A 56460-nucleotide genomic window follows, 5' to 3' on the forward strand; every position below is an offset into this window, starting at 1 on the left:
CGGCAGGCCCAGCGGCTCGACGGCCTTCTCGGCGACCTCGACCGGGGCTCGCCGAGGCCGCCGCCGCTCTCGACGCCGACGCGCCCGGAGCCGTCCGCACGGCCGTGTTCGACGTCGCCGACGGGGCGTCGGTGCGGGCCGGGGTCGCGGACGTCGAGGAGCGGGTGAGCCCGCTGGACACGCTGGGAGCGGGTGGGCCCGCTGGACATCCTGGTCAGCGCGATCGTGCCGGTGCAGGAGGCGGAGTCGGCGTTCGCGCCGGCGGCGGACCGGAGCCGGTCGTGCACGGTGCTGCTGGACTTCGGCACTCGCTGAGCGCGGGCGTCACGGCCGCCACAGCGGGTGTTCGCGGTCCCCCCACTCCCGGCTCACCGTCCCCGTCCGCATGCCCCGCCGTGCCTCCGGGTCCCCGAGCGCCATGCCGATGTGCCCGGCCAGGACGATGCCGAGGGTGAGCGCGAGCCAGTCGTGGACGAAGGTCGCGCTGGTGCGCCACACCAGGGGGGTGAGGTGGGTGAACCACATCAGCAGGCCGGTGGCGAGCATGACGAGGGCCGCTCCGGCGACCCAGGCCGCGTAGAGCTTCTGGCCGGCGTTGAACTTGCCGGCCGGGCGGGCCGCGGGCCGTCCGTCGCGGCGCAGGGCGGCACGCAGCCAGATACGGTCGTGCGGGCCGAAGCGGTTCAGGAAGCGCAGGTCGGCGCGGAAGGCGCGGGAGGCGAGACCCGCGAGGACCGGGACGGGCAGGGCGAGTCCGGCCCACTCGTGGACGCGGACCACCAGCGCGCGGCGGCCGACGAGTTCGGCGAGCTGGGGGACGTACAGACAGGCGGCCGTCACCACGCACACGCTCATCAGGACGGCCGTCGTGCGGTGGATCCACCGTTCGGCCCGGCTGAAGCGGCGCACGCGCGGGGTCGCCGGAGCGTCACGTCGTAGGCTCATCGTCCCGCCCGTTCGAACGGCCGACCCAGGCGTCGACGTCGTAGCCGCGCTCCTCCCAGTAGCCGGGCTGCACGTCCTCGGTGACGGTGATGCCGGAGAGCCACTTGGCGGACTTGTAGAAGTACATGGGCGCCACGTAGAGGCGGACCGGGCCGCCGTGGGAGTGGCTGACGTCCTTGTCCTGCATGCGCAGGGCGACCAGGACGTCCGCGCGGCGGGCCTGGCCGAGGGTGAGGCTCTCGGTGTACGTGCCGTCGAAGCAGGTGAAGCGCACTGCCCCGGCCGAAGGGCGCACTCCCGCGGCGTCCAGGAGCCGGGACAGGCGTACCCCTTCGAAAGGGGTGTCGGGGACCCGCCAGCCGGTGACGCACTGGACGTCCTTGACCAGGCGGGTCTGCGGCAGGGCGCGCAGGTCGGCGAGTGTGTAGGTCCGCGGGCGGTCGACGAGGCCGTCGACGGTGAGGCGGTAGGTGGTGGCGTTCTCGCGGGGCACGGAGGAGGTGACCGAGTAGTAGCGGAAGCCGCCGCCGTTCGGGAGCAGGCCCGTCAGGCCGGTCGGGTCCTTGTCGGCGGCGCTGCCGAGGAAGGACTCCAGGCCGCGTTGCAGGGTGGGCGCGGCGAGCACGCCGAGGGCGCCCAGGCCGAGCGTGCCGAGCAGGACGCGGCGGCCGACCGGCGCGCCCCGCTCCTCGGGCCGTTCCGTGCCCTGTCCTTCGGGCCGTTCCGCGCTCTGGCCTTCGGGCCGTTCCCTGCCCCGTTGCCCGGGGTGTTCGGAGTTCACTCCCTCATTCGAGCACCCGCGACCCCTGCCGGGCCAGGGATCGCGGGGCTCGTCGGCGTTCCGTGACCACTTCTCACTCGGCGTTCAGGCGGTCACGACGTCTTCTCCGCCTCCTTCTCCAGCTGGAACGCCTCGTTGCCGAGCCCGATGCGGGCGTACGCCTCGGGGCGGCGGGCGCGCAGGACGGCGCCCTGCGCCAGGCCGGTGACCAGAGCGAGCCCGATGATGCCGGGCAGTATCCAGCTCAGCGAGGAGTCCGGGCCGGCGCCGACCAGGACGTCGAAGTCCTTGACCGTGTAGCCGGCGATCACCAGCAGGGCGACGCCCGCGACGGCGGAGGTGAGCAGCCGTCCGGCCTGGGCGCCCGCGGCACCGCGGCGGGCGAAGAACACGACGACCGAGAACGAGGCCGCCGCCATCAGCACGATCACACCGAGGGCGCCGATGTTGCCGAACCAGGTGAACAGGTGCAGGACGGGTTCGGTGGGGTCGCCGTGCGGCTTGTCGTCGGCGATCGCGAAGGCGGTCACGACCACCACCGCGACGGTGGTCTGGAGCAGTGAGCCGGTGCCGGGGGCGCCGCTCGCGCCGGTCGTGCGGCCGAAGGCGGCGGGCAGCAGGCCCTCGCGGCCCATGGCGAAGGCGTACCGGGCGACGACGTTGTGGAAGCTGAGCAGGGCGGCGAACATGCCGGTCACGAAGAGGACGTGCAGGACGTCGGTGAAGGTGGAGCCGAGGCGGTCCTCGGTGAGGGAGAACAGCAGTCCGGCGCTCTGCTCCTGCGACGCGCCGACGATCGCGGACGGTCCGGCGGCGACGGTCAGGGCCCAGCTGCTGAGCGCGAAGAAGACGGCGACCCCGCCGACCGCGAGGAACATCACCCGCGGCACCAGGACGTGCGGGCGGCTGGTCTCCTCGGCGTACACGGGCGCCTGCTCGAAGCCGAGGAAGGCCGCGATGCAGAAGCACAGCGCGGTGCCGACCCCGGCGCCGGTCAGGGTGTCCGGGTTGAAGGCGTGCAGCGACAGGCCCTCCTTGCCGGGGTCGGTGACGGCCGCGATGTCGAAGATGACGACCAGAGCCACCTCGACGACCAGCAGGACGCCGAGGACGCGCGCGTTGACGTCGATCTTCAGCCAGCCGAGCGCGCCGACGACCAGCGCGGCCGCCAGGGCCGGTATCCACCAGGCGAGCTCCAGGTCGGCATGGGTGGCGAGGAGGCCGGAGACCTCGAAGCCGAAGATGCCGTAGATGCCGACCTGGAGGGCGTTGTAGGCGACGAGGGCGACCAGGGCGGCACTCGCGCCGGCGGTGCCGCCGAGGCCGCGGGAGATGTAGGCGTAGAAGGCGCCCGCGTTGTGGACGTGCCGGCTCATCTCCGCGTAGCCGACACCGAAGAGCACCAGGACCACGCCGAGGACGACGAACAGGAGCGGCTGTCCGACGATGCCCATCACCGCGAATGTAGTGGGCATGACACCCGCGACGACCATGAGGGGCGCGGTGGCGGCGAGGACGGAGAGCAGCAGGCCGCCGGTGCCGAGCCGGTCGGCGCGCAGGGCCCGCTCCTGGCCCTTGAACGTACTGATGCCGTCGGGAGTGGCTCTGCTCGTGCCGCTCGAACTGTCCGTGGTCACAGGAAGACCGTCCTTTTCCGGGGATGGGGGGTGTCACGCCGTGCCGAGCGCGCTGTCACGTGCGGCGCGGAAGGCGGGGTACGGGTCGCGGTCGGGGTACGACCAGGGGATCGGGGTGGGGTGCTCGCCGATGCGGTGGAACAGGGCGGCGGCCTCGGCGCCGCGTCCCTCGCAGACCTTGGCGTGGGCGAGGTAGTTGAGGTCGACGAGCCGGCGGGGGTGGCCCTCGTGCTCCCACTCCAGCCACCAGTCGAACGCGGCCTTCATCACCTGCCGGGCCCGGCGGCCGGTCCAGTGGCCGCAGGCCGTCGGGTCGGGGGGCTCGTGGCCTGCGACGGCGAGCACGCGGTAGCGCTCGGCGTGCGCGACGACCGGGAGGATCGCGAGCGGGGAGTCGGCGGGCGCCTGCTCGGCGGCCCAGCCGGCGAAGTCGTAGACCTCGTGCAGCGGGTCCGGACCGGCGCCGGGACGGCGTTCGGCGAGGCGGGCGACCATCAGGTGGTGGGCGTGGTGGTGGTCGGGGTGCCGGGCGCGGACCTCGCCGAAGAGCCGGACCACCTCGTCGTCGGCGCCCATGACGTGCTCCAGCATGAGCAGGCCGAGCCAGGGGGTGGGGTCGGCGGGCGCGAGCGCGGCGGCGGACCGGCAGGCCTCGCGGGCCGGGGCGGGCTTCTCCTTGCCCCGCAGGGCCCGCCGGACCCGGGCCAGGGCGAGGAGGACGGCGGCGTCGGCGGAGTCGGGTTCGGCGAGCAGCCAGTCGTGCGCCCAGGCGGCGCAGTACGGCTCCAGGGACAGGACCGCGATCCGGTGGCCGCGCCGGTCCCATTCGTCGCCCGTCCGGGCGAGCAGCGCCCGGACGGCCTGCCACCGCCCCTGCGCCAGCGCGGCCCGCGCGGCGACGAGTGCGGTGTCGTCGAGGGCGGCGTCGAGCGCCTGGGTGGCGGCACGCTTGCGACTGAGGCCTGTCTTTCGGATCACGTCGGCTCCGCGGGACAGCGCCGGAAAGCGCGGGTGAGAGGGGTCTGGTGCAGGCAGCCGCGCGAGGGAGAGAGACGGCGGCGCGGGGCGTCGGGGCACGACGGAGCCGGTGACTGAGGCGGTGCCGGTGGCGGTACCGGTGACTGTGGCGGCACCGGCGACCGTGGCGGTGGCGGTGCCCGGGGTGGCTTGTCCGAGGGAGCGCCCGGCAGGCGCCTTCGGCCAGGCGCGATCCGGCAGGCCGGCCTCGGGATCCGGGGGTGGCGGGGGTGGGGACACCGCGGGGACTTCCTCACGCGGCGCGGCTCGTCGTCGGTAGGAGCCGACGTGTCGGCCGGCCGTCTGGTCTGGACGTTTCGGCTTGCCATCAGCTGATCACACACAGCCAATCCGCAGCCAACGGTTTCCGTCAAGGGCCGCTGGCACGTTACTCGCGTCAACTTGGCTGATTCGCACGCGACTTGTGAGGCGACCGGGAGGGCGCGCATCCCGTCTCCGGCGGCCTCTGTGGCGTACGCCATGGCGCTGCCCGGCGCGGCACCGCACCATGGCAGGACGGCCGCACATCCGCCCATGATCGACCGGAGCGGCGTGGCCGAGTCGACTGCCCGATCCCGGGCACTCCCAGGGGCACGCCGGGCCTTGGGCCGTTCCAGTCGCCCCCACGCATCCCGTGGCCCGGCCGATGATCGAGGTACTCAGCGTGTCGGTTCTGGTTCTGGTGCTCGCCGTGAGTGCGGCCTGCTGTCTGGGCTTCGGCTTCGTGCTCCAGCAGAACGCGGCCCGGCAGGCACCGTTGAGCGACTTCCTCTCGCCGCGGCTGCTCCTGGACCTGGTGAAGGTGCCGCGCTGGCTCGGCGGCCTCGGGCTGATGGTGGCCGGCATGGCCCTCGGCGCGGTCGCGCTGGGCCAGGGCGAGATCTCCCTGGTGGAACCCCTCCTCGCGACGAACCTGCTGTTCGCGCTCGCCCTGTCCCGCAAGCAGGGCAAGCAGCCGGTGGGCCGCCAGGGCTGGGCCGGCCTGCTGCTGCTCGCGGGCGGGGTGACCGCGTTCATCGTGGCGGGCGAGCCGCGCGGCGGCACGGCGGTCGCCGATCCGCTGCGCCACTGGCTGATCATCGGCGTGATGATCGGCCTCGCCCTGGTGCTCACGGCGTACGCCAAGCGTTCCCGGCTGACGTCCGGCCCGGTCCTGCTCTCCCTGGCCGCCGGCCTGCTCTACGGCGTCCAGGACGCCCTGACCCGGGTCAGCGGACAGCGGTTCACCGAGGGCGGCCTGGCCGAGCTGCTGACCGGCTGGCAGCTGTACGCCGTCCTGGCCCTCGGCGTGACTGGCCTGATCCTGGTGCAGAGCGCGTTCGAGACAGCGCCCCTGCGGAAGTCGCTGCCCGCCCTCACGGCGGCCCAGCCGCTGGCCGGGATCATCTGCGGCGTCGGCTTCCTCGGCGACCGGCTGCGCACCGACACCGGCGCGCTGGCCTGGGAGGCGGCGGGCCTCGCCGCGATCGTCACGGGCATCGTGCTGCTGGGCATGCACCCGGCGATGCCGTGCAACGTGACCCACAGCGAACGGACCCGCCACCTGCAGCCGCACTGACGGCAGGGCGGGGGTGGGCGGCTGCGGCTCACCATGCGGTGCTGGGGCCCGCCCGTACACGCGCGTATGCGGGAGCACGCGGGAGGGAGTCGGCCTACGCCTGCGGAGCGGGGTGGACCTGCGGAGCGGGGTGGACCTGCGCCCGCCGGGAGCGGTTCGCACCCGCTTGCGGGGGCCGGCCGGTCCGCATAGATGCTGCCGGGGCGGGCGCGCACGCGCCTGCGGGAGCCGGTCCACATGCTTCTTGCCGAGCCGGCACACGCCTGCTGGCGACTCCGCACGCGCCAGCGGAAACTGGTCGGCGCGCGCCTGGAAACCGGCCGGCCCGCACCCACGGGAGCCGGTCCGCGTGCCGCCGCCGGGCACCGTACCCGTGCCCGTGCCCGGGCCCGTACCCATGCCCATGCCCTGCCCATGCCCATGCCCATGCCCATGCCCATGCCCATGCCCATGCCCATGCCCATGCCCATGCCCATGCCCATGCCCATGCCCATGCCCATGCGAGCCTGTCCGTCCGCGCCATGCGCGAACCGGTCCGCCCGCCGCCGCGTGGAGCCGGGCGGGGGTGCCTGCTTGGATGAGGGGATGAGTGCTGCTGACGAGATCCTCGACATCGTGGACGAGAACGACCAGGTCGTCGGGGTGTCCCCGCGCGGCGAGGCCTACGCGAGGGGCCTGCGGCACCGCTGCGTGTTCATCCAGGCGCGGGACGCCGAGGGCCGCGTCTTCGTGCACCGCCGCACGCCGGCCAAGCTGGTCTTTCCCTCGCTGTACGACATGTTCGTCGGCGGAGTCGTCGGCGCGGGCGAGTCCTACGACTCCGCGGCCCTGCGCGAAGCCGAGGAGGAGCTGGGTGTCACGGGTCTCCCCCGGCCCGCGTACCTGTTCAAGTTCCTCTACGACGACGGCGCCGGGCAGAGCTGGTGGTCGGCCGTGTACGAGGTCCGCTGCGACGTCCCGGTCAGCCCCCAGGCCGAGGAGGTGGCCTGGTACGACTTCCTGTCCGAGGACGAGGTCGAGCGACGCCTGCCGGAGTGGGAGTGGGTGCCGGACGGGCTGGCCGCGTACCAGCGGCTGCGGGCTCACCGGTCGGCATCCTGACGCGTCCTTCCGGGAAGGGCACTGGATAAGGTCCCCCACGTGATCGGCTTCGCACGCAACCTCCGACTGTGGTTCGCCCCCGAAGAACTCCGGCGGGAGGGCGGTACCCCCGACTACCGCTTCTCGCTGGCGAACGAGCGCACCTTCCTCGCCTGGCTGCGCACCGCCCTCGCGCTGATCGGCGGCGGCTTCGCCGTGGACCAGTTCCTGCCGGACCTGCCCTGGGGCTGGCGGGTGGGGCTCGCGCTCGCCCTGCTCTCCGCGGGCGTGCTGTGCTCCCTGCGCGCGGTCAACCACTGGGTGCGCTGCGAGCGGGCCATGCGCCGGGGCGAGGACCTTCCGGTGTCCCGGTTCCCGGCGCTGCTGGCCCTCGTGGTCACGGTGGTGGCCGTCGCGATGGTCGTCGTGGTGCTCGTCGGGTGGGAGGGGTGAGCACCCCGGCGTCCCCCGGCCCGGACCAGGACCGGGACCCCGGCCTCCAGCCCGAGCGGACCCGGCTCGCCTGGCGGCGGACGACGCTGTCGAGCACGGTGGCCGCCCTGCTGGCCATGAAGACCACGCTGCACGGCGGGGGCTCCGCGATCGCGGTCACCGTCTGCGCCCTGTGCGGCGCGCTCTGGCTGGGCTTCCTGCTGATCGCCCATCGCCGTATCCGCGCCCTGTCCGCCACGCACGGCCCCGCCGCGCTGACACCCCGGGTCGCGACGGCGGGAGCACTGCTGACGGTGGGGCTCGCCGTGTGCGCGGCGGCACTCGTCTTCTGACGCGGGGCGCCTTCTCATCCCCGGCGGCTTCTCATCCCGGGCGGCTTCTGACGCGGGGCGGCTCGATCCCCGGACGGCCTGTGTGCCCGTCGGCGGCCGGGAACACTCCGGGGGCCGCCATAGGCCTTCCGCCCGGTCACCATGACCATGCGCTTCGGCCGTCCTGACTCCCTCTTGGTGGGCGAGCCGCCCGAAGCCGCCGTACCGTCGGGGGTGAGGGCCCAGGGCCCTTCATGGGGCACCCCCGCCGGGGCGCCCGGAGACCGCGCGGCGCGCCATCGCCGGATCGCCGGACACGCGCGGTCCGCGTGACAGTCCGGCCGGCCGCCCCGTCACCACCACCCGTACCTCCGAAGGTGAGCACGATGACCACCTTTCACCAGGAACACGCCGCCCACGCGCACTCGCACCGCCCGGACTGCGGTCACACCGAGGTGCCGCACGGCGACCACGTCGACTACGCCCACGACGGGCATCTGCACCGCGAGCACGGCGGCCACTGGGACGAGTGCGAGCCCGTCGAGCACGTCCCGCACGCGGACCACGAGCACCGGCACGGACAGGACTGCGGGCACCCGAGCGTCCTGCACGGCGACCACGTCGACTACCTCCACGACGGCCACCGGCACGCCGATCACGAGGGTCACTGGGACGACCACTGAGCCACCCCGGCCGCTCAGCCGCCGAGGCCAGTGAACCGTCCCGGCCACCGGCCGCCCCGGCCGGGCAAGGCACCCCCGACTCACCCCCGACAGCTCCCCGCCGTCCCGTGCGGGGAGTTGTCGGCCTATCGTGGCCCCGATCACGTTCGACCCCCGCTCTGGACGACATACCGACCGGTCGGCATCATGGAGCGGTCCCGTGCACGCGCCCGTGCACCCGCACACGTAAGGAGCACCGATGAGCCCCGACCACCCGCCAGGACTCGATCTCGACCGGCTGCGTGTCCTGCTCGACCGGGAGCGGCCCGGCCTGGTCCACGGCCCGCTGACCGGCCGGCTGATCGAGGGCGGACGGTCGAACCTCACCTACGCGGTCTCCGACGGCACCGCGCAGTGGGTCGTACGGCGTCCCCCGCTCGGCCATGTGCTGGCCACCGCGCACGACATGAAGCGCGAACACCGGGTGATCAGCGCGCTGCACCCGACGGACGTGCCGGTGCCGCGCCCGGTGCTGCTGTGCGAGAACCCCGACAACGGGGCGGTGCCCGGGGCGTCCTTCTACGTCATGGAGTTCGTCGAGGGCACCCCGTACCGCACCGCCGACCAGCTGGTCCCGCTCGGCCCCGCCCGCACCCGCGACGCGGTCCTCGCCCTGGTCGACGTACTGGTCGAGCTGCACGCGGTGGACCCCGCCGAGGCGGGTCTCGCCGACTTCGGCCGGCCCGAGGGTTTCCTGGACCGGCAACTGCGGCGCTGGGGCAAGCAGCTGGACGCCTCGCGCAACCGTGACCTGGCCGGGATCGAGGAGCTGCACGCGGCGCTCGGCCGCGAACTGCCGCACTCCCCCGCGCCGACGGTCGTGCACGGCGACTACCGGCTCGACAACGTCCTGATCGGCGACGACGACCGCATCAAGGCGATCCTCGACTGGGAGATGTCGACGCTCGGCGATCCGCTGACCGATCTGGGGCTGCTGGTGATGTACAGCATGCCGCTCGGTATGCCCGACTCGCCGGTGTCGACGACCGCCGAGGCCCCGGGACACCCGAAGCCCGCCGAGCTGATCGAGCGGTACGCCGCGCGCTCGGGGCGCGACGTCTCCGCGGTGTCCTGGTACACGGCGTTCGCGTGGTTCAAGCTCGCCGTGATCCTGGAGGGCATCCACTACCGCTACACCCTGGGCCAGACGGTCGGCCCCGGCTTCGACCGCATCGGCGACCTGGTCCCCGTCTTCATCGAGCACGGCCTGACCACCCTTCAGGAAGGCTGACCGACCATGGACTTCGCGTTCGACGCGCGCACCGAGGAACTGCGCGCCAAGCTGCTCGCCTTCATGGACGAGTACGTCTACCCGGCCGAGGCCGTCGCGCACGAGCAGCGCGCGCGGCTCGCCTCGCCGTGGGACACCCCGGCCGTGGTCGAGGAGTTGAAGGCCGAGGCCCGCAGGCAGGGCCTGTGGAACCTCTTCCTCCCGGACGCCGGGCACGGCGCCGGCCTCACCAACCTCCAGTACGCGCCCCTCGCCGAGATCACCGGCCGCTCCCCGCAGCTGGCGCCCACGGTGACGAACTGCGCGGCGCCCGACACCGGCAACATGGAGGTGCTGGCGCAGTTCGGCGACGAGCGGCAGAAGAAGCAGTGGCTGGAGCCGCTGCTGGCGGGCGAGATCCGCTCGGCGTTCGCGATGACGGAACCGGACGTGGCCTCGTCCGACGCCACGAACATCACCACGCGTATCGAGCGGGCCGCCGACGGCACGGACGAGTACGTCATCACCGGCCGCAAGTGGTACATCTCCGGGGCGATGAACCCGGACTGCAAGATCTTCATCGTGATGGGCAAGACGGACCCGGACGGTGCCGACGCCCGCCGCCAGCAGTCCATGGTGCTGGTGCCGCGCGACACCCCGGGCGTCACGGTCGAGCGCGCGATGCAGGTCTTCGGGTACGAGGACCACTACCACGGCGGCCACGCCGAGGTGGTCTTCGACCACGCGCGCGTGCCGGTGACGAACCTGATCGGCGAGGAGGGCGGCGGCTTCGCCATCGCGCAGGCCCGGCTCGGCCCCGGCCGTATCCACCACTGCATGCGGCTGATCGGCATGGCCGAGCGGGCGATCGAGCTGATGTGCCGGCGCGCCGTCTCCCGTGAGGCCTTCGGCAAGGCGCTGTCCCAGCAGGGCGTGGTGCAGAACTGGATCGCCGACGCGCGGGTGGCCGTGGAGCAACTGCGGCTGCTGGTCCTCAAGACGGCCTGGATGATGGACACGGTCGGCAACCGGGGCGCCCACACGGAGATCCAGGCCATCAAGATCGCCACGCCCCGCACGGTCGTCGACATCATCGACCGCGCGATCCAGCTGCACGGCGCGGGCGGCGTGAGCCAGGACTTCCCGCTCGCCGAGCTGTACGCGGGAGCGCGGACGCTGATGCTCGCGGACGGCCCGGACGAGGTGCACCAGCGCTCGCTGGCACGCCGGGAGCTGAAGCAGTACCTCTGAGGTGACGCGGTAAGGGGCGGTCGCCATGGCGGCCGCCCCTTACGCGGATGCTGAGGCCGTCAGGGCCGCAGCGCCCGCAGCAGCAGGTCCGCGAGGTGGTCGGCGACTTCCTGAGGGCTGAGCGGGCCGTCGGGGCGGTACCAGGTGGACAGGTGGTGGACCGAGCCGAAGTGGTAGTCGACGACCAGGTCGGCGGGGGTCGCCCGGGAGAAGACGCCCGCCTCCTGGCCCTCCTCGATCAGCGCGCGGAAGCGCTCGTGGTAGCGCCGGCGCTCGGCGCGCACCTGTTTGTTCTTCTCGGGGCTCAGGTGGTGCATCGAGCGGAAGAAGATCGACGCGTCGTCGAGGTTGTCGATGGTGGTGACGACGACGTCGGCCGCCGCTCCCCGCAGACGCTTCTCGATCGGCTCGTCGGCGTCCGCGAAGGCGTCGAGCCGCTCCTGCTGGACGCGCAGCACGCGCGCGTACACCTCGTGCAGGAGGTCGTCCTTGGAGCCGAAGTAGTGGTACAGCGCCCCCTTGGTGACACCGGCCGCCTCGACGATCTCCTGCACCGAGGTGCGGTCGTAGCCCCGCTCCGCGAAGAGCCGGGTGGCGGCGGCGAGGAGCCGCTGCGGCACGGGGGGTCCGTCACCGTCCGTCGTCCTGGGCACTGCCGCCACCTGCCTTTCCGAGCTGCTGTTCTAGTCCTGCGCGCGGGAACGCAGTTCCCGACGGAGGATCTTCCCACTCGCCGTCTTCGGCAAGTCCGGCAGGATCTCCACCTGACGCGGGTACTTGTAGGCGGCCAGTCTCTCCTTGCAGTACGCGGCCAGCGCCCCGGGGTCCGTCTCGGCACCCGGACGGAGGCTGATGTACGCCTTGACGGTCTCGCCGCGGTACCCGTCGGGCACCCCCACGACGGCCGCCTCGCGCACCGCCGGGTGCGTGTACAGGACGTCCTCGACCTCGCGCGGCCACACCTTGAAGCCGGACGCGTTGATCATGTCCTTCTTGCGGTCGACGACGTACAGCCAGCCCCGCGGGTCCATGAAGCCGATGTCGCCGGTGCGCAGCTCCCCGTCCGGGAAGGTCTCGGCGGTGGCGTCCGGTCGCCGCCAGTAGCCGGGCACGACCTGCGGCCCGCGGACGAGGATCTCGCCCTGCTCCCCGAAGGGCACCTCCTGGCCCCGCTCGTCGACGATCCGGACGACCGTGTCCGGACCGGGCACGCCCACGGCCAGCGTCCCGGAGACCGGGTCGACCGGCGCCTCCAGGGCGGGCGGTACGGAGGCGCAGGGCGCGCTGCACTCGGTGAGCCCGTACCCGTTGCGGATGTACGGGCCGAAGCCGGCCCGGAACTTCTCCACCAGGGCGGGCGGCAGCGGGGCACCTCCCGAGGAGATGTTCACGAAGGACGAGAAGTGGTCCGGGGTGACGGCCGGGTGGGCGGCCAGCGCCATGAAGGCGGTCGACGGTCCCACCGTGTAGTGCGGCCGGTGCTCGGCGAACGCGTCCAGCACGACACCGGCCTCGAAGCGGTACGCCAGCACCAGCGTGCCCGCGCTGTTCAGGCACGCGCCGAACTGGCAGACCATCCCGGTGATGTGGAACAGCGGCGCCATCGCGAAGTAGACGGGTGCCTCGGGCAGGGCCAGACCGGTCCGCTGCCGCTCGGCGTTGTACATGATGTTGCCGTGCGTGTTGGTGGCGCCCTTGGGGGCGCCGCTGGTCCCCGAGGTGTAGCTGATCAGCGCGAGGGCGGACGGGCCGGGGTCGCGGCCCTCGGGTGCCTGATGGCCGGCGCGGGCCACGGCCGTGAGGTCGTCGGCGTCCGGGGCCTGCGGCAGCCGCTCGAACGCCAGCACGCGGGCGTCCCCACGGGTCTGGAAGTCCAGCTCGCAGCCGGTGAGCACGATCCGCACCGGTGAATCGGCGGCCGCGTCGCGCAGATACGACGCCCAGGCCCGGTCGGAGCAGATCAGCGCGGCCACCTCGCCGTCGTGCAGGACATGGCCGACCTCCCCCGACTTGTACATGGGGTTGACGGGCACGACGGTGGCTCCCGCCTTCCAGGCGCCGAGCACCGCGAGCACGAACTGCGGGGAGTTCTGCAGCAGCACCGCCACCCGGTCGCCGCGCTCCAGCCCGCGGGCGGCGAGGTGACCGGCGACGGAGTCGCTGAGCTCGTCCGCCTCGCGGTAGGTCAGACGGCCGTCGAAGTAGGCGAGGAAGGTCCGGTCCGGGGTCCCGGCGACCGCCCGGCGCAGGGCGTGCACCAGGGAGTCGGCGGGGTCGACCGGGGCGCGCTGGACGTCGTCGAGCAGGCCCAGCCAGGGCTTGGCGGCGTAGCGGGAGTCCGTCACCGGGTCGCCTCCCACTTCTGCTGGAGGTGGTTCATGTTCGTCAGCCAGCGGTCGGCGTCGGCGGCCCTGGCCCGGTAGTACCCGGCGACCTCGGGGTGCGGCAGGATCAGGAAACGGTCCTCCTCGATGCCCTCGAACAGGGCGTCCGCCACCTTCTCGGGGGAGATCGCGGTCGGCTGGAGGACCAGGTCGCCGGCGCTGCCGGTGGCGGCCAGCATGTCGGTGCGCACGCCCTGCGGACAGATGGCGTGGACCTTCAGTCCGCGGTGCCGGTACGTCAGCGACAGCCACTCGGCGAAGGCGTACGCCCCGTGCTTGGTGACGGCGTAGGGCGCGGCGCCGATCATGGTCAGCAGGCCCGCGGCCGAGACGGTGGAGACGAAGCGGCCGCTGCCGCGCTCCAGCCAGTCCGGGAGCAGCGCGTGGGCCGCGCGGACGTGGGCCATGACGTTCACGTCCCAGGAGGCCGCCCAGGGCAGCTCGTCGAGCACCTGGCCCGGCTCGCCGGCCTCGAAGGCGACGCCCGCGTTGGCGCAGTACACGTCCACGGTCCCGCCGAGCGCCTCGCGGGCCTCGGCGACGATCGCGGAGGCGTCCCCCGCGACGGCGATCTGGCCGATCTCCTCGGCCACGGCCCGCGCCCGGCCGGCGTCCAGGTCGTTGACCACGACGCGGGCCCCCTCGGCGGCGAAGCGGCGGGCCAGCGCGGCTCCGATCCCGCCCCCCGCTCCGGTGACGACCACTCCCGCATCCTGCACGGCTCTCACCATCGGTCTCCTTCGACGCGACGCGAATCGGCTCTGCTCCCGCAGCGGCCAGACTAACCGGTCGGTATGTTGGACGGAAGGGGCCACCGCGACCCCGTGCGGGGCGCGCGGAACCACGGCCAATCCCCGCCGGTCCGCTGCTTCCGCCTAGCGGGCGGAGCCCTTAGCCTGCACCTCATGCGCCTATCCAGACGAGCCCTGCTCGCAGCGACCACGGCAGCGACCTCCCTCACCGCGGCGTCCCCGGCCGCCGCGGCCCGCCGACGGCGGACCGGCTTCGAGAACCTGGCCGCCACCGGCTACGCCGCCCTGCGCGGCCAGCGCGTCGGCATCGTCACCAACCCCACCGGCGTCACCCGCGACGTCCGCCACATCGTCGACGTCATGCACGCCGACGACCGCGTGGACCTGACCGCCGTCTTCGGTCCCGAGCACGGCTTCCGCGGCACCGCCCAGGCGGGCGGCTCCGAGGGCCGCCACGACGACCCGGCGACCGGCCTGCCCGTCTACGACACGTACCTCAAGAGCGGCCAGGCCCTCGCCGACGTCTTCACCGCCTCCGGCGTGGACACCGTCGTCTTCGACATCCAGGACGTGGGCGCGCGCTTCTACACGTACATCTGGACGCTGTACGACTGCATGGAGGCGGCCCGGATCGCCGGCAAGCGGTTCGTCGTCCTGGACCGGCCGAACCCCGTGACCGGGCGCGCGGCCCTGGGGCCGGTGCTGCACAAGGAGTTCGCGACCTTCGTCGGACGGCAGCCGATCGCGCAGGCGCACGGGATGACCGTCGCGGAGCTGGCGCGGCTGTTCAACGGGGAGTTCCTGACCGCGCCGGCGGAGCTGGACACCGTGCTGATGACCGGGTGGCGGCGGACGGAGTGGTACGACGCCTGGGCGCTGCCCTGGGTGCCGCCGAGCCCCAACATGCCGACGCCCGAGACGGCACTGGTGTACGCGGGGACGTGTCTCTTCGAGGGGACGAACCTGTCGGAGGGGCGCGGGACGACCCGGCCCTTCGAGCTGCTCGGCGCGGAGGGCGTCGACGGGCGGTGGGCCGCGGCGGCGAACCGGCTCGGCCTGCCCGGCGCGCACTTCAGGGAGGCGTACTTCGCGCCCGCCTTCTCCAAGTTCCAGGGGAAGACGGTCGGGGGTGTGCAGATCCATGTGCACGACCGGGACGCCTACGACCCGGTGCGCACCGGGATCGCGCTCCTGGTGACCGCCCGGCGGGCGTGGAGCGGCTTCGCCTGGCGTGCGGACCACTGGATCGACAAGCTCACCGGGTCGACGCTGGTGCGCACGATGATCGACGCGGGCGCGGACACCGACGAGGTGGTGGCGGGCTGGGACCGCGAACTGGCGGCGTTCCAAAGGATGCGCGGGAAGTACCTCCTGTACCGCTGACCGGTCACGCGCCCGGATGAGTCATGACGTATGGCCAAGTCCGCCCGGCGGCGGGACGATGCGCGCATATCGCATCACACCGGGGGACGAGGGGGCCAGTCATGGCGGATCCGGCACTGAGCGTGAGTCCGTACTGGGAGCTCACTTTCGACGCGGACGGGGACACGGACGCAGGCGGGCGGGACCGGCTGCTCACCGGGGTCGGGAAGCACGGCGTCCGTGATCTGGTCGTCTTCGCGCACGGCTGGAACAACGACCGCTCGCTGGCGACCCGGCTCTGCAGCCGCTTCTTCGCCCCGATCCCCCGCCTCGCCCCGGCGGCCCGGCTCGGGTACGCCGGTGTGGTGTGGCCGTCGATGCGGTTCGCCGACGAGCCGATCCCCGACTTCCCGCGGGCGGTGGCCGCCGACCCGCCGCCGCGTCCGGCGCTCGACAAGGACACCCGGCACGCGTTGCTGGACGCGTTTCCCGGCCGGGCCACCGTGATCGACCGGATCGCGCGGCTGCTGGACCAGCGGGCACGGGAGGCGGCCGAGCTGGAGGAGTTCGGGCGCCTGGTGCGACTGCTGGTGGAGGTGGTCCCGGCGGGACCACAGGTGATGTTCGCGGCGGACACGCTGGCGGAGGGGGTGCCGCAGAGCGGGCCCGTGATGTTCTCGGGGCCGGTGGCGGAGGTCTGCGAGGCGTTCGCGCGGGCGCTGGCACGGGCCGGGTCCCCGGGCGGCGCGGCGCAGTTCACGGTGCCGGATCCGTGGGACGGCGCCCACGAGCTGCTGCGGCAGGGGACGTACTACGCGATGAAACGGCGGGCGGGGACCGTGGGCGAGCGCGGACTCGGCCGGGTGATCGGGCAGCTGGCCGCGGCGGCGCCGGACGTACGGGTGCATCTCGTCGGGCACAGCTTCGGCGCGCGGCTGGTGTCGTTCGCGCTGCGCGGACTGCCCGAGGGGGTGCGCGCGGTGAAGTCGGTGACCCTGCTCCAGGCGGCCTTCTCGCACTACGCGTTCGCGGCCCGTCTGCCGCACGACCCGCGCGCGGGAGGCGTGCTGCAGGGGCAGCACCACCGCGTGGACGGTCCCCTGGTGTGCTGCCACTCCCGCCACGACTCGGCGCTGTCGACGCTGTATCCGCTGGCCTCGCGGATGGCGGGCGACGCCCGGGGCCTGCGCGCCGGCCCGCACGAGGCCGCCGCGGGCTTCGGCGCCGGGCGGGCCCCGGGCGCCGCGTGGGAGGCACTGGGGTACGACGGTGTCCGGGCGGTGCCCGGCACGACGTCCCTCACGCTCGCCGAGGCCCTGCGGACGGAGCTGCCCGCGTCGGGCTGCGTGAACGTCGACGCGGCCGCGTGCGTCCGGCGGGGCGGACCACCGGCCGGCGCGCACAACGACATCGCGCACCCGGAGCTGGCCCGCCTGGTGCTGGCGGCGGGCCGCATCCGCTGACCCGCCGCCGCACGCGTCCTACCGGTGCGAGGTGAACTCCACGACCTGCTGGTACGTCGGCCGGTTCTGCCAGCTGATGCCGCCGTGCCGGATGCCGCCCAGCGTCCGCTGGACGATCGAGTCGGCGCACCACTGGTCGCCCGCCGCGCACAGGTCGTCGCCGGGATAGACCTGGGCCGGGGTCCGGCCGGCCGCCTCCTTCAACGTGGCGACCAGGACGTCCCGGCAGGCGCCGAGGCTGCCGCCGCCGCAGTACGTGTGTGCGAGCGGCCCCTGGACCGGCTCGCCGAGCACCGCCCGGACGTCCTTGTCGACATAGCTCCACCAGCCGTACTGGAAGGCGCTGCCGGCGTGCGCGCCGGTCGGGCCGTGCGCGGCCGACGGGGTCTCGTCGACGGGCAGGTTGCGGGTGAAGGCGGTGTACAGGTCACTGCCCAGACCCGGTTCGAACGTGGCCTTCACCAGCAGCGGCCACCACGCGTCGAGGATGCGGATCGCGTCCGCGTCGGCGTACGTCCTCGAACCGGCCGTGGTCTCCGTGCGCCTGGCGCCGGCCCCTGCCCACGCCTTCAGTCTGCTCACCGCCGCGGCGGCCGCCGGGTCGGTCACCGCCGCGCTGTCGATCACCCTCAGCAGGTCCGGCAGCACGTCCTCGGCCCGCAGGTCGGCCAGTCCGGCGTCGGCCATCGCCTTCACCAGTGAGGCCCGGGTGACCCCGCCCGCGGCGACCAGCTTCCTCACCCGGTCGTCGAGAAGGCCGCCGCGGTGGACCGAACCGTCGCCCCAGGAGGCGGTCGTGTAGTCCTTGGCCTGCTTGTTGTTCCAGGAGACGTAGTAGTCCTGGTCCATGGAGTTCGGGTGCGCCGACGGGGGTGTGTACTGCGCCCTGTTGGTGGCCGGATCCCAGTTCCGCCACTCGTGGGCCGGCCGCGCCCACACCGGGAACTCGGCGTCGACGCCGGTGGCCCGTACCGGGTTGTCGCCGCTGTTGTAGTACGCGGTGTGCTCGGAGTCGGCGTAGAACCAGTTGAAGGTGTAGTTGATGTGCTGCACCGCCCGCTGGAAGTCCTGTGGTCCCTTCACGTAGTCCGGGTCGTTCAGCATCTGGAAGCCGATGATCGAGTCGGCCTCGTGCCGGAAGGACGAACGCAGGGTGGTGTAGGCGACCTTCTTGCCGCCGACCGTCGCCCGGTGGGTGACGGGGCCGTACTTGGTGCGCCAGACCCGCATGGTGTACGAGCCGGCCGCGGTGCCGTCGGCCGTGGTCGGCTTCCAGGCGTTCCTCTGCTCGGTCTTCTCCATGGGCGTGCACACGCCCCGGTACAGGTAGTGGTGGTCGTCCTGGCACAGCTCGACGGCGTACGTGTCGATGATGTCCTGGCCGGAGGTCGTCGCGCTCCACGCGTAGTCCTGGCCGCGGCCGAGTTCGACGTACATGCTCAGGCCCGCGAAGGAGGCGCCGCGGGCGCTGAGGCCGGGACCCTGGAGCTCCTGGAGCATGAGCAGTTGCGGCGCGAAGTAGCCGGTCTGCGGGCCGAAGACGGCGATCGGGTGACCGCTCGCGGTGTGCTCGCCGCTCACCACGAGGGCGTTGGACATGCCCCGCCTGGCGGAGGTGACGGCCGTGCGCGCCGCCGCCGCGGAGGCGCCGCCGGCGCTCGCCGTGGCCGCGCTGCCGGTACGGTCGTGGACCAGTTGCTCCTCGGTCACCGAGCCGGCGTCCGGCAGGGCCCCGCCCTGCGCGTCGGCGGGCCTGGACGCGTACGGGAAGCTGCCGTCGTGGACGGTGAGGACCGCCTCGGGGTCGTTGCGCATCCGGAAGGACTCCCAGACCCTGGTGCCCTCGGCCACCCCGTACTTCCGCTGCGCGGCCAGCAGCGACAGCGCGTTGTCGACCTCGCCGCCGCCCCCGGAGCCGAAGAGCGCGCCGATCACGGAGGCCAGCGCGACCAGGTCGGTGGGCTTGAAGCGGGCGATCGTGCCGGCGTTGGTGACGGAGTCCTTGTGGCCGGTCAGGACGTACTCACCGGGGAAGGATCGGCCGCTGTCGGAGGCGTCGATGTAGGCGTTGATGCCGGCGACGTAGGCGTTGACGTCGGCGAGGGCCTGCCGGCCCCGGTCGCCCGCCGTGGCGACGGCGCTGTCGATCTGGGCCTGGAGGTCGGCCTCGGTGTACGGGGCATGGCGCCAGAACTCCTGTTCCAGGCCCTGGTTGGACGGGTCGCCGCCCGCGAAGGGGGTCAGCTGCCCGCGTCCGACATGACGGAAGACGTCCATGAGCCACAGCCGGTCCTCGGCCGCCGCATAGCCCGCGCCGAACTCCGTGCCGTATCTGGTGGTACCGGTGATGTGCGGTACGCCCGTCTTCTTGTCGCGGACGATCGTCACGTCGTCCCGGCCTGCGGGCTTGACCGTGGAGGCGACTTGACCGGCGGGGACCCCGAAAGACGCGTCGTTGAAGAAGGTGTCGATCGTGGCGTCGGTCAGCGCCGGGTAACCCTTGGCCAGCGCGGCGTACGGACCGAGCTGGTCCGCGGCGTGCGCGGGCTGGGTGCCGAAGGCCTGGTTGAGCAGGATCTGCGCGAGGGTGGCGTTGCCGTTCTGGCCGGGCGGCAGGATGTCGGAACACTGGCCGCCGCAGTGGTCGTTCGCCGCAGCGGTCGGGACCGCGGCCGTCTCCCGCGCGGCTGTCCCCGTCGCCGCCGCGGGCGAGAGCGGGGAGAGAAGAGCGGCAATCAGGACGCATACGGAAGCGCTCTTCAGGAACCCGGGGGATCCGCCGGGAGTTCTCAGTCTGTCGAGGACGGTGCGTGGGGTGCGCCGTGGCATGGGAGCTCCTACCGACAGGGGTGGGCGGGGCATTACCGCCGGTATCCCCGGGATCGAAGATGAACATGCGTCACTTTTGGGAGTCGCCACGATGTCGTTCCGCACCACCCCGATCGGCTCGTGGAGGTCGACCGCGGCCCGCTCATGGGAGGCCATCGGACATCGGATGGAGCCGAATCGCTTGTCGATACGTCTATTCGGCGACGTCCATGCGACGACGCCGAAGTGACCGAAGTGCAGGTGCAGGTGTGACGGAGGTGCAGGACGATGGCCGGTTTCCGAAGCTTGGCGAGACAGGTGCGCGATCCACGGTGCGATCTGGCGCTACGGCGTTACTCGCTCCGCAAGTGCCTTGAACGGTTCGCCCCTTACGGGCACAGGGCGACCTGGGACCACTTGTGCTCCCGGGCCGGGTTCGGTCCGCAGGACCGCTCCCCCGACCCAGCGCGGCTCGTGGCCGCACTGGAGGAGTTGGAGGAGGCGCGTTCGGTCTGGCTGGCCTACGAGGTGGAGTTCGCCGAGCGGCGCAAGAAGGAGAAGCACGACGGGCTGCGCAGGCCGGGCAGCGTGGACGACTGGCACCGGCTGACCTGGGGCGGTTTCGGAGTCGCCTGGTGCGACGACCCGCGGGTCCATCCCGATGAGCCGCTGGCGGAGGTCCTGCGCCGGCTGATCGCCGCACTGGAGCGGGAGCCGGGCGCGGAATGCCCGGTGTGCGGCGGGGAGCGCCTCGTCTGGAAGTACGAACTGGACCACGAACCCTCGACGGGTCCGGTCTGCGTGGACTGCGGCATTCTCGTACCGCGTCCCGTGCTCACGCCAGAGGCGCTGGCGGACGCCAGGCGCGGACGGCTGCTGATGTCGGCCTGACCGGCGAACCCAGGAATGGCGCATGCGGGGGTGCGCCGGCGACGCCGCACCCCCACTCGACCCGGCGGGCCGACCCGGCGGGCCGATCCGGCGGGCCGATCCGGCGGGCCGGGATGCCGGGCAGCCGAGGTGTCCGCACCCGGTCGGCCGTCCACGGGCAGGGCCCGGCCCGGGGCCTTGTCGGTGGCGCCTGGCACCATCGGGACATGGTGCAGGTGTGTCTCAACGGGCCCCGCGGGGCCGCCGACGGCGCGATGGTGCCGCTCACACCGCAGGCGATGGCCTCGTCCGCGGTGGAGGCGGTCGCGGCGGGGGCCACGGACATCCACGTCCACCCCAAGACGCCGTGCGGTCAGGACAGTGTGTCGCCGCGCGTGGTCGCGGCGACGCTCGACGCGATCCGCGCGCGGGTGTCGGTGCCCGTCGGCGTGACGACGGGCGCCTGGGCAGAACCGGATCCGGCCGCTCGGGCGCGGCGGATCCGGAGCTGGGCCGTGCTGCCCGACCACGCCTCCGTCAACTGGCACGAGCCGGGCGCCGAGGAGGTGGCCGCCGCCCTCATCGACCGGGGCGTGGGCGTGGAGGCCGGCATCTGGTCGGGGACGGACGGGGCGGCGCGGTTCGCCGTCTCACCGCTCGGTCCGAAGGTGCTGCGGGTCCTCGCGGAGGTGACGGATCCCGCACCCGGCACCGCCGAGGACACCGCCCGCGCGCTCCTGGCCGGCCTGGGGACCGCCCACGGCCGTCCGGTCCTGCTGCACGGCGAGGACGGCGGCGCGTGGCCGGTCCTGCGGCTGGCCGGACGCCTCGGCCTCGCGACCCGCGTGGGCCTGGAGGACACGCTGGTGCTGCCCGACGGACAACGGGCCCTGTCCAACGCCCAGTTGGTGGCGAAGGCGCTGCTCCAGCACGGAGGGTACCGGCGCTCCCCGTAGGGCCGGGGCAGGGCCGGGACGAGGAGACGCGCGCGTCTCGCAAAACGCCCGCGCCCACCCTCCCAGCGCTCCGGCGGACACCCGACGCCGAGGCGGTCGGACGCCGAGGACGGCCACCGCGGCGCGTACCGCGTCGGTCAGCAGCAGTCCTCCGGTTCGCGCGCACGCTCGCGCTCCCGCCCGCCGTGTGCCGCGGCCTTCTCGCGGCCTCCCCCTTGTTCCACCATCAGCCTCGAACCCGTCAGGCGTTCACCGAAGACGTCGTCGGGGTTGGACAGGACGCAGGTGTCCAGGGAGAGGCAGCCGCAGCCGATGCAGTCGGTGAGGTGGTCGCGCAGGCGGTTGAGCTGCTTGATGCGTTCGTCGAGTTCGGAGCGCCAGGCCTCGGAGAGACGGGCCCAGTCCTCGCGGGTGGGGGTGCGTTCCTCGGGGAGTTCGGCGAGGGCCGCACGGATCGTGGCCAGCGGGATGCCGACGCGTTGCGCGGCCCGGACGAAGGCGACCCGGCGCAGCGCGTCACGGGAGTAGCGGCGTTGGTTGCCCGTGGTCCGGCGGCTGCTGATCAGGCCCTTGGACTCGTAGAAGTGCAGGGCGGAGACGGCGGCGCCGCTGCGTGCGGCGAGTTGGCCGACCGTGAGCTCGTGGATCTTCTCGGGAATCTGGGGCACCCCTCGAAGCCTACTCACCCTCCGCGCGCCCTCCGGCCACCCGCCGGCCGCCCGGTCGGCGTCCCGAGGCGTTGACATGCCGTGCGCGGCCGACCATGCTAAGCAGTCGCTTAGACATCACAGGAGAGGGCCGGGACATGGCAGAGCCGAGGATCTTCACCTCCGTCGACGATCTGAAGGCGGCGGTGGGCGAGCAGTTGGGGCACACCGACTGGCTGGAGGTCGACCAGAAGCGGATCGACCTGTTCGCGGAGGCCACCGGCGACCACCAGTGGATCCACGTGGACCCGGAGCGGGCCGCCTCGGGGCCGTTCGGCACGACCATCGCGCACGGATACCTGACCCTGTCCCTGCTGCCGCTCTTCGGCCCGCAGCTGATCAAGGTCGAGGGCGTGAAGATGGGCGTCAACTACGGGACGAACAAGGTGCGTTTCCCCGCCCCGGTCCCGGTCGGCTCCCGGCTGCGCTCGACCGCCACGATCACCGGCGTCGACGACGTGCAGGGCGGCGTCCAGGTGAGCGTCGCGTTCACCGTGGAGCGCGAGGGCGGGGACAAGCCGGTGTGCGTCGCGGAGTCCGTGTCCCGGTACTACCTCTAGCCGCGCCCCTCCGGCACGGGCCGCGTCACCCGGCGCCCACCATCCGCAGCACGAGGTCGGCGTAGAGCGCGCCGACCTGCTCGGGGGTCCGCGGGCCGTCGACGTTGAACCAGCGGGCCACGTCGATGCAGAGGGAGAGCACGGCGAGGGTGGTTCCGTGCACGTCGAGGACGTCGAACTCGCCCGTCGCCACGCCGTCCTCGATGATGCCGCGCACCTCGGCGTCGACCTGGCGGCGCAGCGCGAGGATCTCGGCGCGCGCCTCGGGACCGAGGGAGTCCAGTTCGTACTGCACGACCCGCGCGGTGGTACGGCCGCCCGCGTGCCAGCGGACGAAGGAGCTCACCGCGTCGGCGAGCCGCTCGGTGGCGCTGCCCTCGCCCGAGGCCGCCACGCGCAGGATCTCCACGGCCTTCTCGTGGCCGATCCTGCTGATGCGGTGGAGGAGTTCCTCCTTGGTCTTGTAGTGGATGTAGAGCGCGGCCGGGCTCATGCCGGCACGGCCCGCGATGTCACGGGTCGTCGTGGCGTGGTAGCCGCGCTCGGCGAAGGCCTCCACCGCGGCGACCAGCAGCCGCCGGGCCGCGTCGGGCGTGACCTCGCCCCACGCCGACGTCTCGCCGTCGGCCGTCTCGTTGGCCGTACTCATCGCTTCGCCCCTCTTCACCGACACGGTCACCACCATACCGCCGAAGGTGAGCGGGCGCTTAGCGTGCCGGCCCGGAGCTCTCGAAGGGGCTGTACGACGGGGCCGCCGCCTCCTGCCGGTCCCGGATCACCTTGGACAGGGTGAAGGCGGAGGTGACGAGGTACAGGACGGCGACGCCGAGGAAGGCCCGCACCCAGGCGTCGGCGTCCAGCTTGAAGATGCCGATGGCGGTGGCGCCCATGGCGATGGAGAAGGACGCGACGGCCTGGCCGTAGAAGGCGGCCGTGTTCTGCTGCTTGCCCGATGTGTCACTCATGGGGACAGCTTCGGCGGACGGGGCCGGTGCCGCATCCGCCGGCGTACTCAGAACGTACTCAGAACGCGGAAACCCCCGTCAGCGCCCGCCCGATGACCAGCTTCTGGATCTGGCTGGTGCCCTCGTACAGGGTCATCACGCGGGCGTCGCGCAGCAGCTTGCCCGCCGGGTACTCGTCGATGTAGCCGTAGCCGCCGAAGACCTGGAGGGCGTTGTTGGCGGCGCGGACGGCCGCCTCCGAGGCGAACAGCTTGGCCTTGGAGGACGCGACGGCGAAGGGCAGACCGCGGTCGATCAGGTCGGCGACCCGCCAGGTCAGCAGCCGGGCCGCGTCCACGTCGACGGCGATGTCGCTGATCAGCTCCTGGACGAGCTGGTGGTGGGCGATGGTCTTCCCGAACTGCTCGCGCTCGCCCGCGTACCGGACGGCCACGTCCAGCGCGGCCTGGGCGATGCCCACACAGCCCGCCGCCACCGACATCCGCCCCTTCGCCAGGGCCGACATGGCGACCGAGAAGCCCTTGCCCTCCTCGCCCAGCAGCGCGGAGGCCGGGACGCGGACGTCCTCCAGGACCAGTTCCGCCGTCGCCTGGCCGCGCAGACCGAGCTTGCCGTGCAGGGTGCGGCGGGTCAGGCCGGGGGTGTCGGCCGGGACCAGGAAGGCGGAGACGCCCTTGTGGCCGGGGGCGTCGGTGGAGCGGGCGAACAGCAGCACGACGTCGGCCCAGGTGCCGTTGGTGATGAACATCTTGGTGCCGTTGAGGACGTACGCGTCACCGTCGCGCACCGCGCGGGTGGAGAGGTTGCCGGCGTCGGATCCGGTGCCCGGCTCGGTGAGACCGAAGCAGCCCACGTGCGCGCCGGAGGTGAGGCCCGGCAGCCACCGCCGCTTCTGCTCCTCGCTCCCCCAGGCCGCGATCGTCTTGGCGACCAGCCCGAGGGAGACGGACACGATGCCGCGCACCGACGAGTCCCCGCGCCCGAGTTCCTCCGTCACCAGGCAGTACGCGAGGTGGTCGCCGCCGGAGCCGCCGTACTCCTCGTCGACCGTCAGGCCCAGGAAGCCGACCTCGCCGAGCTTCTTGACGATCGAGCGGTCGACCTCCTCGGCGCGGTCCCAGGCGACGGCGTTGGGGGTGATCTCCCGGTCCACGAAGTCCCTGGCGAGCTGCCGCACGGCGGCCTGCTCCTCGCTGAGCTCCAGATTCATGCCAAGTCACCCCATTGAAGACCACTGAGACCACTGAAGACCACGGAAGACCATGGAAAGTCGCTGACGGCCGCTGACGGCCGCTGACGGCCACGGGAAGACCGCAGCGACGGCCCTTGAAAGCCGTACCTTTAAATTAGCACTGCTAGTTTCTGGGCGCAGCCCTACTATGTGCGCCATGGCCCGACCGCGCAAGCCCCTCCTCAGCACCGACCGGATCGTCCGGACGGCCCGCGCGCTCGTGGACGCGGAGGGCCTCGCGGCCGTCTCCACCCGGCGGCTCGCCGCCGAACTGGGCGTCAGCGGGCCGTCGCTCTACAACCACTTCCGCACCAAGGACGAGATCCTGGAGGCGGTCGCCGACTCGGTCAGCGCGCAGGTCGACCTGTCGATGTTCGAGGACGGCCGGGACTGGCGGACCGCGCTGCACGACTGGGCCGTCTCCTACCGGGCCGCCCTGCGCGACCACCCGAACATCGTCCCGGTCCTCGCCCGCGGCCCCGGCCGCCGGCCGGCCGGACTGCGGCTCGCCGACGCCGTCTACGGCGCGATGGTCGAAGCCGGCTGGCCACCGGCGCAGGCCACGTCCATCGGCGCGCTGATGCGGTACTTCGTCATGGGCTCGGCGCTCGGCTCCTTCGCCGGCGGATTCGTGGACGACGCCGGCGTGTACGACCCCGCCGACTATCCGCACCTCGGCCAGGCCCACCTGCTCGCCGAGCAGCAGGAGAAGATCGACGAACGGGCCTTCGAGACCGGCCTCATGGCGCTGCTGGACGGGCTGGTGCAGCAGTACGAGCAGGTCAGGCGGACGGCGTAGGACAGTTCGGTGGGCACCGAAGCGTCCGTGTCCCATCCTGGGGCGCATGACCACCAAGGACCCACGGGCGGCGCGGCTGGCCTCGCTCGCCGCACTCGTCGCCGACGAGACCCGCGCCGCGTGTCTGCTCGCGCTGCTGGACGGACGGGCCTGGACGGCCGGTGAGCTGGCCCGGCACGCGGGTGTCGCCCCGTCGACGCTGAGCGAGCACCTGGACAAGCTGGTCGCGGGCGGGCTGCTCGCCGAGGAACGGCAGGGGCGGCACCGGTACGTCCGGCAGGCCGACGCGCGGATCGCGCAACTGGTGGAGGACCTGGCCGCGCAGGTGGGCCCGGACGACGGTGAGACGCGGCCACGGAGTCTGCGCGAGGCGGGCGCCGGGACGGCCATGGCCCGGGGCCGCACCTGCTACGACCACCTCGCCGGGCGGCTCGGCATCGTGATCACGGACGCGCTGACCGGGCGCGGGCTGCTGCGGCAGGACACCGGGTTCGCGCTCACGGACGCGGGCGTCGGCTGGTTCGGCTCCGCCGGAATCGTCCTCGTCCGCACCGGTCGCCGTCCGCTGGCCCGGGCCTGCCTCGACTGGACCGAGCGGCGCCCTCATCTCGCGGGGGTCGCGGGGGCCGCCCTGTGCCGGCACGCGCTGGACGCGGGCTGGTGCGTGCGCATCGGCTCCGCGCGGGCGGTCAAAGTGACGGCGGCCGGTGAGCGCGCGCTGTCCGGCCTGCTCGGCATCGAGGCGACGGCACTGCGCTGAGCCCGGCCGGCGGTCGTGCCGGGCTGATCCCGTCCGTGGCCGTCCGTGGCCGTCCGTGGCCGTCCGTAGCCGTCCGTGGCCGTCCGCGCGGCTCCGCCCCGTCCGAAATCCGCGAGCTTCCCCCCCCTCCCCCTCCTAGTCTCTGGAGCATGATGAACGCCTCCCCGTCCCGCCCGGACCGCCGTACGGAACTGCTCGCGGCCGGTGCGGCCACGGTCACCGTGGTCCTGTGGGCCTCCGCCTTCGTGTCGATCCGCAGCGCGGGCACCGCGTACTCACCGGGCGCGCTGGCGCTCGGCCGGCTGCTGGCCGGGGCCCTGGCACTGGGGGCGATCTGTCTCGTACGGCGGGAGGGGTGGCCGCCGCGGTCGGCGTGGCGCGGGATCGCGATATCCGGGGTGCTGTGGTTCGGCTTCTACATGGTGGCCCTGAACTGGGGCGAACAACAGGTGGACGCCGGGACCGCGGCGCTGGTCGTGAACATCGGGCCGATCCTCATCGCGCTGCTCGGCGCGCGGCTGCTCGGGGACGCGATGCCGCCGCGGCTGCTGGCGGGCATGGCGGTGTCCTTCGCGGGCGCGGTGACCGTCGGCCTGTCGATGTCCGGCGACGGCGGGTCGTCGGTGCTCGGGGTGGTGCTGTGCCTGTTCGCCGCGGTCGGGTACGCGGGCGGTGTCGTGGCGCAGAAGCCGGCGCTCGGCCGGGCGAGCGTGCTGCAGGTGACGACGTTCGGATGCCTGGTCGGGGCGGTGGTGTGTCTGCCGTTCGCGGGTCAGCTGGTGCGGGACGCGGCCGACGCGCCGGTCTCCGCCACCCTCAACATGGTCTACCTGGGCGTCTTCCCGACCGCGCTGGCCTTCACCACCTGGGCCTACGCCCTCGCCCGGACGACCGCCAGCCGGATGGGCGCGACCACGTACGCGGTGCCCGCCCTGGTCGTCCTGATGTCGTGGCTGGCGCTCGGCGAGGTACCGGGGCTGTTCACCCTGGCGGGCGGCGCGCTGTGCCTGGCGGGCGTCGCGGTCTCCCGGTCCCGGCGACAGCCCGGCCGGACCACGGCAGCGCAGGCAGCCCCGGACGCCCCCGCCCCCCGGCCGCAGAAGACCACGGACACACCGACAGGCTGAGCTGTGCGGGGAGGGGGCTGGGCTGCGGTGGGGGCTGAGCCTCCGTTCGGACGGGGGTGAGCCTCCGGGTCCGGACGGGGTGAGCCGGGCCCGGACGGGGCTCAGCAGGGCTCGGACAGGGCGTCAGAACACCACCAGGGCTCGTCCGCCCTTGCCCGCCAGCATGGTGTCGAAGGCTGCCGGGATGCCCTCCAGGGCGATGCGTTCCGTGACCAGTGCGGCGAGGTCGAGGCGGCCCTCCCGGACGTGGTCGGCGAGCACCGGCAGGTCGGTCGCCGGGTTCGCGTTGCCGTAGACGCAGCCCGAGAGGGTCCTGCCCCAGTGGAAGAGCTCCAGGGCGTTGAAGGTGACCTGCTGGTCCTTGCCGCCGATGCCGACGACCGTGGTGCGGCCGCCCCGGCGGGTGGAGTCCCAGGCCGTGCGGATGGTGGTCGCGCGGCCCACGCATTCGACGGCCACGTCCACGCCCTGCTTGTCGGTGAGGGCACGGATCTCGCGGGCGGTGTTCTCCGAGGCGACCACGTAGTCGGTGGCCCCGGCCGCGCGCGCCAACTCCTCCTTCTCCGGCGAGACGTCCACCGCGACGATCCTGGACGCGCCCGCGATACGGGCCGCCTGGAGGGCCGCGAGGCCCACTCCCCCGACGCCGTACACCGCGACCGTCTCCCCCGGCCGGACCCGTGCGGCGTGGTGGACGGCGCCGTAGCCCGTGAGGACCGCGCAGCCGAGGAGGGCCGCGTCGGTGAGCGGGATGCCGTCCGGGAGGGGCAGGACGCAGCCCGCCGGCACCACCGTCTCCTCGGCGAACGCGGCGACGTTCAGGCCGGGGTGGAGGTCCGTGCCGTCCGCGGTACGGGCGTAGACGTCGGCGGCGCCGTTCAGCGCGTTGGCGCACAGCCAGACCTCGCCGAGCGAGCAGGCGTGACAGCTGCCGCAGGACGGGGCCCAGTTGAGGATGACGTCGGCGCCGGGCCGGACGCCGGTGACGCCCTCGCCGACGGCGACGACGGTGCCCGCGCCCTCGTGGCCGAGGACGGCCGGGACGGGGACCCGCATGGTGCCGTTGGACAGGGACAGGTCGGAGTGGCAGACCCCGGCGGCGGCCAGCCGGACGCGGACCTGGCCGGGTCCGGGGTCGGGCAGGTCGATCTCGGTGATCTCCAGGGCGGCGCCCACGGCGGGCAGGACGGCGGCACGAACCACGGGAACGCTCCTCAGAACTGCAGGGACTGGGTCTGGAGGTACTCGGCGAGGCCGTGTGCGCCGAGCTCGCGGCCCACACCCGACTGCTTGTAGCCCCCGAAGGGCGCGAGGGGGTTGAAGCGTCCGCCGTTGATGTCGACCTGGCCGGTGTCCATACGGCGGGCGAAGGCCACCGCCTCGGCCTCGTCGCCGGCCCAGACGGCGCCCGCGAGGCCGTAGATCGTGCCGTTGGCGATACGCAGCGCGTCCTCCTCGTCCTCATAGCGGATGATCGACAGGACCGGGCCGAAGATCTCCTCCTGGGCGAGGGTCATGTCCGGGGTGACGTCGGCGAACACGGTGGGGCTGACGAAGTAGCCCTGTTCGCGGGGGGACTCAGGACCTCCGGCCACCAGCCTCGCCCCCTCGGCCAGGCCCTTCTCGATGTGACCGCGCACGCGTTCCTGCTGCTTGGCGTTGACGACGGGGCCGATGCGGTCGCCGTACTTCGCGGCGGCGGCCGCGGCCAGCTCGACCGCCTCCTCGTACCGCTCCCGGTGCACCAGCATCCGCGTCCAGGCGCTGCACGTCTGACCGGAGTTGGACATGACGTTGGCGACGCCCACGTTGACGGCCTTGGCGAGATCCGCGCTCGGCAGGATCACGTTGGCGGACTTGCCGCCCAGTTCCAGGGCGACCTTCTTGACGGCGGCGCCCGCCGTCGCGCCGATCCGCCTGCCGACGGCGGTGGAGCCCGTGAAGGAGACCAGGTCCACGTCGGCGTGCTCGGCGAGCGCCTGCCCGGCGACCGGGCCGAGACCGGTGACCAGGTTGAAGACACCGGCCGGTACGCCTGCCTCGTGCACCGCCTCGGCGAAGAGCTGGGCCACCAGCGGGGTGTCCTCGGCGGGCTTGAGGACCACCGTGCAGCCCGCCGCCAGCGCCGGGGCGACCTTGGCGACGATCTGGTGGAGCGGGTAGTTCCAGGGCGTGATCGCCCCGACCACGCCCACCGGCACGTGGTGGACGGTGGAGTTGCCGACCTTCTCCTCGAAGGAGTGGGTCGCCGCGATCTCGGCGTAGGAGCCGGCGACGGCGATCGGCACGGCCGCGTGCACGTTCTGCGAGAACTTCAGGGGCGCGCCCAGTTCCGCGGTGACCGTCTCGGCGATCTCGTCCTTGCGGGCCACCAGGACGTCCCGGAGGGCGGCCAGGCGCGCGGCCCGGTCGGCGGGGGCGGTCGCCGCCCAGCCGGGCAGGGCGGCGCGGGCGGCCCGTACGGCGGCGTCGATGTCCTCGGCGGTGCCGGCGGGGACCCGGGCGAGAACCTGTTCGTCGACCGGGTTCACGACGTCGATGGTGTCCGGGCCGGTGGCGGGGCGCCACTCGCCGTCGATGTACATGCCGTCGTGTGCCTTCATCGTGCGTCCTCCCGGGCGGGGCTGCGTCGTCCGCGTCACCAGCTGGCGACCACCCCATAAACTAGCGGCGATAGTTTTCCGGCGCCAGGGATCTCCGGGACGTCCTGCGGACACCGGGGCGGGAGGCGGGTCCCCCTCCTCGCGGCCGGGAGGCCGGTCCTACTCCCCCAGGCGGGAAGACGGGTCCCACTTTTCCAGGCCGGAGGGCCGGTCTCACTCGCACTCCTCCGAGCCGGGAGGCCGGTGTCACTCCTCCAGGTCCGGGAGGCGCGCCGGAGCCGGGCAGATGCGTTCGCCGTGCTGGTCGAAGACGAACAGGTGGGCGATGTCGACGAGCAGCGGGATCTGCATGCCCCGGCGGAGGTCGAGGTCGGGGGTGGTGCGGACGACGAGGTCACCGGGCAGGCGGGCGTCCGGCCGCTGCGGCGGCGGGTCCGCGTCCGCCGGGTCGTCCAGGACCACCACCGGGCCGGCCCGCAGCGCTCCCGCCCGCTCCCGGAAACGGCCCAGGACCGTGCCGCCCCGGCGGCGGCGGCGCCCGGCCGGGCGGGCGGCGGGGCGCGGCGCCTCCAGGTCCGGTACGAGGGCGGGGCTGGAGCCGGTGTTGAAGTGGACGAGCACCTCGTGGCCCTGGAACTCGACGTGCTCCACCAGACCGCTGATCGCGACCTCGCCGGGGCGGGCGGCGGACGGCTTGGCGAGCCGCACGGCCTCCGAACGCAGGCCCACGATGACCTCGCGGCCCTGCTGGACCCGGAGCAACTGGTGGTCCAGGGACAGGGGTTCGGGGAGCCGCAGGAACTGTTTGCCGAGGCTGATGGTCATCGCGCCGTCGAGCGGGGCCCGGACCAGGCCCCGGAGCAGGTTGATCCGCGGGGTGCCGATGAAAGCGGCGACGAAGACGTTGCGGGGCAGGGCGTACACCGAGCGCGGGGTGCCCACCTGCTGGAGGACGCCGCCGCGCAGGACGGCCACCCGGTCACCGAGGGACATCGCCTCGGCCTGGTCGTGGGTGACGTACACCGTGGTGACGCCCAGCTCGCGGGTGAGGGCGGCGATCTCGGCCCGCAGGTGGTTGCGGAGCTTGGCGTCGAGGTTGGACAGCGGTTCGTCCATCAGGAAGGCGGAGGGGTGGCGGGCGATGGCCCGGCCCATGGCGACGCGCTGGCGTTCGCCGCCGGAGAGCTGGCCGGGGAAACGGTCGAGGAGTTCCTCGATGCCCAGCATGCGGGCGGTGGCGTCCACCCGGGGGCGCGGGTCCTCGCCGGGTGCCTCGATGCGCAGCGGGAAGCCGATGTTGCCCCGGCTCGTCATGTTCGGGTAGAGGGCGAAGTTCTGGAACACCATCGCCATGTCCCGCTCGGAGGGGACCAGGTCGTTGGCGTACTCGCCGTCGAGCAGCAGCGCTCCCTCGGTGATCTCCTCCAGACCGGCGATCATTCTGAGCACGGTGGACTTGCCGCAGCCGGAGGGGCCGAGCAGCACGAGGAACTCACCGGGCGCGATGTCCAGCGACAGCCGGTCCACCACGCGGACGCCTCGCGTGTAGGTCTTGCTCACGTCGTGCAGAGAGATGGCGCGTGTCATGGCAGGTGCCCCCGGGGGCTCACTGAGCGAACGCTGGTGCTCCGCGGTCGGACGCCACGTGCGGGTCGTACGGGGCGTGTGGGCCACGGAAGCTAACGGATTGTGTGCGCCCGGGGAAGATGTGTGGCGGGATCGGACGGTCCGGTCCAGCAAGTGAGAAAACGGACGGCCGGATTCAGGAGGTGGTGCGCCCGAGCCGACGGGGCGTGCCGTCCGCGGGCGCCGGTGCCGGTTCCTGTCCGGGACGGCCCGGCGAGCGCAGCGCGACCCCCGAGGACAGCAGCAGCAGCCCTGCGAGCATGACGAACGGGGCCGCCACGCCCGCGACCCCGGCGACCAGGCCCGCCGCGGCCGGGGCGGCGACCTGACCGAGGCGGTTGCCGGTGAGGCGCAGGGCGAGGGCCGTGGAGCGGGCTCCGTCGGGGGCCGCCTGGACGACCGTCGTCATGGACAGCGGCTGTCCGACGCCGAGGCAGAAGCCGAGCGCGGCCAGCATCAGGGCCAGCGCCCACACGGGCACCGGCAGCGCGATGCCGGCGCACAGCACCGCCGCCAGCAGACAGGTCACGGTGAGCAGGAGGGCCCGGCCGAGCAGCCTGAGCAGCGGGGTCAGCACCAAGCGGCAGGCGATCGTGGCGGCCGCGCGGAGGCTGAGCAGGAGACCGATCACGGACGGGGCGATGCCCCGGTGCTCGCCGACCACCGGAAGGTAGGCGGTGAGGATGTCGGTCGCGGACAGCACCGACAGGCTGATGAGCATGCCCGCGGGCACGCCCCGGGCGCGCAGGATGCGCTGGACCGGGACGCGGTCGCCCCGGCCGGTACGGGACGGGGCGGTCGTACGGTGTTCGATCCGCCACAGCGACGTGAACGCGACCGCGGCGCCCGCCCCCGCGACCAGCAGGGCGAGCGCGCTGGTCCGCGCCATGTCGGGGCCGCCGATCAGCGCGCCGGCCGCGATCGGCCCGACCAGCTGCCCGAGCGAGGCGCCGATGGTGAAGTGGCCGAAGTTTCGGTCCTGTTCGTGCGGCGCGGACTGGCGGGCGACGAGCGACTGGGCGCCGATCACGAAGCAGAGGTGGCCGAGGCCCATCACCCCGCTCCAGACCGCCATCGTGGCCAGCGAGTCCGCGAGGCCGCTCAGGGCGCAGCCGCCGGAGATCAGGACCACGCCGGCCGGCAGCAGGGGCGCGCAGCGGCCGTGGTCGGTGCGACGGCCCAGCGGCACCGCGACGAACAGCGGAAGCAGCGCGTACACACCGGCGATGACACCGATCGCCCGCTCGTCCGCGCCCAGCGCGAGAGCCCGGTAGGACACGGCGGGCCGGGCCATCGACACCGCCCCCTGCGCGAAGCTGAAGGCGATGACCAGGCGAAGCAGCCAGCCGCGGTTCCCGCCGGGCCCCATGATCGATTCCTCCGTGGTAGGCACGAGTCCGGTCAGATGATCCCGAAGAGCATGCCCGCCCCGAGGATGATCAGGCAGGTGAGCGCGGCCCACTTGACCACGAACCGGGTGTGGTCGCCGAACTCCACCTTGGCCATGCCGACCAGGACGTACACGGCCGGGACGAGCGGGCTCGACATGTGCAGCGGCTGGCCGACCAGCGAGGCGCGGGCGATCTCCAGCGAGGACACGCCGTGCGCCTGGCCGGCCTCGGCGAGGACCGGCAGGACGCCGAAGTAGAAGCCGTCGTTGGACATGAAGTAGGTGAGCGGCAGGCTCAGCAGGCCGGTCACGAACGCCATGTGCGGGCCCATGGAGCCCGGGATGATGTCGACCAGCCAGTTGGCCATGTGCTCGACCATGCCGGTGCCCTGGAGGACGCCGGTGAAGACGGCGGCGGCGAAGACCATCCCGGAGACGTTGAGGACGTTCTCGGCGTGGGCGGCGATCCGGGCCTTCTGATCGGGGAGGTGCGGGAAGTTCACGCTGAGCACCAGGGCGGCGCCGATCAGGAACAGCACCGGGATCGGCAGCCACTCCATGATCATGGCGGTGAGCAGCACGACCGTGAGCAGCGCGTTGAACCAGTACAGCTTGGGGCGCAGGGTGGACCGGTTCGGGTCGAGGGCCTTGAAGTCGTCGTCGTCCTCGGCGTCCGAGGCGGCAGGGGCCGCGTCCGCGTCGGTGCCGGAGCCCGCGCCGCCGGTGCGCACCGGGGTCTTGCCGTCACCCGGGCCGCCAGCCGCGGAGCCGCCGGCGCCCACCAGGACCGTCTGCGTCTCCTCGGCCTTCTCCTCGACCGTGCCGTGGACCTTCTCCTCGACCAGCACCTCGTCCAGCGTCAGCACGCCCAGCCGCCTGCGCTCGCGCACACCGAGGACGTACGAGAGGACGAAGACACCCAGCAGGCCGACGGCGAGGGCCGGGATCATCGGGACGAAGATGTCGCTGGCGTCCAGCTTCAGCGCGGTGGCGGCGCGGGCGGTGGGGCCGCCCCACGGCAGGGTGTTCATGACACCGTTGGCCATCGCGGCGACACCGGTCATCACGACCATGCTCATCTTGAGGCGCTTGTACAGCGGGTACATCGCCGAGACCGTGATCATGAAGGTGGTCGAGCCGTCGCCGTCGAGCGAGACGATCGCGGCGAGCACGGCGGTGCCGACGACGATCCGCATCGGGTCGGCCTTGCAGAACTTCAGGATCCCCCGGACGATCGGGTCGAAGAGACCGACGTCGATCATCACCCCGAAGTAGACGATCGCGAACATGAGCATCGCCGCCGTGGGGGCGAGGCTGGTGACGCCGTCGATGACGTAGTCACCGAGCTGGGCGCCCTTCCCGACGAACACACAGAACAGTGCCGGGATCAGCACGAGCGCCGCGATCGGCGACATCTTCTTCAGCATGATCAGGACCAGGAAGGTCGCGATCATGGCGAAGCCGAGGATGGTCAACATGAGTGGATACCTAACGTTCGCCCTTGAACATCCCACCTGGGACGGCGGTGCGTTGACGTTAGGTCGCGCCGAGGAGTGTTAACAAGACGTTGACATGCGAGCAATAAGCGCAAAACTGCTGGTCACGGCTTTGCTCAGGTCAGGGGCGTGAGCTTTTCGGTCATCGGGGCCACCTCGACGGGCACTCCGTTGAGGACCGCGTTGCCCGACAGGGGGTCGAGCAGGCTGCCGTCGAGGAGCTGGTTGACGTTCACCCCGGGGTCGGCGGAGGCGTGGCTGAGCCGGGTCCCGGGCCGGTCGTGGCCCCAGCCGTGCGGCAGGCTCACCACCCCCGGGCGCACGCCGTCGGTGACCTCGGCGGGGGCGGTCACCGCTCCCCCGGCGCCCTTGACACGTACGGCCGCCCCGTCCCGTACGCTCAGCCGCTCGGCGTCCTCGGGGTGGATGTGCAGGGTGCAGCGGTTGGTGCCGCCGGTGAGGGCGGGCACGTTGTGCATCCAGCTGTTGTTGGAGCGCAGATGGCGGCGGCCGACGAGGACGAGGCCGCCGGGGCGCTCCCGCAGCGCCTGCCGGAGGCGTGGCAGGTCGTCGGCGATCGGCTGCGGCAGCAGCTCCACCTTGCCGCTGCGGGTCTTCAGGGGCTGCGGCAGCCGGGACCGCAACGGCCCGAGGTCGATGCCGTGCGGACGCGCCAGCAGCCTGTCCAGGCTGAGCCCGTCCGGCCGTACGCCGAAACCGTCGCCGTAAGGGCCGAGGCGCAGCATCATGTCGAGCCGCCGCTCGGGGCCGTTGTCGCCGGTGAGCTGTGCGGCGAGTTCCTTCGGGTCGCGGCCGTGGACGGGTGAGTGCGGCTCCCGCACCGCCTTGCCGAGGGTCTGGTCGATCACCAGCGCGTCCACCGCGGCCGGGTCGGCGCCGTGCATGCCGGTCACGGCCAGGGTCAGCCGGGCCAGGATCTCGGTCTCGGCCATCCGGCCCGGCTCCAGGGGCACGGCGGGCCGGGTGTAGCGGACCTGGTTGCGGACGGCGAGGGTGTTGAAGGCGAAGTCGTGGTGCGGGCTCTGGGCGGGCGGGGGCGGTGGCAGGACGACGTGGGCGTGGCGCGAGGTCTCGTTCAGGTACGGGTCGACGCTGACCATGAAGTCGAGTGACCCGAGGGCCTTGTCCAGCCGGTCCCCGTCGGGCGCGGACAGGACGGGGTTGGCGGCGACGGCGATCAGCGCGCGGACCGGCTCGCCCTCCTCGGTGGCGGTGTCGATCTCCTCGGCGAGGGCGGAGAGCGGCAGCTCCCCCTTGGCCTCCGGGTGGCGGGCGACCCGGGAGTGCCAGCGGCCGAGCGCGAAGCCGTGGCCGGGTCCGGCGGGCCGGGGTGTCCGGTCGGTGGCCGCCTGCGGGAAGAGGGCGCCGCCGGGCCGGTCCAGGTTGCCGGTGAGGAGGGTGAGGACGTCGACGAGCCAGCTGGCCAGGGTGCCGTGCGGGACCGTGCAGCTGCCGATGCGGCCGTAGACGGCGGCGGTCGGGGCGGCGGCCAGTTCGCGGGCGAGGGCGCGGATGGTGGCGGCGTCCACGTCGCAGGCGCCGGCGGCGGCCTCGGGGGTGAAGTCCCCCATGGCGGCCCTGAGTTCGTCGAGCCCTTGCAGATGCGCGGCCGACCGGCCCGGGTCCACGAGGTCCTCCTCGAAGAGGACGTGCGTCATCGCGGCGAGCAGCAGGGCGTCGGTGCCGGGGCGGATCGCGAGGTGCCGGTCGGCGAGGGCGGCGGTGCGGGTGCGGCGGGGGTCGATCACGGTGAGGGTGCCGCCGCGGGCCTTGAGCGCCTTGAGCCTGCCGGGGAAGTCGGGGGCGGTGCACAGACTCCCGTTGGACTCCAGGGGGTTGGCGCCGATCAGGAGGAGGTGGTCGGTGTGGTCGAGGTCGGGTACCGGGATCGCGTTGGCGTCCCCGTAGAGCAGGCCGCTCGACACGTGTTTGGGCATCTGGTCGACCGTGGAGGCGGTGAAGAGGCTGCGGGTGCCGAGTCCGGCGATCAGCACCGGCGGGTAGAGGGCGCCGGCCATGGTGTGCACGTTGGGGTTGCCGAGGACGACGCCGACGGAGTTCGGTCCGTGGCGTTCGACCAGGGGCCGGATCCCGGCGGCGACCGCGTCGAACGCCTCCTCCCAGGTGGCCTCCCGCAGCTCCCCGTCCCTGCGGACGAGCGGGCCGCGCAGCCGGTCGGGGTCGCCGTCGACGGCGCCGAAGGAGGCGCCCTTCGGGCAGATGAAGCCCCGGCTGAACACGTCGTCACGGTCACCGCGGGCGCCGGTCACCCGGGTCCCCTCGATGGTGAGGGTGAGGCCGCAGGTGGCCTCGCACAGGGGGCAGATGCGCAGTGCGGTGCGGGGCGCGGGGGTGGCGGGCACGGGTCCTCCCGGAGGACGGCGGCGACGGTGACGCTCGGACTCGGAGTGAGCATACCGACCGGTATGCACGGGCGGGAGGCCCTGCGTGAGGTGAGATCGGCCGGCACCGGCCGCCGGTGCGGGCCGGACCCGTGCGAGCCGTCAGTCCAGTACCCGCGCCAAGTACGCCCGCAGCAGCTCCCGCGTCTCCTCGATGATCTTCTCGTCGCCGCCGGGGCCCATCCGGAAGGCGAGGTGGACGAGGGTGTCGGCGGTTTCCACGGCGACCAGGAAGACGCGGCGCAGCTCCTCGTCCGGCGCCCGGCCGAGGGGGCCGGAGAGCAGGTCGGTGAGGCGGTCGGCGACACGGTGGTTGGGCTCGGCGTGGCGGGCGCCGACCGGGATCTGGTTGCCGAAGTCGACGAGGGAGAAGCCGGGCGCGGTGCGTTTCATGGCGAGGTACTCGTCGAGCACGGCGTCCATCGCCGCGCGCCAGCCGCCCTCGCCGGTCCCCTTGAGGCGCTCGGCGACCCGCTCGGTGTAGCGCTCCAGGTTGCGCTGGGCGAGCGCGTCGGCCATCGCGCGCTTGTTGCCGAAGAAGCGGTAGACGGAGCCGATGGGGACCTGGGCGCGCAGGGCGACGGCCCGGGTGCTCAGGGCGTCGTAGCCGACCTCGTCGAGCAGGTCGGCGCAGGCGTCGAGAATCCTGGTCAGCCGTTCGGCGCTGCGCCGTTGGACGGGCGCACGGCGGAGCGATGTCTCTGGGGGCACGGGCTTCATGATGCCTTTCCGCCATGATCCGGGGAACCTCGCCCCTGAGTGCGCGGCGGGATGCCTGGCGCGCCCAGTGCGCCGTTCACGCTCCCGTCGGACGCCGGTCCCGAGGCCGTGATGTCGGCCGTGCTCTCGACCGGTTCGCCGTCGACGGCCCACACCGTGCCGTCGTCGGCGTACAGGCGCGCGGTGAGGTGGTGCGTGCCGTGCGGGACGTAGCGGTCCGAGAGACGGTACGCGGAGGTGCGCAGGACGGCGACGGGGTGTCCGTTCACGAAGAGGCGGGCGACACCGCGCCCGGCCACCGCCTCCGCCTTCGCGCCGGCCGGCGAGAAGCGGAAGCCGCGCAGGGTCAGCCGTACGTTCCACCCGCCGTCGCCCTCGGCCGGCTGCACCTCGATGCCGACGTCGGGGGCGCTCTCCTGGTCCACCTCGCGATAGTGGCGCCCCTGCTTGTCCGTGTCCTCCAGGAGCTCGCCCACCGGCGAGGGCGAGTCCCCGTTCGTCCCGTTCTGCTGCGCACCGCCCGGGCCGCAGCCCGCGGATCCGGTCAGCAGCAGGACACAGACCGCGAGCACGGCAAGAAGTCTCCGCGTCCACGACATGCCGGGGAGCGTAGAACACCGGTGCGACACCCCGAATCCCCCTGGGGTCTGGTTCCGGTCGGCTCCCGTCGTCCTCGATGAGGAGGTCGTCCGGCCTCTTGCGTCCGGGAAACCGAAATCCTACGGTGATGCATAGGAATCGAAACGCCAAGGGAGAGATCATGGACGGGGACACGCGGACGACCGCGGAGGGCCTGACCTACCTGACCGGCTTCGGCAACGAGCACAGCTCGCAGGCCGTCCCCGGCGCACTGCCGGAAGGCCAAAACTCGCCGCAGCGCGCACCCCTCGGGCTGTACGCGGAGCAGCTCAGCGGTACGGCCTTCACCGAGCCCCGCTCCCACAACCGCCGTTCGTGGCTGTACCGGATCCGTCCCTCGGCCGCGCATCCGGCGTTCGTCCGCACGGACAACGGCCCGATCCGTACGGCCCCCTTCGCGCAGGAGGTGCCCGACCCGAACCGGCTGCGCTGGGACCCGCTGCCGCAGCCCGCGCCGGGCACCGACTTCCTGGCGGGGCTGTGGACCCTCGGCGGCAACGGCGACGTGACCCAGCGCACCGGCATGGCCGTGCACCTGTACCACGCCGACGCGTCGATGGAGCGGGTCTTCAGCGACGCCGACGGAGAGCTGCTGATCGTGCCGGAACGCGGCGGGCTCCTGCTGCGCACCGAGTTCGGGCTGCTGCGGGTGGAGCCGGGCCAGGTGGCGCTGATTCCTCGTGGGGTGCGCTTCCGTGTGGAGTTGCTGGACGACTCTGCCCGCGGCTATGTGTGCGAGAACTACGGCGCACCCTTCCGCCTGCCCGACCTCGGCCCCATCGGCGCCAACGGGCTGGCCAACGCCCGGGACTTCTGGGCACCGGTCGCCGCGTACGAGGACGTGGAAGGGCCGGTGGAGGTGGTCAACAAGTTCTGCGGCCACCTCTGGACGGCCACCTACGACCACTCACCGCTCGACGTGGTCGCCTGGCACGGCAACTATGTGCCGTACATCTACGACCTGCGCCGCTTCAATGTGCTCGGCACCATCTCGTACGACCATCCGGACCCGTCGATCTTCACGGTGCTGACGTCCCCGTCCGACACCCCCGGGCTGGCCGGCGTGGACTTCGTCGTGTTCGCGCCGCGCTGGCTGGTGGGCGAGGACACCTTCCGGCCGCCGTACTTCCACCGCAATGTGATGAGTGAGTACATGGGCCTGATCGAGGGCGCGTACGACGCCAAGACGGCCGGGAAGGGGGGCTTCGTGCCCGGGGGCGGCTCGCTGCACAACATGATGTCGGCGCACGGCCCGGACCGGGAGACGTTCGACCGGGCCAGCGCCGCCGAGCTGGCGCCGCAGAAGGTCGACGACGGGCTGGCGTTCATGTTCGAGACCCGGTGGCCGCTCACGCTCACCCCGCAGGCGGCCCGCGCGGAGCACCTGCAACAACGTTACGACGACGTGTGGCAGGGCCTCCAGCGCCACTTCCGCCCGCTGCCCTGAGGACGCCCCTTGCCCTGCGGGTTCCCTACCGGTACGGATGGCCCCGTGACCTCCTTCGCCCCCGATTCGATCGTCCTGAACCGCAAGCTGCCGCTGTGGTACCAGGTGTCGCAGTCGCTGCGTGCCTCGATACTCGGCCGCTCGCCCCGCGATCCGCTGCGGCTGCCCACCGAGGAGCAGCTGGCGGGGCACTACGGCGTGAGCGTGCTGACCATGCGGCAGGCGCTGAAGGAGCTGGAGGACGAGGGTCTGATCACCCGTCACCGCCGCCGCGGCACCTTCATCGAGCCGGACGTCCGGCGGGGCACCCCCGTCCGGCTGCTCGGATCGGTGGACGCGATCGTGGCCCAGCAGTCCGGCATGGCGACGGAGCTGCTGGGCCACGGCAGCGCGCCGGTGCCGGCCGAACTCGCGGAGTACTTCCCCGACCTCGGCGAGGTGGCGACGTACCACCGCCTGCGCGCCGACGAGAAGACCGGCGAGCCGACCAACCACGCCCGCAACTACGTCCGCCCCGAGCTCGCCGCGCGCATCGACCTCGACGACCTGGCCCGCTGGCCGATGACCAAGGTGCTGCGGGACGTCGTCGGGGCGGACATCAGCCGGATCACCGACACGGTGGAGGCCCGCCTGGCGGACCCGGAGACGTCCCGCCTCCTCCAGGTCCCGCTGCTCAGCCCGATCCTGCACTACACGGGCGTCACCTACGACGCGGGAGGCCGGGTGCTGGACGCGGCCGTCATCCACTACCGGGGTGACCGCTTCTCGTTCACGGTGACCCTGGACGCGACCTAGGAGTGTCCGGCGGCGGAGCAGGCCGGAGGAGGCCGGAGGAGGAGCCTCCGGGGGAGAGGACTGCCCGGGAGGTCCGGGCCCCGTGCCGTCGGCAGGTCGTACGATGCCCAGCGTGACGCACGACGACGCTCCGCTGCTGGCGGACCTTCTGCCGTGGTCCGTCGCACCGCCGCGGCTAGGCCGGGGGTGGCCGGCGGGCCCCGACGCGGTGTCCCTCAAGGCCCGCTGGGACGCCCTGATGAAGGCCGAGGGCCCGGACCGCGAGGCCCTGTTCGAGCCGACCCGTTCCCGCACCCCGCACTCGGCCGTCGGACAGCTCCCGGGCCGGTCCGGCGGCACGGAGAGGCTGGTCCGCGCCGGTGGCCCCTGCCCCGATCCGGTACGGGTGCTGTACGCCCCCTTCGACGAGCAGTGGCTGATCCCCGACCACCGGCTGATCGACGCGGCCCGGCCCGAGCTGTGGCGGGTGGCCGACGAGCACCAGGTCTTCGTCGTCGAGACACCGGCCGCCGACGGACCCGCCCTGCTCGCGACCTCCTTGCTGCCCCTCCTCCGGCCCGGCCGTGTCCGCCCCCTGTACCGCCGTCCCGGCGGCGGGGAACCCAACCTGGCGCCGGGCCTGCTGGACCACCTGGCCGCCCGCCTCGGCCTGTCCCCCACTGCGCTGGATCTCCTGGCCTGGACGGTGACGGCGGTACGCCCCGGCCTCGCCGTCCCGCTCACCGAGGACCCCGGACTCTGGGCGCACGGCGTCGAACTGGGCCACCGCGCACTGTGGCTGATGCGCCGCCACGGCGACCGCCCCCGGCTGCCCGGCGGCCGCCGCCCCTACGTCCGCGCCCCGCTGCCGTCCCGGCCCCTGACGCTGCGCTACGACCGCGACGAGGAGGCCCTCCACCTCGACGAGGGCCGTGTCTCCCCGGTGCCGCCCGAGGCCTGGGACTTCGAGGTGAGCGGTGCGCGGGTCCTGGAGCAGTGGTTCGCGGCCCGGACGGCACCGGCGCAGCCGGGCACCTTGGCGGCGATCCGCCCGACGGTCTGGCCGCAAGCCTGGACGTCGGAGCTGCTGGAGCTGATCACGGTGCTGGCGCTGCTGGCGGAACTGCGCCCGCTGCGGGAGGAGTTCGCCGTGACGGCCCCGATCACGGCCGAGGATCTGCGCACGGCGGGCGTCCTGCCCGTGCCGGACGCGGCACGCAGGCCGGCGTCGGTCCTCGACCACCACGAGGAAGGCCCGGAAGGCCAGTTCGCCCTGCTCTAGCTCGGGCTCTTGGGGCTCCCGGGTTCGAAGCCGTCCAGCACGCGGTCCAGCATCCGGTTGAACACCGCCTCCATGTCGATCGGTCCCTGGTCCTCCTGGAACGCGGCGGCCAGCCTCGGATAGGCGCCCGAGGCGATCCGGCTGCCCAGGTAGGCGGTCCGCGCCGCGTTCTCCTGCTCCTGCGACCACGGCAGCGACCGGACCCGCTCGGCCGTGGACAGCTCGGTGGAGACGTACACCGTCACGCATCCGTTGAGCATCCCGATCAGTTCCATCTTGGTGCCGGCGGGCGCGTCGAAGGGCTCCAGGCAGGCCATGCAGTGCTCCAGGTACCGCAGGGCGTGCGGGCTGAAGCCGTACACCGGTGACATCAGCCGCGGCAGCCAGGGATGCCGGTGCATGAGGTCCCGGGTCTGACGGGCCACCCGGAGCATGTCGGCCCGCCAGTCCCCGCTCGGCTCCCACAGCACGTGCTCCGCGCTGACCGCGTCCACCATCAGCTCGTACAGGTCCTCCTTGCGGGGGACGTAGTTGTAGAGCGACATGGTGCCGCAGCCCAGTTCGGCGGCCACGTGCCGCATGGACACGGCGTCGAGCCCGCCGGCGTCGGCGAGCCGCACGGCCGCGGCTGCGATGTCCGCGCGCGCGAACGCCGGTTTCGGCCCCCGGCCCGTCCGCTCGGGACGGGACCAGATCACTTCGGGTACGGCCGCTCGGCCCGCCATCGGTCATCACCTCGGCCACCATCGTAGTTACGTACAGCGTACGTAGTGCGCTATGGTCGGGCCATGACTACTACGTACGCTGTACTTAGTGAAGGTCTGGAGAAGCGGTTCGGTGCCGTCCACGCGCTGCGCGGTCTGGATCTCGCGGTGGCGACGGGCACGGTCTGCGGGGTGCTCGGGCCGAACGGGGCGGGCAAGACCACGGCCGTGCGCCTGCTGACCACACTGCTGCGACCGGACGCCGGATCCGCGCGGATCGCCGGGCACGACCTGGTCCGGGAGGCGGCGGCCGTACGGCGCGCGATCGGCGTCACCGGGCAGTACGCCTCGGTCGACGGGGACCTCACCGGCCGCCAGAACCTGCGCCTGTTCGCCCGGCTGCACCGGGTGCGGGGGCCCGCCGGACAGGCCGGCGACCTGCTGGACCGCTTCGGCCTGACCGAGGCCGCCGACCGGCCCGTGTCCACCTACTCGGGCGGGATGCGCCGCCGGCTGGACCTGGCGGCGAGCCTGATCCGCCGCCCCGAGGTGCTCTTCCTGGACGAACCGACGACCGGGCTGGACCCGGCGAGCCGGAACCTGATCTGGGCCGCCGTGCGCGCGCTCACCGCGGACGGCACGACCGTGCTGCTGACCACGCAGTACCTGGAGGAGGCCGACCGGCTCGCCGACGACATCGCGCTGGTGGACCGGGGCCGGGTGGCCCACACCGGGTCGCCCGCCGAGCTGAAGGCCCTGATCGGGGCGCACGTCGAGGTCGTCGTCACGGACGCGGACCACAGCACGAGGGCGGCGGCCGTGCTCGACCGGCTCACCGGCTCCGAGCCGTCGTTCGACCCCGAGCGCAACGCCGTCGGCGCGGTCACCCGGGACTCCACGCTCACGCTGCCCCGACTGGTGCGCGAACTGGACGCGGCGGGCGTGCCGCTGCTGGACGCGAGCCTGCGTCCGCCGACCCTGGACGACGTCTTCCTCCGGCTCACCGAGGACCACAAGGAGCACGCGGCATGACCACACTCACGTACGACGGGACCGCGATGCTCGGCCGCCAGCTGCGGCGGATGCGGAACAACCCGGGTCTGCTCATCCTGACCCAGACCATGCCGGTCAGCATGCTGCTGTTCTTCGGCTACGTCTTCGGCAGCGCGCTGGCGATGCCCGGCGGGGAGTACCGCTCGTTCCTGGTACCGGGCCTGCTGGTGGCGACGGCCGCGAACGGGATCATGACCGGGATGTTCCAGGCGGCCCAGGACACCCACCGGGGCGTGATGGACCGCTTCCGCACGCTGCCGATGAGCCGGGCGGCGGTGCCGCTCGGGCAGGCCGCCGCGGACCTGGTGGTCACGGCGGCCGGCACGGTGCCCTTCCTGCTGGTCGGGCTCGCGGTGGGCTGGCGGATCGAAGGGGGCGCGCTCGAAGCGGCGGGCGCCCTCGGACTGCTGCTGCTGTTCCGGTTCACCGCCACCTGGATCGGGATCTTCCTGGGGCTGCTCACCCGGAACGAGGAGGCCGCGGGTCAGCTGGGCGGCGCGGTCTTCCTGCTGCCGCTGCTGTCGAACGCGTACATCCCGACCGAGGGCCTGCCGGGGTGGCTGCGCACGGTCGCCGAGTGGAATCCGATCAGCGCGGTGACGACGGCCCTGCGGGACCTGTTCGGCAACGCGCCGGTGCCGGACGGGGCGGCCTGGCCGGTGGCGCATCCCGTCGCCGGGTCACTGACCTGGTGCGCGGTGCTGCTGGCGGTGTTCGTACCGGCGGCCGTGCACCGGTACGCGAACGGCGAGCGGTGAACCGGCGCCGGTGAGCCGGTCAACGCCCTTGCGAGGCGGATCCGTTGGGCACGCGGGGTGGGAGCGTGCGGAGATCACGGGTGGGAGTGGGGGCCGGGACGGGGGTGTGCCCGCGCTCGGGGAGCCACCGCCGGACGCCGCTGCGGTGCCGTGGGGATGACGGACGACGAGTGCGCAGCGCCGCGCCGGGACGGCGTGGCGACCGGGCGAGGGCTCCCCAAAACGGTCCGCGGAACGCCGGCGGCGCGGCGCTCAGCGTCCGCCGAACAGCGAACGGCGCAGCCGACGCAGGGGGGCGAACAGCGAGACCCGCCTCACTCGCGCGCCCCTGTCGCTACGGCCGCGCGCAGGCTCACGTGCGGTCAGCTCACGCATCAGTGACGTCGCCTCGGCCGTCTCCCGCTGCGGGACGGCAGGGCCGGCCAGCACCGAAAGATGGCGGTCAAGACGCGAACTGGTCGCGCTGCTCCCGCACGTGATCGCAGGGACCCTCGCCCTGCCGCCCACTGTTATCTGCTCCATGTCACTCCCCACCCGTACGAGTCCACCCGGCCCGGGCAGAGTAACCCTATCGCTCCCTCGGGGCACTCGTGTATCGCGGTCACAGGATTCACCTTCCCCGTAAGGAGGTTGACGACCCCTCCCCAGTCACTCTCCGAATCCAACCGATTTCAGGGCGAGTTGGACAACCGGCTGGGTGGTGGGCTGCGGTGAGCCCCCACCTGGCTCCACGGTCACAGCGAGTGACGTCGCCGACTTGTCCAGGCCGGACGTGACCAAGGGCGTGTCGTCGTCGAAGAGCCCCAGGGAGCGCGGTTGCGCCCCCGGGCGCATGAGCCACAGTTGACGCACGCGGTCGCCCGGCAGGTCGTCGTATCCGCTCAGGGTGATCACCGCGCTCCCCGCCGAGGCGGAAGCGATCACTCCGATCCTGCGGCCCTGGGCGTCCTGCCCGGTCGTCGCGCGTGCGTCGGGAGCCGCGAGAACGTGGGCGATCTCACGCGCCTGGGCCCGTTCGGCGTTCAGCCGGTCCCGCGTCTGCTCGGCCTGGACGGCGAACAGGGACGCCACCACGAGGGCCGCGGCGGCGGTCGCCGTGGCGAACGGCACGAACAGGGGGCGCGACCGGGGCGCACGGGAGCGTGACGGCGGCGGCTGCGTTCCCCAGACATGCGGCGGCAACTGCGCCGCACGGGCGCGTGGCGCCTCCCGGGGGGCGGATTCCTGCGGCGTCGTGCGTACGGCGGCCAGCACCCGCTCGCGCAGCGCGGCCGGTGGCGGGGCGGCCGTCGACCAGGCGAGCCGTACGGCGTCCTCGGCGAGGGTCCGCACCTCGGCGGCGCAGGCGGCGCAGGTCCTCAGGTGCTTCTCGAAGCGGATCCGTTCGGCGGGTTCCAGGGCGTCGAGGGCGTAGGGGGCGGCGAGGGAATGAAGGTCCCCGCGGCGGAACAGGCGGTCGCGCAGGCTCATGCGGCACCTCCCAGACACTCGCGCAGCCGGGTGAGCCCGTCACGCATCCGGGTCTTGACCGTGCCCAGCGGCACGGAGAGCCGTTCGGCCACCTCACGGTAGGTGTAGCCGTCGTAGTAGGCGAGCGTGACCGACTGGCGTTGCAGTGCGGTGAGGCGGTCGAGGCAGCGGCGCACCCACTCGCGCTCCAGGCCGGCCTCGACCTCCTCGGTGACCTGGTCGAAGGCGGGGTGGTGGGAGCGGCGTGCCTCGCGCTGTTCGCGTTCACCGGCCGCGCGGGCGCTGCGCACCCGGTCGACGGCCCGGCGGTGGGCGAGGGTGAGGATCCACGACAGGGCGCTGCCGCGGCCCGGGTCGAACCGGCCCGCGGACCGCCAGAGTTCGAGCAGCACCTCCTGCGCCACCTCCTCCGACTGTGCCGGGTCCCGTACGACCCGCCTGACGAGTCCGAACACCGGTCCGGACACCAACCCGTACAGCTCCTCGAAGGCCCGCTGGTCGCCGCGGGCCACCAGCACCAGTAGCTCGTCCGCCTCCAACTCGTCTCCCCCTCCAGCCAGACCGCATCTGGGCCGCCGTCCCGTCCCGCGAGGCATTCGCAACGAAGCCACCTCCGGACGGTGTTACGGATCGGAGCGGGCAAAACGCGGGTCGCCTGAGATGAAACAAGTCTCCGGACGCGCCGTAAGAACGTTTGGGATTCGACCAATCCGCTCTGCCGGCCGCTCCGAATGGCGTTCGTCAGGCAAGTTGGCACTGAGGACGGACGGCATGACACCTAACTCCAGGAGCGGCGCGGGACACCGCGGCCTCGCGACCCTCGTCTGTGGGGCGCTGGCCGCCGGCGGGCTCGCAGCCGCCGGCATGGCCACGCTGGAACCGGGGGCGGCCGCCGCCTCCAGCCACCGGGAGGCCCCGCTGATCTCGGGGACCCCGCAGTACGACAACACGGACGTGTACGCGTTCGTCAGCCCGGACCACCCCGACTCGACGACGATCGTCGCCAACTGGACACCGTTCGAGGAGCCCGCCGGCGGACCGAACTTCTTCCCGTTCGCCGAGGACGCCCAGTACGACCTGCACATCGACAACAACGGCGACGCGCAGGGCGAGCTGCTGTTCCGCTACACGTTCAAGACGCACACGAAGAACGAACAGACCTTCCTCTACAACACGGGCCCGGTCACCAGCCTGGACGACCCGGACCTCAACGTCACCCAGACGTACGACATCGAGCTGTTCAAGCTGCACGAGCAGAAGGTCGTCTCGAAGACCAAGGTCGCCGACGACGTGCCGGTGGCGCCGTCGAACGTCGGCAAGGCGTCGATGCCGGACTACAAGACGCTGCGCGAGCAGGCGGTGCACAAGCTCACCAACGGCGCGCAGACCTTCGCCGGGCAGGCCGACGACCCCTTCTTCCTGGACCTGCGGGTCTTCGACCTGCTGTACGGCGGGAACCTCACCGAGGTCGGCAACGACACCCTCAAGGGCTACAACGTCAACTCGATCGCCCTCCAGGTGCCGACCGACATGATCACCGAGTCGCACGAGCAGCCGATCGTCGGCATCTGGTCGACCACGCAGCGCAAGAACGCGCAGGGCCACTACGCGCAGGTCTCCCGTCTCGGCAACCCGCTGGTCAACGAGGTGGTCAACCCGCTGAAGGACAAGGACACGTTCAACGCGTCCGCGCCGGGGGACGACGCTCAGTTCCTGAAGAACGTCACCAACCCCGAGCTGCCGAAGCTCATCGAGGCGATCTACAAGATCGAGGCGCCCGCCGAGCCGCGCAACGACCTCGTCGACGTGTTCCTCAAGGGCGTCGAGGGCCTCAACCAGCCGCCGCACGTGACGCCGTCGGAGCAGTTGCGGCTGAACACCTCGATCAAGCCGGCCGCCAGCCCCAAGCGGCTGGGCGTGCTCGACGGCGACAACGCGGGCTTCCCGAACGGGCGCCGGCTGACCGACGACGTGATCGACGCCTCGCTCCAGGTCGTCGAGGGCGAACTCCTCGGCGCGAAGAACGACCTGGGCGACGCGGTCGACACGAACGACAAGGAGTTCGAGCAGGCCTTCCCGTACGTCGCGCTGCCGACGGAGGGATCACGGGGCCCGCTCGCCAAGGGCACGACCGACGGGAACGACGTCCGCAACCAGCTCGGCGACGCGCTCCAGCCGGCCGGCGCGGGCGGCACCGACGACATGACCCTGATCGCCGGCTCGGCGGGCGCGGGCGCGCTCGGCATCCTGCTGATCGGCGGGGGCCTGATGTGGTGGCGCCGGATGCGCGAGCGCGCCTACTAGGACGCGGCTTCCGGCCGGACGGGCCTCCTAGGACGCGGCGAGGCCGGGCGGTCCGGAATCCCGTTCCACCGACTGGCGCGGCCCGCGTTCCATCCCCCCACGGCGCGGGCCGCGCCGCAGCACGACGACTTCCCTGCGCAGCAACCAGGTTGAGCAGTCCGTCGACCAAGGAGAGGGCATGCCCCGGCGTACGAAAGACAGCACACCGGCCAGCGGCCACGCGACACCGCCGGCCGCGCCCCCGGAGCGCGCCCACAGCGACGACGGCACCACGGGGGCACCCGCCGGGGACGGGGCGAAGCCTGCGGCACCGGCGCCTCCGCAGCCCGCCCGCAGCACGGGGGCAGCCGCCGGGGACGGCACGAGAGCTGCGACACCGGCGACCACGGAGCCCGACCACAGCAACCACAGCACGGGAACACCCACCGAGACCGGCACGACAGGCCGGCCGACCGCACCAGCGGAGGACGCCTGCGGCACGGGGGCAGCTGCCGGGGGCGGCACGAGGCCCGCGCGGGAAGTCACCCGGGCTGAGGTGGCAGCCGGGCCGAGGACGGTCGGCGCGGGCTCGGCGGATGCGCCGCAAGCCGGCAGGCCGGACGCGGCGGACACGGCAGACACGGCGGACACGGCGGACGCGGTCGTCGGCTCCGGAGACGGCTCCGTTGCCGGGGCCGACGGCTCCGGCCAGGCGGCCGAGGCCGCCGGGACGTCCGCCGTCGCGTCGATCGATCCGCTCCCGGACGACACCCGCTCCCCGGGGGAGGAGGCACCGGGCGGCGAGGAAGCGTCGGACGGCATCCGCGCCGGAAGTGAAACGGGGGCGTCGGGCCACTCCCGCTCCGGCTCCGGCTCCGGCTCCCGTTCCCGTTCCCGTGAGGCGGTCCCCGTGGATCCGCGCGTCGTGGCCGTCCGGCGGCTGTCGGCTGCCGGGCGGCGGTGGCGGGGGGTACAGCTCGCGGGGTGTGCCGCCCTGCTGGCCGTGGCGCTCACCGCCGGGGCCGTCGCGGTCGGGGCGGCGCGCGACGGTGGGGGCACGGCGGTGGCGTCCGCGTCCGGCGGCCTGGCGCCGGGGTTGCTCGGCAGCGGGGACCTCGACACGGGCATCACCGCCCTTCAAGCCCATCTCCGCGTACAGCCACGGGACTTCGGCGGGTGGGCCACCCTCGGTCTCGCCTACGTCGAGCAGGCCCGGACCACCGGCGACCCCTCGCGCTACCCGCAGGCCGACCGCGCGCTGAAGCGCTCCCTGGAGCTGGAGCCGGACAACGACCAGGCCCTGTCCGGCCGAGCGGCCCTCGCCGCCGCCCGGCACGACTTCGAGGACGCCCTCGCGTACGCCGACCGGGCCCTGGAGCAGAACCCGTACAGCGAGCGCGCGCTGTCCTCCCGTATCGACGCCCTCGTCGAACTCGGCCGTTACGACGAGGCGGCCGAGGCGGCCGGCACCGCGGACGCCCGGCGGCCGGGCGTGCCCGTCTTCACGCGCTACGCGTACGTGCGCGAGCTGCGCGGTGACGTGCCGGCCGCGCGGCGGGTGCTGGAGCAGGCGCTCGCCACCGCCACCGCGCCGGGAGACGTGGCGTACGTCTCGACCGCGCTCGGCCGGCTCGCCTGGAACCAGGGCGACCACGAGGCGGCCCTGCACCACTACGCCCGTGCCCTCGCCGCCGACGAGGACTGCCTTCCGGCGCTGGAGGGCCGCGCCCGCGCCCAGGCCGCGAGCGGTGACCGCGCCGCCGCGATCACCGGCATGGAGGCCGTGGTCGCCCGCCACCCGCTGCCCGGCCCGCTCGTCGTGCTCGGCGAGCTGTACGAGGTGCGGGGCGCCGAGGGGGACGCGGCGAAGGCCCACGACCAGTACGCCCTCGTCGACGCCTGGACGGCGCTCGCCCGCACCAACAAGGTCAACGCCGACCTCGACACCGCGCTCGCCGCCGCCGACCACGGCGACAGGGCCGAGGCGCTGCGCGCCGCCCGCGCCGAGTGGGACCGCCGCCGCACCGTGCACACCGCCGACGCGCTCGCCTGGGCCCTGCACGTCAACGGCCGCGACGAGGAGGCTCTGCCCTACGCCCGCCGGGCCACGGCCACCGGCTACCGCGACGCCGCGTTCCTCTACCACCGGGGCATGATCGAGCGGGCCCTCGGCCAGGAAGAGGCGGCCCGCACTCATCTGACGGCGGCGCTGAAGCTGAACCCCGGCTTCTCGCCCCTGGGCGCCCAGGAGGCCCGTACGGCGCTGGAGGCGGCCCGGTGACGCCCCCACCCCCGCCCCGCCGCCGTCTGCTCGCCTCCGGCGCCGCCGTCCTCACGGCGGCCTGCGCGCTCGTCCTGGTCCCCTCGGGGGCCGCGAGCGCCCACCCGCTCGGCAACTTCACCGTCAACCACTACGACAGCCTCGTCGCCGCCCCCGGGGAACTGCGCGTCCAGCACGTCGAGGACCTCGCGGAGATCCCGGCGACCCAGGCCGCGCCGGAGCTGAAGCGCCTGGGCACGGCCGAGTGGGCCCGGCAGCGCTGTGCCACGGCCGCCCGGGACACCGCGGTCACCGTCGACGGCCGTACGGCCGCCCTCGCCGTGGAAGGCAGCCGGGCGCGCGTGACTCCGGGCCAGGCCGGGCTCGACACCCTCCGCGTGGAGTGCCGGCTGGCCGCGCCGCTCCCCGAGAACGACACCGTCGCCCTCGGTTTCCGCAGCGCGGGCGCCTCCTCCGGCCCCGGCTGGCGGGAGATCACCGCGCGCGGCGACCGGATGACGCTCACCACGTCGAACGTACCGAGGACGTCACTGTCACGCGAACTGACCACGTATCCCGAGGAGTTGCTCTCCTCCCCCGCCGACACCACGTCCGCCTCGCTCCGGGTGCGGCCGGGCGGCCCCGCCCTGGCCGCCACGGCGGACCAGGACGCTCCCGCCGCCTCCGTCCTCCCGCGCGGCGCCGACCGCTGGACGCGGGCCCTGGACTCCCTGGTCGCCCGTCACGACCTCACCGTCGGCTTCGCCGCGCTGGCGATCCTCATCGCCGTCGCCCTGGGCGCGATGCACGCGCTCGCACCGGGCCACGGCAAGACCCTGATGGCGGCGGTGGCGGCCGCCCGGGGCGGCCGGGCCCGCATGAAGGACGTGCTGCCGCTGGCCGCCTCGGTGACCGTCACCCACACCCTGGGCGTGGTCGCCCTCGGCCTGCTGGTGACGGCCGGTTCGGCGGCGGCGCCCTCGGTGATCGCCTGGCTGGGCGTCGCGAGCGGCGCCCTGGTGACGGCGGCCGGGCTGACCCTCGTACGACGGGCCTGGCACAACCGGACCCACGCGCGCGGGCACCCACACGACCACGGGCAGGGACATGACGGGGACGACCACGACCACGACCACGTACCCGACCATGGGCACGGGCACGACCCCGAGCCTGGGCACGAACACCCGCACGAGACCGCGGAGGTCCACGAGCGCCCGCTCGTCCTGGCTGCCGCGCACAGCCACGCCACCCCCGCCGTCCAGCCCCCGCACCGGCCCGCGCCCGCGCATCCCCATCCCCACGACGGCGGCACCCACAGCCACGCCCTCACGCACTCCCACGGTGGTTTCACCCACACCCACGCCACCGCCCCCACGCTCCGCGGCACGATCCTCCTGGGATTCGCCGGGGGACTCGTGCCCAGTCCCTCCGCGGTCGTGGTGCTGGTCGGCGCCGCCGCCCTCGGGCAGGCCTGGTTCGGGCTGCTGCTCGTCGTCGCGTACGGCGTCGGGCTGGCCCTCACGCTCACCGCGGCCGGCTTCGCGGTCGTCAAGCTGGGTACCGGTGTCACCCGGATGCTCGACAAGCGCCCGCGCTGGACGGCCGGTCCGCTGACCGCCCTGGTTCGGGGGACCGCCCCCCTGGGGTCCGCGTTGGTCGTCGTGGCCCTCGGGGTCGGATTGCTGCTCAAGGGGGCGGCATCCGCACTCGGCTGAGCTACTTTTGGGGAGAATTCGCGCGGATCCTCAAGCGGATCAAGCGGATCAACACGTGGCGTGGACTGTGCACGCGGATGCGAATGGGGGACGCCCGTGTCCGAAGAACCGGGCAGTGAACGGCTGATCGCGGGCCGCTACCGCCTTCTGTCCCCGCTCGGCGAGGGCGGCATGGGGACCGTGTGGCGGGCCCGCGACGAGGTGCTGCACCGCGAGGTCGCCGTCAAGGAGGTGCGCGCGCCCGCCGGGCTCCAGGGGGCGGAGGTCGAGCGGATGTACGCCCGGCTGGAGCGCGAGGCGTGGGCGGCGGCCCGGGTCGCCAACCGCAACGTGGTGACGGTGTACGACGTGGCCACCCAGGACGGCCGGCCCTGGATCGTCATGGAGATCGTCCGCGGCATCTCGCTCGCCGAACTGCTGGACGCCGAGGGCCCGCTCTCCCCGCAGCGGGCCGCGCACATCGGCGCGGAGGTGCTGTCCGCGCTGCGGGCGGCGCACGAGGCCGGGGTGCTGCACCGGGACGTGAAACCGGCCAACGTGCTCATGTCCAACGACGGGCGGGTCGTGCTCACCGACTTCGGCATCGCCATGGTCGAGGGCAGCTCCGCGCTGACCATGACCGGCGAGGTCATCGGCTCGCCGGAGTTCCTGGCCCCGGAGCGGGCGCTGGGCCGCACGCCCGGACCCGAGTCGGACCTGTGGTCCCTGGGCGTACTGCTGTACGCGGCGGTCGAGGGCCACTCCCCGTTCCGGCAGAACACCCCGCTCAGCACCCTGCGCGCGATCGTCGACGAGGAGCTGCCGCCGCCGTACCGGGCCGGTCCGCTCGCCCCGGTGATCGAGGGGCTGCTGCGCAAGGACCCGGCCGAGCGGCTGCCGGCCGAGCGGGCCGAGGAGGACCTGCGGATCATCGGCGCGGGCGGCACGCCTCGTGCGGACGCGGTCCAGGCGTCCCCGTATCCGCCGACGGCCGTGACGCATCGGCAGCCGCCGTCCACCGGGCCCGTTCCGCCGCCGTGGACGGGGTCCGCGCCGGCGGCGGGGCGGACGAGCACCACGGCCGCGCCCGCACGGCCGCGCCGCGACCGCCGCGCCGCCGTCGTGCTGATCGCGGGCCTCGCCGTGCTGGCGCTGGCGGTCGGGGGGCTGACGTACGCGCTGCTCAACGGTGACGACGGCGGGCGGGCCGGCGGCACCGCCACGACCGCGACCGAGACGGCCGGGGTGAGTTCGCCGTCGGTGAGCGACACCGCGCCGCAGGACACCGGCGGGCCGGAGCCGACGCCCAGCCCGAGCGAGGAGACCACCTCCGCCGCTCCGCAGCAGTCGGTGGAGGTCTCGCTCGCGGGGGCGCGCACGGACTACTCGGGCACCTGTCCGCCGGCCGAGGGCGAGGCGCCGTCCTTCACGGCGACGTTCACGGTGGGCAGGCTGCCGGCCGAGGTGAGCTACCGCTGGGTGTCGCGGGACGGCGAGGTCATGGACGCGGGATGGAAGACCCTCTCGTTCGCGGAGGGCGACGGCCGGACCAAGCAGGACACGGCGTTCGTGACGACCACCGACGACAGCGGCAGCTTCGAGAACGAGATCAGCGTCGAGGTCCGCGAGCCCGTGCACACGACGTCCGACGCCGTCTCGTTCTCGGTGAGCTGTGAGTCGGAGGCCCCGTCGGACGAGGCCTCCCCCTCCACTTCCGCGACCCCGTGACCGTCAGGCGAGGCCGTTGAGCACCGGCAGGTAGCCGCCGGACTGGCCGGCCGCCGTCGGGTGGTACGACTCGCCCACGTTGAGCAGGCTGAGGCTGTGCAGCCAGGAGCTGCCGGAGCAGATCTCGTGGCCGGTGAAGGTGGTGCGGACGTCGCCGAAGACGAAGCCGAAGCCCGCGGCCCGCTTGGCGATGGCGGTGTCGAGGTGGTCGGCCGCGGCGTTGATGGCCTTCCGCTTGGTCTCGGAGAGCCCGACGCACGCGGTGCCGAGCTTGTAGAACTGGGGGTAACCCAGCACGACCACGCGGGCGTTGGGCGCCTTGGAGCGGATCGCCGAGTAGACGCCGTCGAGCTTGCCGGGCAGCGTCGAGTCGACGTACGCCTTCGCGGTGTTGATCCGGGACAGGCAGGCGCTGTCGGACTGGAGCACACAGGTCGTCATGACGTCGGCGAAGCCCGCGTCGTTGCCGCCGACGCTGATCGAGACCAGGGCGGTGGCGGAGCTGAGCGGGGTCAGTTGACTCGCGAGAACATCACCCGTTCGGGCGCCCGAGCAGGCGGTGAAATCGAAGGACGAGGGTGAATGCGCGGCGGCCCAGAGGTGCGGGTACGCCTTCGTGCTGCGCTTGCAGTCGCCGCTCTCGGCGGTGTAGCTGCCCGCGCCGACCCCTGAGGAGTAGGAGTCGCCGAGGGCCACATAGCCGCCAGGGGCGGCGAGTTGGTCCGCCTGCGCGGTCGCGGCCCCGGTGAGGGCGGCGCCGACGGCGAGGAGGAGCGAGCCGACGTAAGCGGCAAATCGGGAACGTCTCATGGAACCTCCCTTAGCAGGATCTCTGCCACAACCGTCGTAGCAACTACGCGTGTTGACGGGAAGTGTTCATGCCAAGACTTTTCAGCCTTTCACCGGAGCGGCCCGGCGCGTTCACGACGTTTTTGATTACGCGTTCATGACAAATATGTGACGAGCGCTCAACTCTCTTGTTCTACCCCCGTAGACCGCTGATTCTTTACTCAGCCGCGGAGAGGAACGCACTCCACGGCCGTGTGCGCGACGACGCGCGCACCCCCCACAGACGCGCGGCCCACCCAGACGCGCGCCGCCTGGAGGAGGACTCCCTCGTAATGGCACACCTGCGTAGCACCAAGCTCCGGCTCGCCGCGATAACCAGCCTGGCGACCGCCGCCCTCGTGGGCGGACTCACCACCCTCCCCGCCCACGCCGCCCCGGCCGAGGGCAAGGTCCTGGCCGCCGGCTCCCCCACGGCGGTCAAGGACAGCTACATCGTCACACTGAAGAAGGACGCCGGCTTCAAGGCCTCCTCCAGCGAAGGCAAGAGCCTCATCAGGGAGTACGGCGGCACGGTGAGGAAGACGTTCGGCGCGGCGCTGAACGGCTACACCGCCACCCTCTCCGCCACCGAGGCGAAGAGACTCGCCGCCGACCCGTCGGTGGCCGTCGTCGAGCAGAACCAGCGCGTCCAGCTCACCGACACGACCCAGTCCAGCGCGCCCTGGGGCCTGGACCGCATCGACCAGACCTCGCTCCCGCTCTCCGGCACGTACACCTACCCGGACACCGGCGGCAGCGGGGTGACGGCGTACGTCATCGACACCGGTGTGCGGATCACCCACTCCCAGATCAGCGGCCGCGCCTCGTACGGCTACGACGCCATCGACGGCGACACCGTCGCCTCCGACGGCAACGGCCACGGCACCCATGTGGCCACCACGATCGCGGGCTCGACCTACGGCGTCGCCAAGAAGGCGAAGATCGTGGCGGTCCGCGTGCTCGACAACGCCGGCTCCGGCACCACCGCCGGTGTGATCGCGGGCATCAACTGGGTGACCAACAACCACTCCGGTCCCTCGGTCGCCAACATGTCGCTCGGCGGCGGCGCCTCCACCACCCTGGACACGGCGGTCGCCAACTCCATCGCGAGCGGCGTGACCTACGCGGTCGCGGCCGGCAACAGCAGCGCCAACGCCTCCTCGTACTCCCCGGCCCGCGTCGCCTCGGCGATCACCGTCGGCGCCACCACCAGCACCGACGCCAGGGCCAGCTACTCCAACTACGGCTCGGTCCTGGACATCTTCGCCCCCGGTTCCTCGATCACGGCCGGCTGGTACACCAGCGACACCGCGACGAACACCATCTCGGGCACGTCGATGGCGACCCCGCACGTCGCGGGCGCGGCGGCGGTCTACCTGGCGGGCCACACCTCGTCCACGCCGGCGCAGGTCGCCACGGCCCTCGTCAACGGCTCGACGACCGGCAAGGTCACCAGCCCGGGCACCGGTTCCCCGAACCGCCTGCTGAAGCTCGTGCCGTAGTGCCGTAGTGCCGTAGTGCCGTAGTGCCGCCGGCATCGGGGCAGCAACTCGCCTGAACCGGCACACCGTTC

50 protein-coding genes and 2 pseudogenes are annotated in these 56460 nt (G+C 73.0%); 27 read left to right on the top strand and 25 right to left on the bottom strand.

Going from position 1 to position 56460, the window contains the following annotated elements; all coding sequences use genetic code 11:
- A pseudogene (locus ACWD0J_RS08685) lies at positions 1–185 on the top strand (hypothetical protein); the annotation flags it as partial.
- A gap of 19 nt (positions 186–204) precedes the next feature.
- Positions 205–315: pseudogene (locus ACWD0J_RS08690) on the top strand (L-idonate 5-dehydrogenase); the annotation flags it as partial.
- A 9-nt stretch (positions 316–324) separates the two neighbouring features.
- Here the strand turns inward: ACWD0J_RS08690 and ACWD0J_RS08695 are convergent.
- The 4 genes from ACWD0J_RS08695 to ACWD0J_RS08710 all read right to left on the bottom strand — a co-directional run bounded on the left by ACWD0J_RS08695 (position 325) and on the right by ACWD0J_RS08710 (position 4341).
- On the bottom strand, positions 325–945 hold the full coding sequence (locus tag ACWD0J_RS08695; protein ID WP_451495033.1) for a cytochrome b/b6 domain-containing protein: 621 nt from the start codon (positions 943–945) through the stop codon (positions 325–327).
- Positions 929–1726, bottom strand: a complete 798-nt coding sequence (locus ACWD0J_RS08700) for a molybdopterin-dependent oxidoreductase (protein ID WP_451495034.1) — start codon at positions 1724–1726, stop codon at positions 929–931. Before ACWD0J_RS08700 ends, ACWD0J_RS08695 begins: the two co-directional genes overlap by 17 nt.
- A 92-nt stretch (positions 1727–1818) precedes the next feature.
- On the bottom strand, positions 1819–3363 hold the full coding sequence (locus tag ACWD0J_RS08705; protein ID WP_451495035.1) for an APC family permease: 1545 nt from the start codon (positions 3361–3363) through the stop codon (positions 1819–1821).
- A 33-nt stretch (positions 3364–3396) separates the two neighbouring features.
- Positions 3397–4341 carry a hypothetical protein gene (locus ACWD0J_RS08710; protein WP_451495036.1) on the bottom strand — a complete coding sequence of 315 codons (945 nt, stop codon included), beginning with the start codon at positions 4339–4341 and terminating at the stop codon, positions 3397–3399.
- Positions 4342–5044: 703 nt separating this feature from the next.
- Here ACWD0J_RS08710 and ACWD0J_RS08715 point away from each other — a divergent pair.
- From ACWD0J_RS08715 to ACWD0J_RS08745, 7 genes are all read left to right on the top strand, one after another.
- Positions 5045–5938: a DMT family transporter gene (locus ACWD0J_RS08715; protein WP_451495037.1), complete on the top strand. Its 894-nt coding sequence runs from the start codon at positions 5045–5047 to the stop codon at positions 5936–5938.
- A gap of 585 nt (positions 5939–6523) precedes the next feature.
- The gene (locus ACWD0J_RS08720; RefSeq protein WP_451495038.1) at positions 6524–7039 is read left to right on the top strand and encodes an NUDIX hydrolase; all 516 of its coding nucleotides are present in this window, start codon (positions 6524–6526) and stop codon (positions 7037–7039) included.
- Positions 7040–7078: 39 nt separating this feature from the next.
- Positions 7079–7471 carry a YidH family protein gene (locus ACWD0J_RS08725; RefSeq protein WP_451495039.1) on the top strand — a complete coding sequence of 131 codons (393 nt, stop codon included), beginning with the start codon at positions 7079–7081 and terminating at the stop codon, positions 7469–7471.
- A complete protein-coding gene (locus ACWD0J_RS08730; RefSeq protein ID WP_451495040.1) occupies positions 7468–7803 on the top strand; it encodes a DUF202 domain-containing protein in 336 nt (111 codons plus the stop codon). Before ACWD0J_RS08725 ends, ACWD0J_RS08730 begins: the two co-directional genes overlap by 4 nt.
- A 365-nt stretch (positions 7804–8168) precedes the next feature.
- Positions 8169–8465, top strand: a complete 297-nt coding sequence (locus ACWD0J_RS08735; RefSeq protein ID WP_451495041.1) for a hypothetical protein — start codon at positions 8169–8171, stop codon at positions 8463–8465.
- A gap of 238 nt (positions 8466–8703) precedes the next feature.
- On the top strand, positions 8704–9735 hold the full coding sequence (locus ACWD0J_RS08740; protein WP_451495042.1) for a phosphotransferase family protein: 1032 nt from the start codon (positions 8704–8706) through the stop codon (positions 9733–9735).
- Between the two features lie 6 nt (positions 9736–9741).
- Positions 9742–10965, top strand: a complete 1224-nt coding sequence (locus ACWD0J_RS08745; protein WP_451495043.1) for an acyl-CoA dehydrogenase family protein — start codon at positions 9742–9744, stop codon at positions 10963–10965.
- A 59-nt stretch (positions 10966–11024) separates the two neighbouring features.
- Here the strand turns inward: ACWD0J_RS08745 and ACWD0J_RS08750 are convergent, their stop codons facing one another.
- Genes ACWD0J_RS08750 through ACWD0J_RS08760 form a run of 3 tightly spaced genes read right to left on the bottom strand, consistent with a single transcriptional unit; the run spans position 11025 to position 14080 of the window.
- Complete coding sequence (locus ACWD0J_RS08750; protein ID WP_451495044.1) at positions 11025–11618, bottom strand: TetR/AcrR family transcriptional regulator; 594 nt, start codon at positions 11616–11618, stop codon at positions 11025–11027.
- Between the two features lie 30 nt (positions 11619–11648).
- Positions 11649–13310: a class I adenylate-forming enzyme family protein gene (locus ACWD0J_RS08755; RefSeq protein WP_451495045.1), complete on the bottom strand. Its 1662-nt coding sequence runs from the start codon at positions 13308–13310 to the stop codon at positions 11649–11651.
- A complete protein-coding gene (locus ACWD0J_RS08760; protein ID WP_451495046.1) occupies positions 13307–14080 on the bottom strand; it encodes an SDR family oxidoreductase in 774 nt (257 codons plus the stop codon). The genes ACWD0J_RS08755 and ACWD0J_RS08760 overlap by 4 nt, the downstream gene beginning before the upstream one ends.
- A 174-nt stretch (positions 14081–14254) precedes the next feature.
- Here ACWD0J_RS08760 and ACWD0J_RS08765 point away from each other — a divergent pair, with 174 nt between their 5' ends.
- Together ACWD0J_RS08765 and ACWD0J_RS08770 are read left to right on the top strand one after the other, a co-directional pair.
- Positions 14255–15484 (top strand): exo-beta-N-acetylmuramidase NamZ family protein, encoded by a 1230-nt coding sequence (locus ACWD0J_RS08765; protein ID WP_451495047.1) that lies wholly within the window; start codon positions 14255–14257, stop codon positions 15482–15484.
- Positions 15485–15585: 101 nt separating this feature from the next.
- Positions 15586–16926, top strand: a complete 1341-nt coding sequence (locus ACWD0J_RS08770) for a serine-threonine protein kinase (RefSeq protein WP_451495048.1) — start codon at positions 15586–15588, stop codon at positions 16924–16926.
- A gap of 18 nt (positions 16927–16944) precedes the next feature.
- On the opposite strand, the gene ACWD0J_RS08775 is transcribed toward ACWD0J_RS08770, so the two are convergent.
- Positions 16945–19755: a penicillin acylase family protein gene (locus tag ACWD0J_RS08775; protein ID WP_451495049.1), complete on the bottom strand. Its 2811-nt coding sequence runs from the start codon at positions 19753–19755 to the stop codon at positions 16945–16947.
- A gap of 267 nt (positions 19756–20022) precedes the next feature.
- Between ACWD0J_RS08775 and ACWD0J_RS08780 the strand changes: the two genes are divergently transcribed.
- Both ACWD0J_RS08780 and ACWD0J_RS08785 read left to right on the top strand, forming a co-directional pair.
- Positions 20023–20625 carry a hypothetical protein gene (locus ACWD0J_RS08780; RefSeq protein ID WP_451495050.1) on the top strand — a complete coding sequence of 201 codons (603 nt, stop codon included), beginning with the start codon at positions 20023–20025 and terminating at the stop codon, positions 20623–20625.
- Between the two features lie 206 nt (positions 20626–20831).
- On the top strand, positions 20832–21560 hold the full coding sequence (locus tag ACWD0J_RS08785) for a 3-keto-5-aminohexanoate cleavage protein (RefSeq protein WP_451495051.1): 729 nt from the start codon (positions 20832–20834) through the stop codon (positions 21558–21560).
- A 137-nt stretch (positions 21561–21697) separates the two neighbouring features.
- On the opposite strand, the gene soxR is transcribed toward ACWD0J_RS08785, so the two are convergent.
- Entirely contained in the window at positions 21698–22228 is a 531-nt protein-coding gene (gene soxR / locus ACWD0J_RS08790) for a redox-sensitive transcriptional activator SoxR (protein ID WP_451495052.1), read from the bottom strand.
- Positions 22229–22365: 137 nt separating this feature from the next.
- Between soxR and ACWD0J_RS08795 the strand changes: the two genes are divergently transcribed.
- Positions 22366–22827 carry a MaoC family dehydratase gene (locus ACWD0J_RS08795; protein WP_451495053.1) on the top strand — a complete coding sequence of 154 codons (462 nt, stop codon included), beginning with the start codon at positions 22366–22368 and terminating at the stop codon, positions 22825–22827.
- A 25-nt stretch (positions 22828–22852) separates the two neighbouring features.
- Here ACWD0J_RS08795 and ACWD0J_RS08800 read toward each other — a convergent pair whose 3' ends face one another.
- Genes ACWD0J_RS08800 through ACWD0J_RS08810 form a run of 3 tightly spaced genes read right to left on the bottom strand, consistent with a single transcriptional unit; the run spans position 22853 to position 25002 of the window.
- The gene (locus tag ACWD0J_RS08800) at positions 22853–23476 is read right to left on the bottom strand and encodes a TetR/AcrR family transcriptional regulator (RefSeq protein WP_451495054.1); all 624 of its coding nucleotides are present in this window, start codon (positions 23474–23476) and stop codon (positions 22853–22855) included.
- A 58-nt stretch (positions 23477–23534) separates the two neighbouring features.
- Positions 23535–23792 carry a YiaA/YiaB family inner membrane protein gene (locus ACWD0J_RS08805; protein WP_451495055.1) on the bottom strand — a complete coding sequence of 86 codons (258 nt, stop codon included), beginning with the start codon at positions 23790–23792 and terminating at the stop codon, positions 23535–23537.
- A gap of 58 nt (positions 23793–23850) precedes the next feature.
- Positions 23851–25002: an acyl-CoA dehydrogenase family protein gene (locus ACWD0J_RS08810; RefSeq protein ID WP_451495056.1), complete on the bottom strand. Its 1152-nt coding sequence runs from the start codon at positions 25000–25002 to the stop codon at positions 23851–23853.
- Between the two features lie 178 nt (positions 25003–25180).
- Between ACWD0J_RS08810 and ACWD0J_RS08815 the strand changes: the two genes are divergently transcribed.
- From ACWD0J_RS08815 to ACWD0J_RS08825, 3 genes are all read left to right on the top strand, one after another.
- The gene (locus ACWD0J_RS08815) at positions 25181–25822 is read left to right on the top strand and encodes a TetR/AcrR family transcriptional regulator (protein ID WP_451495057.1); all 642 of its coding nucleotides are present in this window, start codon (positions 25181–25183) and stop codon (positions 25820–25822) included.
- A 46-nt stretch (positions 25823–25868) separates the two neighbouring features.
- Positions 25869–26582, top strand: a complete 714-nt coding sequence (locus tag ACWD0J_RS08820; protein WP_451495058.1) for an ArsR/SmtB family transcription factor — start codon at positions 25869–25871, stop codon at positions 26580–26582.
- 149 nt (positions 26583–26731) lie between these two features.
- Positions 26732–27709, top strand: a complete 978-nt coding sequence (locus ACWD0J_RS08825; RefSeq protein ID WP_451495059.1) for a DMT family transporter — start codon at positions 26732–26734, stop codon at positions 27707–27709.
- A gap of 123 nt (positions 27710–27832) precedes the next feature.
- On the opposite strand, the gene ACWD0J_RS08830 is transcribed toward ACWD0J_RS08825, so the two are convergent.
- The 8 genes from ACWD0J_RS08830 to ACWD0J_RS08865 form a co-directional block, all read right to left on the bottom strand.
- Positions 27833–28912, bottom strand: coding sequence for a Zn-dependent alcohol dehydrogenase (locus ACWD0J_RS08830; protein WP_451495060.1), 1080 nt, complete (start codon positions 28910–28912; stop codon positions 27833–27835).
- A gap of 11 nt (positions 28913–28923) precedes the next feature.
- A complete protein-coding gene (locus tag ACWD0J_RS08835) occupies positions 28924–30312 on the bottom strand; it encodes an aldehyde dehydrogenase family protein (RefSeq protein ID WP_451495061.1) in 1389 nt (462 codons plus the stop codon).
- Between the two features lie 246 nt (positions 30313–30558).
- Complete coding sequence (locus ACWD0J_RS08840; RefSeq protein WP_451495062.1) at positions 30559–31899, bottom strand: ABC transporter ATP-binding protein; 1341 nt, start codon at positions 31897–31899, stop codon at positions 30559–30561.
- Between the two features lie 175 nt (positions 31900–32074).
- Entirely contained in the window at positions 32075–33307 is a 1233-nt protein-coding gene (locus ACWD0J_RS08845; protein WP_451495063.1) for an MFS transporter, read from the bottom strand.
- Between the two features lie 32 nt (positions 33308–33339).
- Positions 33340–34806: a CitMHS family transporter gene (locus ACWD0J_RS08850; protein ID WP_451495064.1), complete on the bottom strand. Its 1467-nt coding sequence runs from the start codon at positions 34804–34806 to the stop codon at positions 33340–33342.
- 134 nt (positions 34807–34940) lie between these two features.
- A complete protein-coding gene (locus ACWD0J_RS08855) occupies positions 34941–37208 on the bottom strand; it encodes a molybdopterin oxidoreductase family protein (protein WP_451495065.1) in 2268 nt (755 codons plus the stop codon).
- Positions 37209–37349: 141 nt separating this feature from the next.
- On the bottom strand, positions 37350–37967 hold the full coding sequence (locus ACWD0J_RS08860; RefSeq protein ID WP_451495066.1) for a TetR family transcriptional regulator: 618 nt from the start codon (positions 37965–37967) through the stop codon (positions 37350–37352).
- Positions 37964–38566, bottom strand: coding sequence for a hypothetical protein (locus ACWD0J_RS08865; RefSeq protein ID WP_451495067.1), 603 nt, complete (start codon positions 38564–38566; stop codon positions 37964–37966). The genes ACWD0J_RS08860 and ACWD0J_RS08865 overlap by 4 nt, the downstream gene beginning before the upstream one ends.
- Before the next feature lie 161 nt (positions 38567–38727).
- On the opposite strand from ACWD0J_RS08865, the gene hmgA reads away from it, so the two are divergent.
- From hmgA to ACWD0J_RS08880, 3 genes are all read left to right on the top strand, one after another.
- Positions 38728–40053 carry a homogentisate 1,2-dioxygenase gene (gene hmgA, locus ACWD0J_RS08870; protein ID WP_451495146.1) on the top strand — a complete coding sequence of 442 codons (1326 nt, stop codon included), beginning with the start codon at positions 38728–38730 and terminating at the stop codon, positions 40051–40053.
- Between the two features lie 45 nt (positions 40054–40098).
- A complete protein-coding gene (locus ACWD0J_RS08875) occupies positions 40099–40848 on the top strand; it encodes a GntR family transcriptional regulator (protein WP_451495068.1) in 750 nt (249 codons plus the stop codon).
- Between the two features lie 103 nt (positions 40849–40951).
- Positions 40952–42109 carry a type ISP restriction/modification enzyme gene (locus ACWD0J_RS08880; protein ID WP_451495069.1) on the top strand — a complete coding sequence of 386 codons (1158 nt, stop codon included), beginning with the start codon at positions 40952–40954 and terminating at the stop codon, positions 42107–42109.
- Here ACWD0J_RS08880 and ACWD0J_RS08885 read toward each other — a convergent pair.
- Positions 42106–42834, bottom strand: coding sequence for a TetR/AcrR family transcriptional regulator (locus tag ACWD0J_RS08885; RefSeq protein WP_451495070.1), 729 nt, complete (start codon positions 42832–42834; stop codon positions 42106–42108). The two genes, ACWD0J_RS08880 and ACWD0J_RS08885, sit on opposite strands and share 4 nt — an antisense overlap.
- Before the next feature lie 63 nt (positions 42835–42897).
- Here ACWD0J_RS08885 and ACWD0J_RS08890 point away from each other — a divergent pair, with 63 nt between their 5' ends.
- The gene (locus ACWD0J_RS08890; protein ID WP_451495071.1) at positions 42898–43845 is read left to right on the top strand and encodes an ATP-binding cassette domain-containing protein; all 948 of its coding nucleotides are present in this window, start codon (positions 42898–42900) and stop codon (positions 43843–43845) included.
- Positions 43842–44624: an ABC transporter permease gene (locus ACWD0J_RS08895; protein WP_451495072.1), complete on the top strand. Its 783-nt coding sequence runs from the start codon at positions 43842–43844 to the stop codon at positions 44622–44624. Before ACWD0J_RS08890 ends, ACWD0J_RS08895 begins: the two co-directional genes overlap by 4 nt.
- A gap of 252 nt (positions 44625–44876) precedes the next feature.
- Here ACWD0J_RS08895 and ACWD0J_RS08900 read toward each other — a convergent pair whose 3' ends face one another.
- The 3 genes from ACWD0J_RS08900 to ACWD0J_RS08910 all read right to left on the bottom strand — a co-directional run bounded on the left by ACWD0J_RS08900 (position 44877) and on the right by ACWD0J_RS08910 (position 46633).
- The gene (locus ACWD0J_RS08900; protein ID WP_451495073.1) at positions 44877–45146 is read right to left on the bottom strand and encodes a hypothetical protein; all 270 of its coding nucleotides are present in this window, start codon (positions 45144–45146) and stop codon (positions 44877–44879) included.
- A 126-nt stretch (positions 45147–45272) separates the two neighbouring features.
- Complete coding sequence (locus ACWD0J_RS08905) at positions 45273–46094, bottom strand: anti-sigma factor (protein ID WP_451495074.1); 822 nt, start codon at positions 46092–46094, stop codon at positions 45273–45275.
- Complete coding sequence (locus ACWD0J_RS08910; protein ID WP_451495075.1) at positions 46091–46633, bottom strand: sigma-70 family RNA polymerase sigma factor; 543 nt, start codon at positions 46631–46633, stop codon at positions 46091–46093. The genes ACWD0J_RS08905 and ACWD0J_RS08910 overlap by 4 nt, the downstream gene beginning before the upstream one ends.
- A gap of 232 nt (positions 46634–46865) precedes the next feature.
- Between ACWD0J_RS08910 and ACWD0J_RS08915 the strand changes: the two genes are divergently transcribed.
- The 4 genes from ACWD0J_RS08915 to ACWD0J_RS08930 all read left to right on the top strand — a co-directional run bounded on the left by ACWD0J_RS08915 (position 46866) and on the right by ACWD0J_RS08930 (position 54059).
- Complete coding sequence (locus ACWD0J_RS08915; RefSeq protein WP_451495076.1) at positions 46866–48398, top strand: DUF4331 domain-containing protein; 1533 nt, start codon at positions 46866–46868, stop codon at positions 48396–48398.
- A gap of 535 nt (positions 48399–48933) precedes the next feature.
- Complete coding sequence (locus ACWD0J_RS08920) at positions 48934–50658, top strand: tetratricopeptide repeat protein (protein ID WP_451495077.1); 1725 nt, start codon at positions 48934–48936, stop codon at positions 50656–50658.
- Positions 50655–52352, top strand: a complete 1698-nt coding sequence (locus ACWD0J_RS08925) for a nickel transporter (protein WP_451495078.1) — start codon at positions 50655–50657, stop codon at positions 52350–52352. Before ACWD0J_RS08920 ends, ACWD0J_RS08925 begins: the two co-directional genes overlap by 4 nt.
- Before the next feature lie 96 nt (positions 52353–52448).
- Positions 52449–54059, top strand: coding sequence for a serine/threonine-protein kinase (locus tag ACWD0J_RS08930; RefSeq protein WP_451495079.1), 1611 nt, complete (start codon positions 52449–52451; stop codon positions 54057–54059).
- 3 nt (positions 54060–54062) lie between these two features.
- Here ACWD0J_RS08930 and ACWD0J_RS08935 read toward each other — a convergent pair whose 3' ends face one another.
- Positions 54063–54869, bottom strand: coding sequence for an SGNH/GDSL hydrolase family protein (locus ACWD0J_RS08935; protein ID WP_451495080.1), 807 nt, complete (start codon positions 54867–54869; stop codon positions 54063–54065).
- Between the two features lie 311 nt (positions 54870–55180).
- Between ACWD0J_RS08935 and ACWD0J_RS08940 the strand changes: the two genes are divergently transcribed.
- A complete protein-coding gene (locus tag ACWD0J_RS08940) occupies positions 55181–56389 on the top strand; it encodes a S8 family peptidase (RefSeq protein ID WP_451495081.1) in 1209 nt (402 codons plus the stop codon).
- The last annotated feature ends 71 nt before the right edge of the window (positions 56390–56460 follow it).

This window comes from Streptomyces sp. NPDC003011, from assembly GCF_053591515.1.

Bases quoted from the DNA above. Each gene is read 5' to 3' on its own strand.
- ACWD0J_RS08695 (WP_451495033.1), bottom strand. From the start codon at position 945: ATGAGCCTACGACGTGACGCTCCGGCGACCCCGCGCGTGCGCCGCTTC.
- ACWD0J_RS08720 (WP_451495038.1), top strand. From the start codon at position 6,524: ATGAGTGCTGCTGACGAGATCCTCGACATCGTGGACGAGAACGACCAG.
- ACWD0J_RS08735 (WP_451495041.1), top strand. From the start codon at position 8,169: ATGACCACCTTTCACCAGGAACACGCCGCCCACGCGCACTCGCACCGC.
- ACWD0J_RS08740 (WP_451495042.1), top strand. From the start codon at position 8,704: ATGAGCCCCGACCACCCGCCAGGACTCGATCTCGACCGGCTGCGTGTC.
- ACWD0J_RS08745 (WP_451495043.1), top strand. From the start codon at position 9,742: ATGGACTTCGCGTTCGACGCGCGCACCGAGGAACTGCGCGCCAAGCTG.
- ACWD0J_RS08760 (WP_451495046.1), bottom strand. From the start codon at position 14,080: ATGGTGAGAGCCGTGCAGGATGCGGGAGTGGTCGTCACCGGAGCGGGG.
- ACWD0J_RS08765 (WP_451495047.1), top strand. From the start codon at position 14,255: ATGCGCCTATCCAGACGAGCCCTGCTCGCAGCGACCACGGCAGCGACC.
- ACWD0J_RS08770 (WP_451495048.1), top strand. From the start codon at position 15,586: ATGGCGGATCCGGCACTGAGCGTGAGTCCGTACTGGGAGCTCACTTTC.
- ACWD0J_RS08775 (WP_451495049.1), bottom strand. From the start codon at position 19,755: ATGCCACGGCGCACCCCACGCACCGTCCTCGACAGACTGAGAACTCCC.
- ACWD0J_RS08780 (WP_451495050.1), top strand. From the start codon at position 20,023: ATGGCCGGTTTCCGAAGCTTGGCGAGACAGGTGCGCGATCCACGGTGC.
- ACWD0J_RS08785 (WP_451495051.1), top strand. From the start codon at position 20,832: ATGGTGCAGGTGTGTCTCAACGGGCCCCGCGGGGCCGCCGACGGCGCG.
- ACWD0J_RS08795 (WP_451495053.1), top strand. From the start codon at position 22,366: ATGGCAGAGCCGAGGATCTTCACCTCCGTCGACGATCTGAAGGCGGCG.
- ACWD0J_RS08800 (WP_451495054.1), bottom strand. From the start codon at position 23,476: ATGAGTACGGCCAACGAGACGGCCGACGGCGAGACGTCGGCGTGGGGC.
- ACWD0J_RS08805 (WP_451495055.1), bottom strand. From the start codon at position 23,792: ATGAGTGACACATCGGGCAAGCAGCAGAACACGGCCGCCTTCTACGGC.
- ACWD0J_RS08810 (WP_451495056.1), bottom strand. From the start codon at position 25,002: ATGAATCTGGAGCTCAGCGAGGAGCAGGCCGCCGTGCGGCAGCTCGCC.
- ACWD0J_RS08815 (WP_451495057.1), top strand. From the start codon at position 25,181: ATGGCCCGACCGCGCAAGCCCCTCCTCAGCACCGACCGGATCGTCCGG.
- ACWD0J_RS08820 (WP_451495058.1), top strand. From the start codon at position 25,869: ATGACCACCAAGGACCCACGGGCGGCGCGGCTGGCCTCGCTCGCCGCA.
- ACWD0J_RS08825 (WP_451495059.1), top strand. From the start codon at position 26,732: ATGATGAACGCCTCCCCGTCCCGCCCGGACCGCCGTACGGAACTGCTC.
- ACWD0J_RS08835 (WP_451495061.1), bottom strand. From the start codon at position 30,312: ATGAAGGCACACGACGGCATGTACATCGACGGCGAGTGGCGCCCCGCC.
- ACWD0J_RS08840 (WP_451495062.1), bottom strand. From the start codon at position 31,899: ATGACACGCGCCATCTCTCTGCACGACGTGAGCAAGACCTACACGCGA.
- ACWD0J_RS08845 (WP_451495063.1), bottom strand. From the start codon at position 33,307: ATGGGGCCCGGCGGGAACCGCGGCTGGCTGCTTCGCCTGGTCATCGCC.
- ACWD0J_RS08850 (WP_451495064.1), bottom strand. From the start codon at position 34,806: ATGTTGACCATCCTCGGCTTCGCCATGATCGCGACCTTCCTGGTCCTG.
- ACWD0J_RS08860 (WP_451495066.1), bottom strand. From the start codon at position 37,967: ATGAAGCCCGTGCCCCCAGAGACATCGCTCCGCCGTGCGCCCGTCCAA.
- ACWD0J_RS08865 (WP_451495067.1), bottom strand. From the start codon at position 38,566: ATGTCGTGGACGCGGAGACTTCTTGCCGTGCTCGCGGTCTGTGTCCTG.
- hmgA (WP_451495146.1), top strand. From the start codon at position 38,728: ATGGACGGGGACACGCGGACGACCGCGGAGGGCCTGACCTACCTGACC.
- ACWD0J_RS08880 (WP_451495069.1), top strand. From the start codon at position 40,952: ATGCCCAGCGTGACGCACGACGACGCTCCGCTGCTGGCGGACCTTCTG.
- ACWD0J_RS08885 (WP_451495070.1), bottom strand. From the start codon at position 42,834: ATGGCGGGCCGAGCGGCCGTACCCGAAGTGATCTGGTCCCGTCCCGAG.
- ACWD0J_RS08890 (WP_451495071.1), top strand. From the start codon at position 42,898: ATGACTACTACGTACGCTGTACTTAGTGAAGGTCTGGAGAAGCGGTTC.
- ACWD0J_RS08895 (WP_451495072.1), top strand. From the start codon at position 43,842: ATGACCACACTCACGTACGACGGGACCGCGATGCTCGGCCGCCAGCTG.
- ACWD0J_RS08900 (WP_451495073.1), bottom strand. From the start codon at position 45,146: ATGGAGCAGATAACAGTGGGCGGCAGGGCGAGGGTCCCTGCGATCACG.
- ACWD0J_RS08905 (WP_451495074.1), bottom strand. From the start codon at position 46,094: ATGAGCCTGCGCGACCGCCTGTTCCGCCGCGGGGACCTTCATTCCCTC.
- ACWD0J_RS08915 (WP_451495076.1), top strand. From the start codon at position 46,866: ATGACACCTAACTCCAGGAGCGGCGCGGGACACCGCGGCCTCGCGACC.
- ACWD0J_RS08935 (WP_451495080.1), bottom strand. From the start codon at position 54,869: ATGAGACGTTCCCGATTTGCCGCTTACGTCGGCTCGCTCCTCCTCGCC.
- ACWD0J_RS08940 (WP_451495081.1), top strand. From the start codon at position 55,181: ATGGCACACCTGCGTAGCACCAAGCTCCGGCTCGCCGCGATAACCAGC.